58 protein-coding genes and 3 tRNA genes (1 of these 61 cut by a window edge) are annotated in these 54,685 nt (G+C 66.2%); 22 read left to right on the plus strand and 39 right to left on the minus strand.

Annotation, left to right across the window (positions count from 1 at the left end; all coding sequences use genetic code 11):
- Positions 1–82: the beginning of a ubiquinol-cytochrome C chaperone family protein gene (locus KIP89_RS05055; protein ID WP_213754305.1), read on the minus strand. It extends 482 nt beyond the left edge of the window; only the first 82 of its 564 coding nucleotides appear in the window; it begins with the start codon at positions 80–82; its stop codon lies beyond the left edge, outside the window.
- Positions 83–266: 184 nt separating this feature from the next.
- Here KIP89_RS05055 and KIP89_RS05060 point away from each other — a divergent pair, with 184 nt between their 5' ends.
- Entirely contained in the window at positions 267–794 is a 528-nt protein-coding gene (locus KIP89_RS05060; protein WP_213754306.1) for an outer membrane protein assembly factor BamE, read from the plus strand.
- A 41-nt stretch (positions 795–835) separates the two neighbouring features.
- On the opposite strand, the gene KIP89_RS05065 is transcribed toward KIP89_RS05060, so the two are convergent.
- The 9 genes from KIP89_RS05065 to glyA form a co-directional block, all read right to left on the minus strand.
- On the minus strand, positions 836–2,074 hold the full coding sequence (locus KIP89_RS05065) for an NAD(P)/FAD-dependent oxidoreductase (RefSeq protein ID WP_213754307.1): 1,239 nt from the start codon (positions 2,072–2,074) through the stop codon (positions 836–838).
- Between the two features lie 80 nt (positions 2,075–2,154).
- Positions 2,155–2,919 (minus strand): ABC transporter substrate-binding protein, encoded by a 765-nt coding sequence (locus KIP89_RS05070; RefSeq protein ID WP_213754308.1) that lies wholly within the window; start codon positions 2,917–2,919, stop codon positions 2,155–2,157.
- A 102-nt stretch (positions 2,920–3,021) separates the two neighbouring features.
- On the minus strand, positions 3,022–4,017 hold the full coding sequence (gene thiL, locus KIP89_RS05075) for a thiamine-phosphate kinase (RefSeq protein ID WP_213754309.1): 996 nt from the start codon (positions 4,015–4,017) through the stop codon (positions 3,022–3,024).
- Positions 4,018–4,053: 36 nt separating this feature from the next.
- Positions 4,054–4,554 (minus strand): transcription antitermination factor NusB, encoded by a 501-nt coding sequence (gene nusB, locus KIP89_RS05080; protein WP_213754310.1) that lies wholly within the window; start codon positions 4,552–4,554, stop codon positions 4,054–4,056.
- Positions 4,555–4,560: 6 nt separating this feature from the next.
- A complete protein-coding gene (gene ribH, locus KIP89_RS05085; RefSeq protein ID WP_213754311.1) occupies positions 4,561–5,058 on the minus strand; it encodes a 6,7-dimethyl-8-ribityllumazine synthase in 498 nt (165 codons plus the stop codon).
- A gap of 45 nt (positions 5,059–5,103) precedes the next feature.
- Positions 5,104–5,694, minus strand: coding sequence for a riboflavin synthase (locus tag KIP89_RS05090; RefSeq protein WP_213754312.1), 591 nt, complete (start codon positions 5,692–5,694; stop codon positions 5,104–5,106).
- Position 5,695: 1 nt separating this feature from the next.
- Positions 5,696–6,778, minus strand: a complete 1,083-nt coding sequence (gene ribD / locus KIP89_RS05095) for a bifunctional diaminohydroxyphosphoribosylaminopyrimidine deaminase/5-amino-6-(5-phosphoribosylamino)uracil reductase RibD (RefSeq protein WP_213754313.1) — start codon at positions 6,776–6,778, stop codon at positions 5,696–5,698.
- 80 nt (positions 6,779–6,858) lie between these two features.
- Entirely contained in the window at positions 6,859–7,383 is a 525-nt protein-coding gene (gene nrdR, locus KIP89_RS05100) for a transcriptional regulator NrdR (protein WP_213754314.1), read from the minus strand.
- A gap of 9 nt (positions 7,384–7,392) precedes the next feature.
- A complete protein-coding gene (gene glyA / locus KIP89_RS05105; protein ID WP_213754315.1) occupies positions 7,393–8,700 on the minus strand; it encodes a serine hydroxymethyltransferase in 1,308 nt (435 codons plus the stop codon).
- A gap of 255 nt (positions 8,701–8,955) precedes the next feature.
- Here glyA and KIP89_RS05110 point away from each other — a divergent pair, with 255 nt between their 5' ends.
- Positions 8,956–9,984, plus strand: a complete 1,029-nt coding sequence (locus KIP89_RS05110; protein ID WP_213754520.1) for a histone deacetylase family protein — start codon at positions 8,956–8,958, stop codon at positions 9,982–9,984.
- An 18-nt stretch (positions 9,985–10,002) separates the two neighbouring features.
- On the opposite strand, the gene ldtR is transcribed toward KIP89_RS05110, so the two are convergent.
- The 3 genes from ldtR to KIP89_RS05125 form a co-directional block, all read right to left on the minus strand.
- Complete coding sequence (ldtR, locus tag KIP89_RS05115) at positions 10,003–10,473, minus strand: transcriptional regulator LdtR (RefSeq protein ID WP_213754521.1); 471 nt, start codon at positions 10,471–10,473, stop codon at positions 10,003–10,005.
- Between the two features lie 245 nt (positions 10,474–10,718).
- Positions 10,719–11,150, minus strand: a complete 432-nt coding sequence (locus tag KIP89_RS05120; RefSeq protein ID WP_213754316.1) for a DUF6163 family protein — start codon at positions 11,148–11,150, stop codon at positions 10,719–10,721.
- A 25-nt stretch (positions 11,151–11,175) separates the two neighbouring features.
- Positions 11,176–12,252 carry an enoyl-CoA hydratase/isomerase family protein gene (locus KIP89_RS05125; RefSeq protein ID WP_213754317.1) on the minus strand — a complete coding sequence of 359 codons (1,077 nt, stop codon included), beginning with the start codon at positions 12,250–12,252 and terminating at the stop codon, positions 11,176–11,178.
- A 279-nt stretch (positions 12,253–12,531) separates the two neighbouring features.
- On the opposite strand from KIP89_RS05125, the gene hemB reads away from it, so the two are divergent.
- The 5 genes from hemB to KIP89_RS05150 all read left to right on the plus strand — a co-directional run bounded on the left by hemB (position 12,532) and on the right by KIP89_RS05150 (position 17,706).
- Positions 12,532–13,593 (plus strand): porphobilinogen synthase, encoded by a 1,062-nt coding sequence (gene hemB / locus KIP89_RS05130; RefSeq protein WP_213754318.1) that lies wholly within the window; start codon positions 12,532–12,534, stop codon positions 13,591–13,593.
- Positions 13,594–13,601: 8 nt separating this feature from the next.
- A complete protein-coding gene (locus tag KIP89_RS05135; RefSeq protein ID WP_250152199.1) occupies positions 13,602–15,035 on the plus strand; it encodes a branched-chain amino acid ABC transporter permease in 1,434 nt (477 codons plus the stop codon).
- An 8-nt stretch (positions 15,036–15,043) separates the two neighbouring features.
- Positions 15,044–16,270, plus strand: coding sequence for a threonine ammonia-lyase (locus KIP89_RS05140; RefSeq protein ID WP_213754319.1), 1,227 nt, complete (start codon positions 15,044–15,046; stop codon positions 16,268–16,270).
- A 67-nt stretch (positions 16,271–16,337) separates the two neighbouring features.
- Positions 16,338–16,871 (plus strand): RDD family protein, encoded by a 534-nt coding sequence (locus tag KIP89_RS05145; RefSeq protein WP_213754320.1) that lies wholly within the window; start codon positions 16,338–16,340, stop codon positions 16,869–16,871.
- Between the two features lie 85 nt (positions 16,872–16,956).
- Positions 16,957–17,706, plus strand: a complete 750-nt coding sequence (locus KIP89_RS05150; protein WP_213754321.1) for an arginyltransferase — start codon at positions 16,957–16,959, stop codon at positions 17,704–17,706.
- A gap of 27 nt (positions 17,707–17,733) precedes the next feature.
- On the opposite strand, the gene parC is transcribed toward KIP89_RS05150, so the two are convergent.
- Positions 17,734–19,965 (minus strand): DNA topoisomerase IV subunit A, encoded by a 2,232-nt coding sequence (gene parC, locus KIP89_RS05155; RefSeq protein WP_213754322.1) that lies wholly within the window; start codon positions 19,963–19,965, stop codon positions 17,734–17,736.
- Between the two features lie 416 nt (positions 19,966–20,381).
- Between parC and KIP89_RS05160 the strand changes: the two genes are divergently transcribed.
- Complete coding sequence (locus KIP89_RS05160; protein WP_213754323.1) at positions 20,382–20,585, plus strand: hypothetical protein; 204 nt, start codon at positions 20,382–20,384, stop codon at positions 20,583–20,585.
- Here KIP89_RS05160 and recO read toward each other — a convergent pair.
- The 10 genes from recO to rpoZ form a co-directional block, all read right to left on the minus strand.
- Complete coding sequence (recO, locus tag KIP89_RS05165) at positions 20,579–21,307, minus strand: DNA repair protein RecO (RefSeq protein WP_213754324.1); 729 nt, start codon at positions 21,305–21,307, stop codon at positions 20,579–20,581. The two genes, KIP89_RS05160 and recO, sit on opposite strands and share 7 nt — an antisense overlap.
- Positions 21,308–21,323: 16 nt before the next feature.
- Entirely contained in the window at positions 21,324–22,268 is a 945-nt protein-coding gene (gene era / locus KIP89_RS05170) for a GTPase Era (protein ID WP_213754325.1), read from the minus strand.
- Positions 22,265–22,996: a ribonuclease III gene (rnc, locus tag KIP89_RS05175; protein WP_213754523.1), complete on the minus strand. Its 732-nt coding sequence runs from the start codon at positions 22,994–22,996 to the stop codon at positions 22,265–22,267. The genes era and rnc overlap by 4 nt, the downstream gene beginning before the upstream one ends.
- Complete coding sequence (gene lepB, locus KIP89_RS05180; protein WP_213754326.1) at positions 22,993–23,748, minus strand: signal peptidase I; 756 nt, start codon at positions 23,746–23,748, stop codon at positions 22,993–22,995. The genes rnc and lepB overlap by 4 nt, the downstream gene beginning before the upstream one ends.
- A 113-nt stretch (positions 23,749–23,861) precedes the next feature.
- Entirely contained in the window at positions 23,862–24,272 is a 411-nt protein-coding gene (acpS, locus tag KIP89_RS05185; protein ID WP_213754327.1) for a holo-ACP synthase, read from the minus strand.
- Between the two features lie 7 nt (positions 24,273–24,279).
- Positions 24,280–25,053 (minus strand): pyridoxine 5'-phosphate synthase, encoded by a 774-nt coding sequence (locus KIP89_RS05190; RefSeq protein WP_213754328.1) that lies wholly within the window; start codon positions 25,051–25,053, stop codon positions 24,280–24,282.
- A 4-nt stretch (positions 25,054–25,057) separates the two neighbouring features.
- Positions 25,058–25,651 carry an orotate phosphoribosyltransferase gene (gene pyrE, locus KIP89_RS05195; protein ID WP_213754329.1) on the minus strand — a complete coding sequence of 198 codons (594 nt, stop codon included), beginning with the start codon at positions 25,649–25,651 and terminating at the stop codon, positions 25,058–25,060.
- A gap of 78 nt (positions 25,652–25,729) precedes the next feature.
- Positions 25,730–26,566, minus strand: a complete 837-nt coding sequence (locus KIP89_RS05200) for a transglutaminase-like domain-containing protein (RefSeq protein WP_213754330.1) — start codon at positions 26,564–26,566, stop codon at positions 25,730–25,732.
- A 291-nt stretch (positions 26,567–26,857) separates the two neighbouring features.
- Positions 26,858–29,062 carry a RelA/SpoT family protein gene (locus tag KIP89_RS05205; protein ID WP_213754331.1) on the minus strand — a complete coding sequence of 735 codons (2,205 nt, stop codon included), beginning with the start codon at positions 29,060–29,062 and terminating at the stop codon, positions 26,858–26,860.
- 155 nt (positions 29,063–29,217) lie between these two features.
- The gene (gene rpoZ, locus KIP89_RS05210; RefSeq protein WP_213754332.1) at positions 29,218–29,607 is read right to left on the minus strand and encodes a DNA-directed RNA polymerase subunit omega; all 390 of its coding nucleotides are present in this window, start codon (positions 29,605–29,607) and stop codon (positions 29,218–29,220) included.
- A gap of 259 nt (positions 29,608–29,866) precedes the next feature.
- Here rpoZ and KIP89_RS05215 point away from each other — a divergent pair, with 259 nt between their 5' ends.
- Positions 29,867–30,484, plus strand: coding sequence for a LabA-like NYN domain-containing protein (locus KIP89_RS05215; protein WP_213754333.1), 618 nt, complete (start codon positions 29,867–29,869; stop codon positions 30,482–30,484).
- Between the two features lie 5 nt (positions 30,485–30,489).
- Complete coding sequence (locus KIP89_RS05220; RefSeq protein WP_213754334.1) at positions 30,490–31,149, plus strand: uracil-DNA glycosylase; 660 nt, start codon at positions 30,490–30,492, stop codon at positions 31,147–31,149.
- A 15-nt stretch (positions 31,150–31,164) separates the two neighbouring features.
- Here KIP89_RS05220 and epmA read toward each other — a convergent pair whose 3' ends face one another.
- The gene (gene epmA / locus KIP89_RS05225) at positions 31,165–32,208 is read right to left on the minus strand and encodes an EF-P lysine aminoacylase EpmA (RefSeq protein ID WP_213754335.1); all 1,044 of its coding nucleotides are present in this window, start codon (positions 32,206–32,208) and stop codon (positions 31,165–31,167) included.
- Between the two features lie 124 nt (positions 32,209–32,332).
- Between epmA and efp the strand changes: the two genes are divergently transcribed.
- Entirely contained in the window at positions 32,333–32,902 is a 570-nt protein-coding gene (efp, locus tag KIP89_RS05230; protein ID WP_213754336.1) for an elongation factor P, read from the plus strand.
- Positions 32,903–32,969: 67 nt separating this feature from the next.
- On the opposite strand, the gene smpB is transcribed toward efp, so the two are convergent.
- Both smpB and dapA read right to left on the minus strand, forming a co-directional pair.
- Entirely contained in the window at positions 32,970–33,446 is a 477-nt protein-coding gene (smpB, locus tag KIP89_RS05235; RefSeq protein ID WP_213754337.1) for an SsrA-binding protein SmpB, read from the minus strand.
- Between the two features lie 39 nt (positions 33,447–33,485).
- A complete protein-coding gene (gene dapA, locus KIP89_RS05240; protein ID WP_213754338.1) occupies positions 33,486–34,376 on the minus strand; it encodes a 4-hydroxy-tetrahydrodipicolinate synthase in 891 nt (296 codons plus the stop codon).
- Between the two features lie 320 nt (positions 34,377–34,696).
- Between dapA and KIP89_RS05245 the strand changes: the two genes are divergently transcribed.
- A complete protein-coding gene (locus KIP89_RS05245; RefSeq protein ID WP_250152202.1) occupies positions 34,697–36,985 on the plus strand; it encodes a lytic transglycosylase domain-containing protein in 2,289 nt (762 codons plus the stop codon).
- Between the two features lie 123 nt (positions 36,986–37,108).
- Here KIP89_RS05245 and KIP89_RS19960 read toward each other — a convergent pair whose 3' ends face one another.
- The 12 genes from KIP89_RS19960 to KIP89_RS05300 form a co-directional block, all read right to left on the minus strand.
- Entirely contained in the window at positions 37,109–37,240 is a 132-nt protein-coding gene (locus tag KIP89_RS19960) for a hypothetical protein (protein ID WP_256441424.1), read from the minus strand.
- 2 nt (positions 37,241–37,242) lie between these two features.
- Positions 37,243–39,135 carry a flagellar motor protein MotB gene (locus KIP89_RS05250; protein ID WP_369807051.1) on the minus strand — a complete coding sequence of 631 codons (1,893 nt, stop codon included), beginning with the start codon at positions 39,133–39,135 and terminating at the stop codon, positions 37,243–37,245.
- A 306-nt stretch (positions 39,136–39,441) separates the two neighbouring features.
- Positions 39,442–40,701 carry an aminopeptidase gene (locus KIP89_RS05255; protein ID WP_213754340.1) on the minus strand — a complete coding sequence of 420 codons (1,260 nt, stop codon included), beginning with the start codon at positions 40,699–40,701 and terminating at the stop codon, positions 39,442–39,444.
- Positions 40,702–40,869: 168 nt separating this feature from the next.
- A complete protein-coding gene (locus tag KIP89_RS05260; RefSeq protein ID WP_213754341.1) occupies positions 40,870–41,145 on the minus strand; it encodes a hypothetical protein in 276 nt (91 codons plus the stop codon).
- Positions 41,146–41,292: 147 nt separating this feature from the next.
- A complete protein-coding gene (locus tag KIP89_RS05265) occupies positions 41,293–41,871 on the minus strand; it encodes a nucleoside 2-deoxyribosyltransferase (RefSeq protein WP_213754342.1) in 579 nt (192 codons plus the stop codon).
- 100 nt (positions 41,872–41,971) lie between these two features.
- Positions 41,972–42,661, minus strand: coding sequence for an SOS response-associated peptidase (locus KIP89_RS05270; RefSeq protein WP_213754343.1), 690 nt, complete (start codon positions 42,659–42,661; stop codon positions 41,972–41,974).
- A 500-nt stretch (positions 42,662–43,161) separates the two neighbouring features.
- A tRNA-Arg gene (locus KIP89_RS05275) sits at positions 43,162–43,238 on the minus strand.
- Positions 43,239–43,254: 16 nt separating this feature from the next.
- Positions 43,255–43,560 carry an ETC complex I subunit gene (locus KIP89_RS05280; RefSeq protein WP_213754344.1) on the minus strand — a complete coding sequence of 102 codons (306 nt, stop codon included), beginning with the start codon at positions 43,558–43,560 and terminating at the stop codon, positions 43,255–43,257.
- A gap of 47 nt (positions 43,561–43,607) precedes the next feature.
- Positions 43,608–43,684 (minus strand) — tRNA-Pro (locus tag KIP89_RS05285).
- A gap of 86 nt (positions 43,685–43,770) precedes the next feature.
- Positions 43,771–44,268: a DUF192 domain-containing protein gene (locus tag KIP89_RS05290; protein ID WP_213754345.1), complete on the minus strand. Its 498-nt coding sequence runs from the start codon at positions 44,266–44,268 to the stop codon at positions 43,771–43,773.
- A 26-nt stretch (positions 44,269–44,294) separates the two neighbouring features.
- The gene (locus tag KIP89_RS05295; RefSeq protein WP_213754346.1) at positions 44,295–44,894 is read right to left on the minus strand and encodes a cold-shock protein; all 600 of its coding nucleotides are present in this window, start codon (positions 44,892–44,894) and stop codon (positions 44,295–44,297) included.
- A gap of 151 nt (positions 44,895–45,045) precedes the next feature.
- Positions 45,046–45,813 carry an SIR2 family NAD-dependent protein deacylase gene (locus tag KIP89_RS05300; RefSeq protein WP_213754347.1) on the minus strand — a complete coding sequence of 256 codons (768 nt, stop codon included), beginning with the start codon at positions 45,811–45,813 and terminating at the stop codon, positions 45,046–45,048.
- 54 nt (positions 45,814–45,867) lie between these two features.
- Here KIP89_RS05300 and KIP89_RS05305 point away from each other — a divergent pair, with 54 nt between their 5' ends.
- From KIP89_RS05305 to KIP89_RS05350, 10 genes are all read left to right on the plus strand, one after another.
- Positions 45,868–46,290, plus strand: a complete 423-nt coding sequence (locus tag KIP89_RS05305) for a VOC family protein (RefSeq protein WP_213754348.1) — start codon at positions 45,868–45,870, stop codon at positions 46,288–46,290.
- A gap of 156 nt (positions 46,291–46,446) precedes the next feature.
- Positions 46,447–46,521, plus strand: a tRNA-Glu gene (locus tag KIP89_RS05310).
- Between the two features lie 284 nt (positions 46,522–46,805).
- Positions 46,806–47,426 (plus strand): helix-turn-helix domain-containing protein, encoded by a 621-nt coding sequence (locus KIP89_RS05315; protein WP_213754349.1) that lies wholly within the window; start codon positions 46,806–46,808, stop codon positions 47,424–47,426.
- Positions 47,427–47,519: 93 nt separating this feature from the next.
- On the plus strand, positions 47,520–48,389 hold the full coding sequence (locus tag KIP89_RS05320) for a transporter substrate-binding domain-containing protein (RefSeq protein ID WP_213754350.1): 870 nt from the start codon (positions 47,520–47,522) through the stop codon (positions 48,387–48,389).
- A gap of 90 nt (positions 48,390–48,479) precedes the next feature.
- Positions 48,480–49,151 (plus strand): amino acid ABC transporter permease, encoded by a 672-nt coding sequence (locus KIP89_RS05325; protein WP_213754351.1) that lies wholly within the window; start codon positions 48,480–48,482, stop codon positions 49,149–49,151.
- A gap of 5 nt (positions 49,152–49,156) precedes the next feature.
- Positions 49,157–49,825, plus strand: coding sequence for an amino acid ABC transporter permease (locus KIP89_RS05330; RefSeq protein ID WP_213754352.1), 669 nt, complete (start codon positions 49,157–49,159; stop codon positions 49,823–49,825).
- 5 nt (positions 49,826–49,830) lie between these two features.
- Positions 49,831–50,640, plus strand: a complete 810-nt coding sequence (locus KIP89_RS05335) for an amino acid ABC transporter ATP-binding protein (RefSeq protein WP_213754353.1) — start codon at positions 49,831–49,833, stop codon at positions 50,638–50,640.
- 12 nt (positions 50,641–50,652) lie between these two features.
- On the plus strand, positions 50,653–51,561 hold the full coding sequence (locus tag KIP89_RS05340) for an aminotransferase class IV (RefSeq protein WP_213754354.1): 909 nt from the start codon (positions 50,653–50,655) through the stop codon (positions 51,559–51,561).
- Positions 51,539–52,966 carry an MmgE/PrpD family protein gene (locus KIP89_RS05345; RefSeq protein WP_213754355.1) on the plus strand — a complete coding sequence of 476 codons (1,428 nt, stop codon included), beginning with the start codon at positions 51,539–51,541 and terminating at the stop codon, positions 52,964–52,966. Before KIP89_RS05340 ends, KIP89_RS05345 begins: the two co-directional genes overlap by 23 nt.
- Before the next feature lie 183 nt (positions 52,967–53,149).
- Positions 53,150–54,580: an aldehyde dehydrogenase family protein gene (locus KIP89_RS05350; protein ID WP_213754356.1), complete on the plus strand. Its 1,431-nt coding sequence runs from the start codon at positions 53,150–53,152 to the stop codon at positions 54,578–54,580.
- Positions 54,581–54,685 lie beyond the last annotated feature (105 nt).

Genomic DNA, 54,685 nt, shown 5'->3' on the forward strand with positions numbered 1-54,685 from the left:
CACGCGACTGCGCCACGATCGCGCCATAGAGCCGCTGAATGGTCTCGCGTCCGTCGTTCCGGCGGAAGAAGCGCAGAATCATGGCCGGCTCCGTCTCGTCGGCGCCCCGCTCCGGGCGGCGCGTGGTGGCTGGTTGAGATGCGGGGTAGCGCGCAGGGATGGCGCTGGCAAGCCCTGCGGGGTGCGCCAGATGGTTGCCTCGCGGCGGCTGCCTGTGCTTTGTGCGCGAACGGATCTGCGGCCCCGCGGCTGATGGAGTTGAGTTGATGGCATTGACGCGCGTTTCGCCTCCGGCTTTTTCGGCCCGCCGGCACGGCCCTCTTCTCGCCGCCCTGGCGGCGCTCGGGCTCGGCGGATGCGCGAGCGGCGACCTGTCCATGCCGGCCTCCACGGCCGGCCTGCCGCGCACGCCGACCCCGTTCGTCAGCGAGCAGCAGCGCGGCTATGTGCCCAATCCCGGCGCGCTGGAGCAGGTCCCCGTCGGTTCCAGCCAGGAGCAGGTGCTGCTCGTGCTCGGCACCCCCTCGACGGTCGCGACCGTGGATGGCGAGGTGTTCTACTACATCTCGCAGAAGGCCAAGAAGGTCATGTTCCTGCGGCCGGAGATCATCGAGCAGCGCGTGCTCGCGGTCTATTTCGACCCCAAGGACAAGCGCGTCACCCGCATCGCCGATTACGGCCTCAAGGACGGCAAGGTGTTCGACTTCATCAGCCGCTCCACCCCGACCGCCGGCAACGAGATGTCGATCCTCGGCCAGTTCTTCAACGCCACCAATTTCGGCCCGACGCTCTAAAGGCGCCGGGGTCCCCAAGCGGCAGCCCCCCGCACGCCCGCTCAGAACCGATCCGGCGCGAACGGCGCCGGATCGACGCAGGTCGGCTCCCCGGACATCATCTCCGCGATCAACCGCCCCGTCACCGGCCCCAGCGTGAAGCCGAGATGCTGGTGGCCGATCGCCACCCACATGCCCCGGCGCCCGGCAATCGGCCCGATCGCCGGCAGCATGTCCGGGAAGGCCGGGCGGCAGCCCATCCACGGCTCGGCCTCGGCCCGCGCGCCGAGCGGGAACAGCCCGCGCGCCAGCGGCTCGGTTTTTTCCAGCTGCACCGGCGTCTTCGGCGCGTCGCGGCGGGCGAATTCCACGCCCGTGGTCAGGCGGATGCCGCCCTCCATCGGCGTGATGACATAGCCGCCCTCCTCGTCCAGCACCGGCCGCGACAGGCCGGCATTGCCCTCGGTGCGGTAATGCATGTGGTAGCCGCGCTTCACCGCCAGCGGCACCTTCACGCCGAACGACGCCAGAATGTCGCGCGCCCAGGGGCCGAGCGCGACGACCACCTCGGGCGCCTCGACCGGTCCGTCATCGGTCATCACCCACCAGCCGCTGCCGAGCCGTGTCAGCGTGCGGGCATCGCCGCGCCGCACCTGCCCGCCCAGCACTTTGAGATTGGCGGCATAGGCCTGCGTCACCCCGCCGGGGCTGGATACCGAATGCGGGTCGGACCACAGCACGGCGTGCGAGAAGATCGGGCGCAGCGCGGGTTCCAGCGCCATCGCCTCGTCGAGCCCGATCTCGCGGGCGGAGAGGCCATACTGGTGGGCGAGCGGGAATTCCCGGCGCTCCTGCGCGATGCCGGCCTCGGTGCGGTAGAGCTTCAGCCAGCCGCCATCCCGGAAATAATGCGCCGCGCCGGCCAGCGCCGCCATCCGCTCATGCTCGGCGAGGCTGAAGGTGAGCAGCGTCGACATGGTACGGGCATAGTCGAGGATGCGGGCCGGCGCCGAGGCCCGCCAATAGGCATACATCCACGGAATCAGCCCCGGCAGCGCGTCCCAGTGGTAATTGGCCGCCGGGTTGCGCCCGCGCGCCACCTCGATCAGCGCGGAGAGGTCGCGCGGAAAGGCGACCGGGTAGATCGAGGCGCGCTCGACCAGTCCGGCATTGCCATAGGAGGTCTCCTCCCCCGGCCCGCGCCGGTCGACCAGCGCGACGGCGCGTCCGCGTTCGGCGAGGTTATGGGCGATCGAGGTGCCGACAATGCCGGCCCCGAGAACGATCACATCGGTTTTCATCGGGAGCGCATCCGGGAGGGAGAAAGGAAGGCGGCGCGGAGGGTTCCCCCGCCGCGCCGCAGATCAAGTGACCGGCAGTCTCAGTTGATCGGGAACGGGAAGTACTTGGCGTTGATCTTCTGGTAGGTGCCGTCGGCGACGATCTCCTTGATCGCCTTGTTCAGCATCTCGCGCAGCTCGTTGTCTTCCTTGCGCACGGCGATGCCGGTGCCCTGCGGGTTCACGTCCTTGAGGTCCGGCCCGACGAACTTGCAGCACTTGCCGGCGTCGGTCTTCTCCAGCCATTCATAGAGCACGAACTTGTCAGCCAGAATGGCGTCGAGCCGGCCCGAGGCGAGGTCGGCATTGGCCTCGTCCTGCGTCGGGTAGAGCTTGATCTCGGAACCCTTGTACTTGTCTTCGAGATAGGTCGCGCCGGTGGTCGAGGACTGCGCGCCGATCACCAGACCCTTGAGCGCGGCCGGGGTTATCTCGGTGATCTTGGTGTCCTTCGGCGCCATGAAGCTGCCGGGAGTCAGGTAATAGGGCTCGGTGAAGGCGACCTTTTCCTTGCGCTCGTCGGTGATCGACATGGAGGCGACGATGGCGTCGTACTTCTTGGCCAGCAGAGCGGGGATGATGCCGTCCCAGTCCTGCGCCACGAAGGTGCATTCGACCTTCATCTTGGCGCAGAGCGCATTGGCGATGTCGATGTCGAAGCCGACCAGCTTGCCGGTCGAATCCACCGAGTTGAAGGGCGGGTAAGCACCCTCGGTGCCGATTCGCACCGTCTTGATCTCGGCATGGGCCGCGCCGGCACCGACGGCGAGCGCGGCGGCGGCGAGCAGAATTCTGGCGATTTTCATGTGGCTGTTCCCGATCCCGGCGCCGTTCGGCGGCGCCCTGAGCGAGAGGCTAGGCCGGCGCGCCAGCGCAGGCAATCGGCGCTTTGGCTAAACCGCCCGCTCTCAGAAATGGCTGAAGCTGGTGGAGGCGAAGCGGAGCGCCGCGCCGTCGGCACCGCGCACCACCAGCCCCGCGCCGACCGCCGTGCGCCCGATCACGCTCGCGCCGATGCCGGCGGCGATGGCGGCGGCCTCGAAGGCGTCGACATCGCCCTCCCCCATCGTGGCGAGGATCTCGTAATCGTCGCCCCCGGTCAGCGCGGTGGCGAGCAGCGCCGGCTCGGCCTGTATGGCGGCGCGGGCGGCGGGGCTCAGCGGCACCTTGCCGGCGTCGATTTCCCCGCCGACCCCGGAGGCCGCGAGCATTTTTTCGAGATCGCCGACCAGACCGTCGGACACGTCCATCGCCGCGCGGGCATGGGCACGCACCGTGCTCGCCAGCCCGACGCGCGGGCGCGGGTGCAGATAGCGATCGGCGAGATAGGCCCGGCCCGCGGCGTCCAGCGCGGCAAAGCCCGGCCGGTCGGGATCGAGCCGCAGCGCGAGGCCGAGCGCGCCGTCGCCAATGGTGCCGGTCACCACGATGGCCTGCCCCGGCCGCGCCGTGGTCCGCCGCACCATGCGGCCGATCGGCACCGAGCCGAGCGCGGTGATGGAGACGGTGAAGGGGCCGGGCGTGCGCACCGTGTCGCCGCCGAGCAGCGGCGCACCGAACAGCAGGCAGTCCTCGCCGATGCCGCGGGCGAATTCGGCGAGCGCGGCATCATCCATGTCCGGCGGAATGGCGAAGGCCAGCATCACGCCGAGCGGCTCGGCGCCCTTGGCGGCGAGATCGGACAGGTTCACCCGCATCGCCTTGCGGGCGATGGAGGCCGGCGGGTCGTCGGGAAAGAAATGCACGCCGGCGACCAGCGCGTCCTTGGTCAGCACCAGATGGTGGCCGGCGGGCAGCTGGAGAAAGGCCGCGTCGTCCTTCAGGCCGAGCGCGCCGGGATGGCGGGCGATGGGCTCGAACAGCCGGGCGATCAACCTGTCTTCACCGGAACCGCCCGCGGCCATCTTCTACCTCATCGGACCCGCCTCAAACGATGCGCCTCACCCGGCAAAATCGCCGGGACGCTGCTCGCGGGCTATACCGTCCAACACCGCATTGACCATTCCGGTTTCCTCACGGTCAAGGAAAGCGGCGGCGACGTTCACATATTCGGCGACCACGACGCGGGCCGGGATGTCCGGCCGGGCGGTCAGCTCATAGGCGCCGGCACGCAGCACGGCGCGCAGCACGGTCTCGATCCGCTTCAGCGGCCAGCCGCGCACCAGCGCCGCGTCGAGGATCGGGTCGATCACCCGCTGCTCGCGCACCACCCCGCCGACAATGTCGCGGAACAGGGTCACGTCGGCGGCGGCGATCTCGTCGCCCTCGATCTCCTGGCCGATCCAGTGGCTTTCGAACTGGGCGAGGATTTCGGCGAGCGGGGTCGCCGCGACATCCATCTGGTAGAGCGCCTGCACCGCGTTGAGGCGGGCCGCGCTCTTGCGCAGCGGCTTGTGGTTCACCGGTTTGGCAGGGGTGGTCGGTTTGGAAGGGGTCGTCATGCCGGCTCAGGCCCCCGCCATCTGGCGCTGATGGCGCAGCACGGCAAATGCCGCCTCGACCGCGCCGGCGCCCTTGTTGCCCTCCGTGATGCGCGCGCGCACCCAGGCCTGCTCGTCAGTCTCGACGGTGAGGATGCCGTTGCCGAGCGCCAGCTTGCGGGCGACCGACAGGTCCATCAGCGCGCGGGAGGATTCCCCGGCGACAATCTCGAAATGATAGGTCTCGCCGCGCACCACGCAGCCCAGCGCGACCGCCGCGTCATAAGGCCGGCCGGCCGCCGCCGCCGCGTCGAGCGCGATGGCGAGGGTCGCGGGAATCTCCAGCGCGCCGGGCACGGTCAGCACATCGGCGCTGGCGCCGGCGGCGGCCACGGCACCTTGCGCGCCGGCCAGAAGCTCGTCGGCGATGTCGTCATAGAAGCGCGCCTCGACGATCAGCACGCGCGCCCCGTCGAGCGGGAGAACGGGTGCCGCGGACGCGCGCGGCGGGCGGGGGCTCGCCATGGCAGGAAACCTCGTGAAACTGATTGGGCCGACCACCTACAGGCGTCAGCGGAACTCCGCAAGCCGCGCAGCGTAGCGGGCCATCATGTCGATCTCGATATTGACATGATCGCCCGCCTTCACGGCGCCCCATGTGGTGTGGGCCAGCGTGTGCGGAATGAGCAGGCAGGTGAAGCGGTTGCCCTCGACCTCGTTGACCGTCAGCGAGGTACCGTCGAGCGCGATCGAACCCTTGATGGCGATGAAGGGTGCCAATGCCTCCGGCGCCTCGAAGGTGAAGCGCGTGGTCTCGCCAAGGTCCTCGCGCTCCACCACCAGCGCGACGCCGTCGACATGACCCTGCACGATATGCCCGCCCAGCTCGTCGCCGATCTTCAGCGCGCGTTCGAGATTGAGCGTGCGGCCCTCCTGCCACGCGGCGGCGGTCGTCACCGCCAGCGTCTCGGGGGCGGCTTCCACCTCGAAGGCGTCGGGCTGGGTCGCGACGACCGTCAGGCACACGCCCGAGCAGGCGATCGAGGCGCCCAGATCAATGCCGGCCGTGTCATAGGCGGTGGCGATGGTCAGGCGCCGCACGTCGTTGCGCGGGGCGACCGTGCGCAGGGTGCCGATGTCGGTGATGATGCCGGTGAACATGCTAGCGACGCCTCATGATGCGCAGGCGGTCCTCGCCATGCCATTCGGTTTCCTGCACGCTCAGATAGGTATCGAGCGCGCCCAGCGGCAGCCCCTCCAGCGCGTCGATCGCCGACGCGCCCAGACGCAGCGGCGCCTCGAAGATATCCGCCTCGTCGATCAGCCCGGCCTTGAGGAAGGCGGCGGCCACGCGCGGGCCGGCCTCGACCATCAGGCGGGTGATGCCGCGCAGCGCGAGAAGCTTCACGATCTCGTCCAGCGCCAGCCCGCCATCGGCCTTGCGCCGCACCCGCATCACCTCGGCGCCCAGCGCCACCAGCATATGCTCGCGCTCGGCCGGCGCGTCCTCGGCGGCGAACACCCAGAGCGGGGCGGCGCCGATCGAGCGGGCGAGCGCGCTGGTGGCCGGCAGGCGCAGCGCGCTGTCCAGCACCACGCGCACCGGCGAATGCCCGTCCATGCCCGGCAGGCGGCAGGTGAGCAGCGGATCGTCGGCCAGCACCGTGCCGATGCCGGTCAGCACCGCGTCATGGGTCGCGCGCAGCATGTGCACCCGCCCGCGCGCCACGGCGCCGGTGATCGCAACCGGACGACGCCCGTCGAGCCCGACCTTGCCATCGGCGGAGACCGCCATTTTCAGCATGATGTGCGGGCGCCCCTCGGTGACGCGGCGGATATGGCCGGCATGGACCAGCCGCGCCTCGGCGGCGCCGGGGCCGATCACCACCTCGATCCCCGCCTCGCGCAGGATCGAGAAGCCGCGCCCGGCGACGCGGAAATCGGGGTCTTCCATGGCCGCGACGACGCGGGAAATGCCGGCGGCGCGCACCGCGTCCACGCAGGGCGGCGTCTGGCCGTGATGCGAGCAGGGCTCCAGCGTCACATAGAGCGTCGCTCCGCGCGCGGCGTCGCCGGCCTGCGCCAGCGCCTGCGGCTCGGCATGGGGGCGCCCGCTTTGCGCGGTCGAGCCCCGCCCGAGCACGAGCGGACCCTGCGGCGTCTGCCGCACCACCAGCGCACCGACGGCGGGGTTGGGCCAGGTCCGCCCGAGTTCACGCCGGCCGACGCTGAGCGCGGCCGCCATCAGGGCGTCGTCGTGGGGCTGCGTGTTCATCATCGGCACGGGGGACATGGATCGCGTGGAGGCGGACGCGGGCACCGCGCTCAACTCCCCGCCTCGTCGGGAGCCCGGCGGACCGGCAACAGCTCGTCCTCCTCGTCCACCAGCGCATCGCCGATACGCGGCTCCAGCTCGCCGAGCACGGCCTCGAAATCCTTGGCCTCGCGGAAATTGCGGTAGACCGAGGCGAAGCGGACATAGGCGATGTCGTCGAGCTGCTTGAGGCTCTCCATCACCCGCTCGCCGATCATCTCCGAGGTGATCTCGCTCTCGCCCATGCTCTCCAGCCGGCGCACGAGGCCCGAGACAAGGCGCTCGATCCGCTCGGGATCGACCGGGCGCTTCCTCAGCGCCACCTGGATGGAACGGGCCAGCTTGTCCCGGTCGAACGGAACCCGCCGGCCCGAACGCTTGAGCACGGTCAGCTCGCGCAGCTGCACGCGCTCGAAAGTGGTGAAGCGGCCGCCGCAATCCGGGCAGATGCGGCGGCGGCGGATGGCGGCGCTGTCCTCGGTCGGACGGGAATCCTTGACCTGTGTGTCGAGGCTTCCGCAGTAAGGACAGCGCATCGGTGTGCCTCAGCCGTAGATCGGGTAGCGGGCGAGCAGGTCGGCGACCTTGCCGCGCACCGCCGCTTCCACGAGGCTATCCTCATCCGTGCCCTTCTGCGAGAGCACGTCCAGCACCTCGGCGATCATGTCGCCGACCTGCTGGAACTCGGCCACGCCGAAGCCGCGGGTGGTGCCCGCCGGGGTGCCCAGACGGATGCCCGAGGTGACCATCGGCTTCTCGGGGTCGAACGGGATGCCGTTCTTGTTGGTGGTGATGTGAGCCCGGCCGAGCGCGATCTCGGAGACCTTGCCGGTCAGCTTCTTCGGCCGCAGATCGACCAGCATCAGATGCGTGTCGGTGCCGCCGGAGACGATCTCGAAGCCATGGCCCTTGAGGTTTTCCGCAAGCGCCTTCGCGTTTTCCACCACGTTCTTCGCGTAGATCTTGAAGTCCGGCTGGAGCGCCTCGCCGAAGGCGACCGCCTTCGCCGCGATGACGTGCATCAGCGGGCCGCCCTGGGTACCGGGGAAGATGGCGGAGTTGAACTTCTTCGCCAGATCCTCGTCATTGGTCAGGATCATGCCGCCGCGCGGGCCGCGCAGGGTCTTGTGGGTGGTGGTGGTCACCACATGGGCGTGCGGCACCGGGTTCGGGTGCACGCCGCCCGCCACGAGGCCGGCGAAATGGGCCATGTCGACCATGAGATAGGCGCCCACCGAGTCGGCGATGGCGCGCATCTTGGCGAAGTCGATATGGCGCGGATAGGCCGAGCCGCCGGCGATGATCACCTTCGGCTTGTGCTCGTCGGCGAGCTTGGCGACTTCTTCGTAGTCGATGCGCTGGTCGTCGCGGCGCACGCTGTAGGGCACCGGCTTGAACCATTTGCCGGACAGGCTCACCGGCGCGCCATGGGTCAGGTGACCGCCGGCGGCGAGGTTGAGACCGAGGAAGGTATCGCCCGGCTGCATCAGCGCGAAGAACACGGCGGTGTTGGCCTGCGCGCCCGAATGGGGCTGCACATTGGCGAAACCAGCGCCGAACAGCTTCTTGGCGCGGTCGATGGCGAGCTGCTCGGCCACGTCGACATACTGGCAGCCGCCATAATAGCGCCGGCCCGGATAGCCTTCCGCGTATTTGTTGGTGAGCACCGAACCCTGCGCCTCGAGCACGGCGCGCGAGACGATGTTCTCCGAGGCGATCAGCTCGATCTCGTCGCGCTGGCGACCGAGTTCGGCGGTGATCGCACCGGCGAGCTCGGGATCGGTCTCGGCAAGCGGGGCGGAGAAGAATCGGTTGATGGTGCTGTTGGAAGAAGCGTGGGCTTCGGACGACATGTTTTTCCGGCCTCCCTGGCGCGGGCGGTGGCGACGCCTCCGGTTCGGCCTCGTGCCGGACCCGAGAAATCAAGGCGCGTCGCTTAGCACAGCCCCTCTGGCCTTTCAAAGCATGCTGCCGCATGGGCGCCTTGCGTGAAACCGACATGGCGGGCGTCGCAGGCGCCGGAGGCTGCGCATTCGACCGCGTGACGGAATCGCCGCGCCTGCCTAGAACGGGTGGTGTCCTTCCTCAGCCAGCCGAGCGCCCCCGCGATGAAGACCGTCTATTCGCCCCGCCATCACGGCCATTCCGGCCATGTCGAGCTTTATAACGGCCAGATCGTCCCCGCCTTCGAGAAGCCCGAGCGTGCCGAGATGATCCGCGCCGCGGTCGAGGCGCGCGGCTTCGGCGCCACCATCGCCCCCGCCGAGCACGGCCTTGCCCCGCTCAGCCGCGTGCATGATCCGCGCTATGTGGACTTCCTGTCGCAGCTCACCGAGCTGTGGCTGGCCGATGAGCGCCCGCTGCCGATCCTGCCGAGCTTCTGGCGCGCGCCGGGGATGCGCTACATCGAGCCGGAGACGGTGGACGGCAAGCTCGGCCATTTCTCCTTCGACGCCGGCTGCTGCTTCGTTGCCGGCACCTGGGACGCGATCCGCGCCTCCGCCGATGTGGCGCTGACCGGCGTCGATCTCATCCGGGCCGGCGAATCGAGCGCCTTCGCGCTGTGCCGCCCGCCGGGCCACCACGCCCATGCCAATGCGATGGGCGGCTACTGCTTCATCAACAATGCCGCCGTGGCGGCGCAGGCGTTCCGCGATGCCGGGGCCGGCCGCGTCGCCATCCTCGATGTCGACTACCACCACGGCAATGGCACGCAGACCATCTTCTATGACCGCGCCGACGTGCTGGTGCTGAACATCCATGGCGATCCCCGCCAGGAATATCCCTATTTCCTCGGCCATGCCGACGAGATTGGGGCGGGCGACGGCGAGGGCTTCAACGGCAATTACCCGCTGCGCTGGGGCACCGGCTTCGACGCCTGGGGCGAGGCGCTGGACCATGCCTGCCATCGTGTCGCCGCCTATGCGCCGGATGTGGTGGTGGTCTCGCTCGGCGTCGACACCTACAAGGACGACCCGATCTCGCAGTTCAGGCTCGACAGCCCGGATTATCTCGCCATCGGCGGGCGCATCGCCCGGCTCGGCCTGCCGACCCTGTTCGTGCAGGAGGGCGGCTATGCGGTGGAGGCTATCGGCGTCAATGTGGCGAACACGCTTGAGGGCTTCCTCCAGCGATGAGTTCGCAAACGGGGCGGATCAGAGCCGGTAGAGGATCTGGTCGGTCCAGAACCGCTCCAGCCGCCCCAGCGCCTTGTTGAGCTGCTGGAACTCCTGCGGCCCGATGCCGCCGATCTGCTCGATCGTGGCGATGTGCTTGGCGTAGAGCCCGCCGACGATGGTCCGCACCTCCTCGCCCTTGTCGGTGAGGCGGATGCGCACCGAGCGCCGGTCGATGCGCGAACGCTGGTGGTCGAGATAGCCGGTCTCGACCAGCTTCTTGAGATTATAGGAGACGTTGGCGCCGAGATAATAGCCGCGCGTGCGCAGCTCGCTGGCGGTCAGCTCGGCATTGCCGATGTTGAACAGCAGCAGCGCCTGCACCGCGTTAACATCCTCGCGCCCGCGCCGGTCGAACTCGTCCTTCACCACATCGAGCAGCCGGCGGTGCAGCCGCTCCACCAGCGTCAGCGCCTCGTGATAGAGCGGCGTGATGTCGTCGCGCGGCATCTCGGCGCGGACGGGCTCGCGCCGCGCGCCGAGCGGCACGACATTGGCGCGCGCATTTTCCGCACTGTCGACCCGAGCGGCCTGCCCTGCTCTCTTCATGCCCAAACCCCTGTCGCCGTCCGGGGATTTGCTCCCTCTGATCCGCGCGAGTGTGGGAAGTGCGGGGCTAAGATCGGCTTAAGCGGCAGGCTGAATCATTGATGAAACGATATGCCTGACAAAGGCTTAAAGTCTGCCGGCAGCCATTAACGCTCGCTTTCGCGCGCCGCCTTGTAGGTGAGGAAGGCATAGACCGCGACCAGCACCGTCTCGATGCCGGCGACGATCATCAGCCGGCCGACGCCCTCGGGCGCGTTGGCATTGATGGCAATCTGCACCAAAGCCGTCACCAGCCACAGCACCACGCCCCAGGAGGCGCCGAGCCACAGGCCGACCGCCGCCACCGGGTTCATGATCGCCGCCCAGATCACGGCGGATTGCGCGGCCAGCGAGAGCATCTCGAACCGGCTGGTCTCGCCGTCCCACACGCCGCAGATCAGCGTCCAGCTATAGACCGTCTTCACCAGCAGGAAGCCGGCGAGCAGGCGCAGATACAGCACCACCCGGCTCTGCCAGAGCGGCATTTCCGCGCCGGCCGGGCCGCGCGACGCGTCGATCGGATCGTAGGGAGAACTCATACGGCTTGCATAACCGAATTTCGGCTCAGGTCAGCACCAATTCGTCGGGAAGCGGTTCGTCGAACAGCGCGGCGATGGTGGCGGGGTCGACCTCGTCCAGCCGGGCCGGGCTCCAGCGCGGCGCCTGATCCTTGTCGATCAGCACCGCCCGCACGCCCTCATAGAAGTCCGGCATGTCGAGCAGCCGCGAGACGATGCGGAACTCATAGGCGAAGCCCCCGGCCAGATCGATTCCCGCGCCGCGCTGCATCTGCTGGAAGGCGATGTGCACGCTGGTCGGCGAGGCCCGGCGGATGGTCGCCGCTTGCAGCCGGGCGAATTCCGCCTCGTCGCCGCTGCCCTTGGCCGCCTGATCGAGCGCGATCAGGATGGCACCCACCGAGCCGCCGGCGAAGATGCGGTCGATGGCGGGAAACAGCGCGCGCAGGCTGGCGGCCGGCGCATGGGCGGCAAAGCGCGCCAGCGTGCGCTCCATCGGCTCGCCTTCCGTCAGCGCCGCGATCAGCTCCGGCCAGCGCGCCACTGGCACGTGATGGGTGTAGAGCCCAAGCGCCATCGCGTCGGACAGGCCGATCCGCGCCCCGGTCATGGCGAGCCAGGTGCCGCTCCAGCCGGGCAGGCGCGGCAGCACATAGGTCGCGCCGACATCGGGAAACAGGCCGATCGCCACTTCCGGCATGGCGAAGCCGAGATTTTCCCCCGCCACCCGGAAGCGGGCATGGCCGGAGACGCCGAAGCCGCCGCCGAAGCACAGCCCGTCGACCAGCGCGAGGAACGGCTTGGGATAGCCGGCGATGCGGAAATCCAGCGCATATTCGTCGCGCCAATAGTCCCGCGCGGCCTCCGTGTTGCCGGCACGGCCCAGCTCGACCATGGAGCGCACATCGCCGCCGACGCAGAAGGCCCGCTCATGGGCCGAGCGCAGGATCACCTGCTCGACGGCGGGATCCCCCTCCCAGGCGTCGAGCTGCCCGCGCATCGCCCGCACCATGGCGTGGTCGAGGGCGTTGAGCGCGCGCGGCCGGTCCAGCGTGATGATGCCGGCGACGCCGCGCACCTCGAATCGGACCCCGATCTCGTCAACCGTACCGCCTGCGCTCATGCCGCCTGCCCTCTCCGTCGTCGCCGTGCCGTGGTCGCCGTGCCGTGTCACCCGGAAATAAACCAGCCGCGCGCAGGGGCAAAGCCGGACCAATGGCGGGAGCGCGAAAGCCCGCCGCAAGCCCGCCGCGCCAGGGTGAGAGGCCACGCCGGGGTGCCTGCCGCGTCAACATGACCTGTGGCGGAATGCCGGTCGCATACGCAATCGCCCGGCTGAACATGTCGCCTTGACGACCATATGACGTTATAAGCATTCGAAACTGATTGGTGAGACCCGCTCATGACAATCCCCTTCGCCCGTCCGCGCCCTGCCTTCCCCGAGCCCTCGGGCCGCCCGGACGTGTCGTCGAAGCTGGATCTGGTGCAGCGCCCCCGCCGCAACCGCAAGGCGGGCTGGGCCCGCGAGTTGCTGCGCGAGAACACCCTCACCGTCGCCGACCTGATCTGGCCGATCTTCGTGATGGATGGCAGCGAGGCCCGCACCCCGGTCGGCTCCATGCCGGGCGTCGACCGTCTCACCGTCGACGAAGCCGTGCGCGAGGCCGCTCGTGCCGCCGCGTTGGGCATCCCGGCCATTGCGCTTTTTCCCTACACCGATCCCGAGCTGCGCACCGCCGACGGGCGCGAGGCGCTTAACCGCGACAATCTGGTCTGCCGCACCCTGCGCGCCATCAAGAACGAAGTGCCGGAGATCGGCCTCATCACCGATGTCGCGCTCGACCCCTATACCAGCCACGGCCATGACGGCCTGCTGTCCAGCGACGGCCGCATCCTCAATGACGAGACGGTCGCCGTTCTGGTCGAGCAGGCGCTGGTGCAGGCCGATGCCGGCGCCGACATCATCGCCCCATCCGACATGATGGATGGCCGCGTCGGCGCCATCCGCCGCGCGCTCGACGCCTCCGGCCATCTCGACGCGCAGATCCTCGCCTACAGCGCGAAATACGCCTCCGCCTTCTACGGCCCGTTCCGCGACGCGGTCGGCTCCTCCGGCTGTCTGAAGGGCGACAAGCTCACCTACCAGATGGACCCGGCCAACGGCATGGAGGCCCTGCGGGAGGCGGCGCTGGATATCGAGGAGGGCGCGGACATGCTGATGGTCAAGCCCGGCCTGCCCTATCTCGACATCGTCTACCGGCTGAAGGAGGCCTTCGGCCTGCCGACCTTCGCCTATCAGGTGTCCGGCGAGTACGCGATGATCGAGGCCGCCGCCCGCAATGGCTGGCTCGACGGCGAGAAGGCGATGATGGAGAGCCTGATGGCCTTCAAGCGCGCCGGCGCCGATGGCATCCTCACCTATTTCGCCCCGCGCGTGGCCGAGAAGCTCGCCCGGAAGGGCTGAGCCGCACCTTGGCCGGGTGCACGCAGGCAGGCGTCGGCGGCTTTCCCGCCGCGCCGGTGCGCCCGGCGCGTCTGACTGGCCTCATTGGCCTGATCGTCCACCTCACTGCACTGACACGCCGCCCGGCGGCGCGGCTTTTTATCCTGCTGACGGGCCTGCTTGTGCTGGCCGGCTGCGGCTCGGTGGTTGACGCCGACCAGGCCCGTCTCTGCCGCGCCGTCGCCCCCGCGCTGCATGACGAGCGGCTGGAAGTCATTGAAAATGCTCTCGTTCCCGTTCCCGGCGCGCCGACCGCGCTGAAATACACCTACCGCACCCGCAGCGAACGGGGGCAGACGCCGCACTGGCTGATCTGCACCTTCGCCGCGCAGACCGGCGCGGGGCGGTTCAATCTCATCGCGGTGGACACCGACCGGGGCAGCCTGAGCGACATCAAGTTATTGATTTTAAAACGTTGGTGGCTTGAGGACGCACAACCCGGCGCGGCCGCTCGGGCCTTTTTCCGGCTCAATCCGCGCGCCGCCTACTGGCTTCAGCAGGGCCTCGGCGGTCTGGTCATGGCCGGGGTCTACGGACTCATCGCCACCGGCTTCTCGCTGGTCCATGGCCTGCTCGGCCGGATCAACCTGGCCTTCGGCGAAATCGCTGTTATTGCAGGCGTTTACATGCTGATCGCGGTCGGCGTCGCCAGCGATGTCGGGCGGCTGGGACCGCTCGCCCTCACACTCGCCTTGCTCGCCGGCATAGGTGGCGCGGCGCTGGTGAGTTGGGTGGTCGGCCGGCTGGTGGTGGTGCCGCTGGCGACCCGCACAAGCTCGCCCCAGCCCGTGCTCATCGCCACCATTGGCCTCGCCGTGGCGTTCGCCGAGCTTTTGCGTCTAACATCAGCCGATCGTGTCAACTGGTTGCCGGCATTGTTGAATCGCCCTCTCTACATCGCCGGTCACGAGGGCTTTATCGCGACCGCCACGCCCGCCCAGTTACTCGCCGGCGGGCTCGCCCTGACCGGAATTTCGCTGCTGCTCGGCATCATGGCCTTCTCCCGCTTCGGCCTTTTCTGGCGTGCCCATGCGCAGGATCCGCTGATGGCGGCAATGCTCGGCATCAACGTGCCGGGCCTGCGCGCGCGAACCTTTCTCCTCGCCGGCGCGGCGGCGGGACTGGCCGGCGGCGTGATTGTGATCGCTTTTGGTACGATTTCACCCGGCGACGGCCTCTCAATCACGCTCAAAGCCTTGATTTCGGCGGTTATCGGCGGCATTGGCTCGGTACCCGGCGCCTTTCTCGGCGCTGCCCTTGTCGCCGCCGTCGAAACCGGGTGGTCCTCGGCCTTCGATATTGCGTATCGGGACGTGGTAACCTACGCGCTTCTGGTCGCTTTTCTCATCATGCGGCCCGGTGGTCTCCTCAATCGTGCGGCGCAGACGCCGCGAGAATACTGAGTAATTTCATGACTTTGCCCGTCACTCCCGCCGACGTCGCCGCCGCAAGGACCTTGCTGGCTGGCGCGGTGCTGCGCACGCCCACGCTGCCGGCGCCGCGCCTGTCGGCGATTACGGGCGCCCATGTCTTCGTGAAATACGAGAATCTTCAGGTCACCGCGAGCTTCAAGGAGCGCGGCGCGCTGGTGAAGCTTTCCAGCCTCTCTGCCGCCGAACGTGCGGCCGGCGTGGTCGCCATGTCGGCGGGAAACCACGCGCAGGCCGTGGCTTACCACGCCGCGCGACTCGGTATTCGCGCCACCATCGTGATGCCGAAGCACACGCCGATGGTGAAGGTTGCCGCCACCGAGGCGCATGGCGCGCGCGTCGTGCTGCACGGCGAGTCGGTGGCCGATGCCAGCGTGGAGGCCGACCGCATCTCCCGCGACGAGCATCTCGTCTGGGTGCATCCCTATGACGATGCTCACGTTATTGCCGGGCAGGGCTCCATCGCCGCCGAGATGATCGAGGACGCCCCGGAGCTCGACGCGATGCTGGTGCCGGTCGGCGGCGGCGGCATGCTCTCGGGCATGGCGGTCGCCGCGCGGGCCATGCGGCCGAGCCTTGAGGTGGTGGGCGTCGAGACCGCGCTCTACCCCTCGATGTGGAACGCGCTGCATCAGGAAAACCTGCCCTGCGAGGGCGCGACGCTGGCCGAGGGTATCGCGGTAAAGCAGGCCGGCACGCTGACCCGCGAGATCGTCTCGGCGCTGGTCTCCGATGTCGTGCTGGTGGACGAGCCGACCATCGAGCGCGCCGTCAACCTGTTCCTGACGCAGCAGAAAACGCTGTCGGAAGGCGCCGGCGCGGCGGGCCTTGCGGCGCTGCTGGCCGATCCCGAGCGTTATCGCGGGCGCAATGTCGGCCTCATCGTTTCCGGCGGCAATATCGACCCGCGCATCGTCGCCTCGATCATGATGCGTGAGCTGGAGCGCGAGGAGCGCATCGTCTCCTTCCGCTTCTCCATGCTCGACCGCCCCGGCGAACTCGGCCTCATCTCCACCCTGCTCGGCCAGCTCGGCGCCAACATCCTGGAAGTGGAGCACAAACGCCACTTCCTCGACGTCCACGCTAAGGGCGCCCGCCTCGACGTGACGGTCGAAACCCGCGACCGCGCCCATGCCGACGAAGTCTATCGCCAGCTCATCGCCAACGGCATGCAGGTGGTGCGGGTGGACTGGCGTACGGGCGGCTAATGCGCGTCCCGCGGCCTTGCCGCGGCGCGCCTGCCTGCCCATTTTATGAGGCGTTGGAGGAAAACGCATGTCCGACGCTCCCCTTCGTGGTGGCCCCGGTTACGATCAACCCCTGCCCTATGCCTTTGATCCGCTTCAGGAACCGGAATATTTCCGGGGCGTGCTCGGGCGGCGGATGGTCGCCTTTCTGATCGACGCCGTGGTGATCTGTGCCCCCGTCGGCGCCGCGGCGGTGTTCATCTTTCTGTTCGGCTTCGTCACGCTGGGCCTTGGCTGGTTCCTGTTCGGCCTGCTCAGCCCCGGCTTCTTCATCTGGGCCATCGTCTATAGCGGCCTGACGCTGGGCGGCCCGCGCTCGGCCACGCTCGGCATGCGGGCGATGGAGATCGAGATGCGGCAATGGGACGGCACGCCGATGACCAGCCTCCTCGCCGTGCTCAGCGTGGTGCTGTTCTGGGTTTTCATGAGCGTCCTGACCCCGCTGGTCCTCATCGTCCCCCTGCTAAACCCCCGCCGCCGCCTCCTCCACGATCTCGTGCTTGGCACGGTGGTCACGAACAACGACGAGCGCGCGGGAGCCCTGCGCGGCTGGCGCGGTTGAGTGCTTGTGAAGGCGGTTTGATTTACGGAGTTTGACGCGCCGCGCGGCTCTGGCAATCTGATGTCGACCAGAGCGTGAACGAGCCGTGACCGAACATCCGCGCGACACACCGCAGTTCTATCTTACCGCTCCCTCGCCCTGCCCGTATCTGCCGGGCCGGGAGGAGAGGAAGGTATTCACGCATCTGGTCGGCGAGCGGGCGACGCAGCTGAACGACGTGCTGACCCATGGTGGCTTCCGCCGTTCGCAGTCCATCGCCTACCGGCCCGCCTGCGAGCAGTGCCGCGCCTGCGTCTCCGTGCGCATCTGCGTCGATGAGTTCGAGGAGACCCGTTCCTTCCGCCGCGTGCGGCAGGCCAATGCCGACCTCATCGGTGACATGCGCGCCGCCGTTCCAACGGCCGAGCAATACTCGCTTTTCCGCGCCTATCTCGACAGCCGGCACAGCGATGGCGGCATGGCCGACATGACGGTGCTCGATTACGCGATGATGATCGAGGACAGCCATGTGCGCACGCGGCTGATCGAGTATCGCCGCCGCGGTCCCGGCACGGCGGTGCATGGCCGCGGCCAGGGGGCACTCTATGCGGTGGCGCTGTCTGACGTGCTCGCGGACGGACTTTCCATGGTCTATTCGTTCTACGAGCCGGACGAGGCCGCGCGGTCCATCGGCACCTTCATGATCCTCGACCATGTCAGCAAGGCCAAGGCCATGGGGTTGGCCTATGTCTATCTGGGCTATTGGGTCGATGGATCAGCGAAAATGGACTACAAGCGCCGCTTCCTGCCCCAGGAGCGGCTCATGCCGAATGGCTGGGAACGCGTGGACGCGTGAGGCGCCTCACTCACCGAAGACTAAGGGTCAGAACCTGTTGTTGCGGGGAAAACCCTTGGGCGGCAGCCGGCCGGCGCTGGCCCGCTCGCCGCGCCACTCCGTGAGGTCCGATACCGTCCATGTGCGGCCAGACGTATCGGTCCAGGTCAGGCCTTCGGCCGCGCTGAAGACCTTCACGTCGCTCATGGCGCCATCCTTGTAACGCTGGAGCCGCACGCCGCGTCCGCGCGTCATTTCCGGGATCTGCGCGAGCGGGAAGACGAGCAGCTTGCGGTTTTCGCCGATCACCGCGACCGTGTCGCCGAGGGCGGGCACCACCTTGCAGGCCTCCTGCCCGTCAACGCCAAGAACCTGCTTGCCCTTGCGGGTATTGGCGACGCAATCATCCTCGGCGACGAGAAAGCCCCGTCCTTCCTTGGCGGTCACCAGCAGCTTGCGACCGCTCTGATAGGGCCGCACATCGACAATATCGGCTTCCTGTTCGAGGTCGATCGACAGGCGCATGGGTTCGCCATGGCCGCGCCCACCGGGCAGCTTGGAAGCCTCCAGCGTGTAGAAACGCCCATTGGTGGCAAAGATCAGCAGCTTCGACGTCGTCTCGGTGAAGAAGCTGATCTTCAGCTTATCGTCGCCCTTGAAGGTGAGCGCGGACAGGTCGCTCACATGGCCCTTCAGCGCACGGATCCACCCCTTTTCGGAGACCACGACGGTGATCGGCTCGCGCTCGACCAGCGCCTCGATCACGGCATCCGCGCCATGCGCCGCCGCTTCGCCGAAGCTGGTCCGACGGCGCCCGATTGCCGTTTCCGGTCCGAACATCTTGCGGACCTCACCAAGCTGGCCAGCGACGGCCTTCCACTGGCGCGCGTCCGAATCGAGCAGCTTTTCCAGCCCGTCCTTCTCCTTGGACAGCGCGTCGTGCTCCTTGCGGATTTCGAATTCCTCAAGCCGACGCAGCGAGCGCAGGCGCATGTTCAGGATCGCTTCGGCCTGAACATCGCTGAGCTCGAACCGCTTCATCAGTTCCGGCTTGGGCTCATCCTCCTCGCGGATGATGCGGATCACCTCGTCGAGATTGAGATAGGCGATCAGATAGCCGCCAAGCACTTCCAGCCGGTGCTCGATCTGGCCGAGGCGATGACGGGAGCGGCGCAGCAGTACATCGCGGCGATGGTCGACCCATTCCCGCAGCGCCTCGAGCAGGCTCACCACCTTGGGCACCTGGCCGCCGACCAGGACGTTCATGTTGAGCGGAAAACGGACTTCCAGTTCCGTCACCCGGAACAGGCTTTCCATCAGCAATTCGGCGTCGACGCCCCGCGCGCGCGGCTCCAGCACGAGGCGGACATCTTCCGCCGATTCGTCACGCACATCGGCGAGAAGCGGCAGCTTCTTCTCGTTGAGGAGGTCCGCGATCTTCTCGACGAGGCGCGATTTGGGCACGCCATAAGGAATCTCGGTGACGACGATGATGTAGGTGCCGCGCCCGGTCTCTTCCTTGTGCCAGCGCGCGCGCAGGCGGAAGCCGCCCCGGCCGGTGGCATAGGCATCGGCAATGGAGGACGGTGCTTCGATGATGACGCCGCCGGTGGGGAAATCCGGCCCTTTCACGAAGCGCAGCAGATCATCCGTCGTGGCGTGCGGGTTCTCGATCAGATGCAGGCTGGCGTCGATCAACTCGGCCGCGTTGTGCGGCGGGATCGAGGTCGCCATGCCGACGGCGATGCCGGTCGAGCCATTGGCCAGAAGGTTCGGGAAGGCACCGGGCATGACGACCGGTTCTTCGGTCGTGCCATCATAGTTCGGACGGAAATCAACGGCGTCCTCGTCGATGCCGTCGAGGATCAGCCGCGCGACTTCGGTCAGCCGCGCCTCGGTATACCGTTCGGCCGCCGCGTTATCGCCGTCGATGTTGCCGAAATTGCCCTGGCCGTCGACCAGCGGGTAACGCTGTGAAAAGTCCTGCGCGAGACGGACCATGGCATCGTAAATCGCCATGTTGCCGTGCGGATGGAACGAACCCATCACGTCGCCGACGATCTTCGCGCTCTTACGGAAGCCGCCGCCAGGATCGAGCCGTAGCAGACGCATGCCGTACAAAATACGCCGATGGACAGGCTTGAGACCATCGCGCGCGTCCGGCAGCGCCCGGTGCATGATGGTGGAGAGCGCATAGGCGAGGTAGCGCTCCTCGAGCGCCGCCTTCAGCCCGATCGGCTCGATCGCACCGCTGTCGGTCGGAATTGGTCCCTCTCCCATGAGATATGGCTACAAGGAACCAGCGACGGGAACAAGACATGAACGGGCGACCGTCCCCAACTGGCTTCTCCAAGCCACCCCGGGAGAGGATGAGACATAATGTCTCATTTCCGATTCTGCATAGCTGATCTGCGTCGCGCGGTTTCGATCATTTCACATCCGGCGCCTGTCGATGAAAATCAAGGGGATAGGGGCGGCGACTGCAATCCCCGGTTTCGCATCGGTTTCAGTTCCCGAAGCAAATGAATGTTTCGAAAATCGTTGTAATTTATCGCTTTTTTCGCCCTAACGCGGTAATGTTACGGCCATAAGAAAAGTAGGAGGACGCCATGAGACAGCTTAAGCTTGTCCTTGGAGTTGCAATCGCCACATGCGGATTTGTCGTTTCGGCTCAGGCCGCTCCGATAGCAACGACCATGCCGGAAATAGGCGCGGGCACCGTGCCGACGCTCATTGCCTGGCAGAATGTCTGCCGGGAGCGAACCTATCTCCGGCGCGACCGTAACGGTCGGACGGTGATGTTGCAGGCGCCAAGCTGCACGCCGGTATGGATCGGTCGGCGTTATTTCGCCAATGGCCGTTATTACGCGGACCCGACCTTCACCACGCCGATCTACTGATCCGTGCGCATGAGGGTTGCAATCAGCGCCTCGCGTGACGCCGGCATCGGCAACGCGCGAGGCTCAAACACCCGTCGTTCGAGGAAATAGCCGGTCAGCAACAGGCCGGCCTGGATATCCTCGCGCGCGGGCGGTTCCGCGACTTCAGCCATAAGAAAATAGGGTAGGTTGAAAAGCTGAGTGCGCCAGGGTTCACCCGCCGCGCGGCTGACTGCCCTGCCCGACTTTGGCGAGACATAGAGCAGGTCGTTGCGACCTCCGGTCGCCGCACAGGCGGCGAGATCAAGGCCAAACCCCAGTTCGGCCAGCATCATCAGTTCGAACCGCGCGATCATCATGCCGACCAGCGGCTTGTGCTCGAGATGATCGACGATGGTCGCCAGCGCCGCATGAAGCTCGGGATGGGGATCGCGCTCGGGCAGCAGCCGCAACAGTTCGCCGAGATGGCTCAAGGCGAAGGCAGCATGGGCATGCGCCATCATCCGGTCCGCGCGGGCGGTCGTGACCTCCAGCGCATAGCTGCCGAGATGCTCGTCGAGGCGCGCACGCCATACCGCGCGCACGCCATTGCCCTGCTGAAGATTGGATGCCTGACGGCGCGAGCCCCCGCCCCGCACGATGCCGAGATGGCGGCCATGGGCGGCCGTCATCAGTTCGACGATGGCATTGGCCTCACCAAGCCGCCGCACGCCCAGAATGATGCCCTCATCGGTCCATTCCATGGGCGCCCTGCCCGTCTCAGTCCGAACTCGGGAATTCGAGGCCCATTTCGCGGTAACGCTCGGGATCGTCCGCCCAGTTCTCCCGCACCTTCACGAAAAGGAACAGATGCACCGGCTGTTCGAGAATCTCGGAGATTTCGCGCCGGGCGCCGGTCGAGATGGCCTTGATCGTCTCGCCACCCTTGCCGAGCACGATCTTCCGCTGGCTCTCGCGCTCGACGAAGATCGTCTGCTCGATCCGCACCGAACCGTCCTTGCGCTCCTGCCAGGAGTCGGTCTCGACCGTGGAGCGATAGGGCAGTTCCTCATGGAGCCGATGGAAGAGTTTTTCGCGGGTGATCTCGGACGCGAGCATCCGCATCGGCGCATCGGAAATCTGGTCTTCCGGGTAGAGCCAGGGGCCGAGGGGAAGGGTCTGGGCGAGCCAGTTCCGCAGATCGGCGAGGCCATCACCGGTCAGCGCCGAAACCATGAACAGCCGGTCGAAGCTGATCTTATCGGCAATGGAGGCGGCGAGTTCCAGGAGTTCCTCACGCTTCACCAGGTCGATCTTGTTGAGCAGGATCGCGCGTGGGCGCCTTACGTCAATAAGCCCACGAATGATCGCGGCGACCTCCTCGGTCACTCCGACACGGGCGTCGATCAGCAGCACGACCGCATCCGCGTCACCCGCACCGCTCCAGGCGGAGCGCACCATCGCCTTCTCAAGCCGGCGCTTGGGCGCGAAAATGCCGGGTGTGTCGACGAGTATGATCTGCGTCGCGCCTTCCAGGGCGATGCCGCGCACCAGCGAGCGCGTCGTCTGCACCTTGTGGGAGACGATCGAGACCTTGGTGCCGACCAGCGCGTTGGTCAGCGTCGATTTGCCCGCATTGGGTGCCCCGATCAGGGCAACGAAACCGCAGCGGGTGTTTTCGGCCATACCCTGTGGGGCCATGCCGTTATCGGCCACGTCGTTCATGAATCAACCTGTTCGAGAAAGGCCGATGCTGCGGCCTTCTGCGCAATCTGTTTCGAGGAGCCGGCCGCTTCCACCGGATCGAAGCCGGGGAGTTCGACCGCTATGCGGAATTGCGGATTATGGTCCGGACCGGAGCGGTCCACCAGCCGGTAGGTAGGAGGCGGCAGACCACGCGCCTGGGCCCATTCCTGAAGCGCCGTCTTGGGGTCCCGCGCCGAGCCGCCCGGCATTTGCAGCCGCGGCCGCCAGAACCGCTCGACCATGGCCTCCGCTGCCGCAAAACCACCGTCGAGATACACGGCGGCGAGAACAGCCTCGGCGATATCGGCCAGAATCGCCACGCGCGCCCGCCCGCCGGCCCGGTCTTCACCGGCGCCAAGCCGAATATGCGGACCGATATCGATAGCGGCGGCGACCGCGGCGCAGCTCTCCTCGCAGACAAGGTCGGCCAGCCGCCGTGATAGTTCGCCTTCCTCGGCGTTGGGAAAGGCGCGGTAGAGCATGTCCGAGACAACGAGGCCGAGGACATGGTCGCCGAGAAACTCAAGCCGCTGATAGGAGCGCACCCGCGCCCGCGACCCCTGCACACCGGTAACCGCGCTGATATGGGTCAGCGCCAGCAGCAGATGGGCGCGATCCTTGAAGCTGTGGCCAAGCGATTCTTCGAGCTTCTCCAGACCGGCCTCGTCGGCCGCGGTGCGCGCGTTCTGGCGGTTTGCGCGCGTCATCGCACGAAGGAGAACAGCCGGTCCCAACGGACCGTCCAGGGCCATTTCCAGAACTGCCAGGCCGCATCGCCTTCCTTCACCGAGAAGAAGATGACCTGGGCACGGCCGATCAGGTTGTCATAGGGCACATAGCCGACCTGACTGAGCACCCGACTATCGGTCGAGTTGTCACGGTTGTCGCCCATCATGAAATAATGATCCGGCGGCACCTTGTAGACCGGGGTGTTGTCGTAGAAGCCATTTTCGACGAGGTCGAGCGTGTAATAGCTGACACCGTTCGGCAGGGTTTCAGTCCAGCGTTTCACACGCTGCACCCGACCGCCGCCCTCATCATCCATCCAGTAACCCGCATCCTCGCGCTTCACCGGCTGGCCGTTGATGTGCAGGACGCCGTCGATCATCTGGATCTCGTCGCCGGGCAGGCCAATCACCCGCTTGATGTAGTCCGTGCTCTCATCGCGCGGCAGCTTGAACACCACCACGTCTCCGCGGTTCGGCGTGGAGCCGAGCAGGCGACCGCTAAATAGCGGTGGCGAGAACGGAAAGGAGAAACGGCTGTAGCCGTAGCTGAACTTCGACACGAATAGATAGTCGCCGACCAGCAGTGTCTCCTTCATCGAGCCCGAAGGGATGTTGAAGGGCTGGAACAGAAAGGTGCGGATGATGATGGCGATCAGAAACGCCTGGAGGATCACCTTGACGGTTTCGCCAAGGCCGCCTTCCTGCTTCTTCGGTTCGGTGGTCGAGGTCATGTCGCTTTCCGCTGCGGGGCGCGGCACAAGCCCCGCCGGCCGTGGGCTCCTATAGCCGCTCGCCGCCGCGGCGGCAACGCGGCCCAGTCACGATGTCAGGAGCTTCCCGGCCGTCATTCGCCCGTGCCCTTCGGAACCGCGCTGATGATGACAAAGGCCTGGGCGATCGGACCGTCATCCGTGATGGTAAGATCGATCCGGGCCACGCACCCGGCAGGGGTAATCGCGTCAAGTCGCTCGCGCGCCCCGCCGGTGAGTTCCATGGTCGGCTGGCCCGAGGGCAGGTTGACCACGCCCATGTCCCGCCAGAACACGCCCTGGGCCAGCCCGGTGCCGAGCGCCTTGGCGCAGGCCTCCTTGGCGGCGAAACGCTTGGCGTAGCTTTCCGCACGCCGGGCCCGCCGTTCGGACTTGGCCCGCTCGACAGGCGTGAACACCCGTTCGAGAAAACGCTCGCCATGCCGTTCCAACACTTCGGCGACGCGGCGGGCGTCTGTGATGTCGGAGCCTATGCCAATGATCATGCGGGTCTCATGCTGCCACGGGGCGGCCGGCAGCCCGGCCGCGCGCCATGGCCACGCGCATATGCCGGACGGCACCTTCAAGCCCGTCGAAGATCGCCTCGCCGATCAGAAAATGCCCGATATTGAGTTCACGAACCTCCGGCAGCGCCGCGATGGTCTCCGCCGTCGAATAATCGAGCCCGTGGCCGGCATGGATTTCCAGCCCCAGGCGAGCTCCCTCTCTGGCAGCGTGCGCCAGACGTTCGAATTCGAGAGCGGCCTCATCGTTGCGGCGCTCGGCCAGCAGATCGCACCAAGCGCCAGTATGCAGCTCGATGACCGCCGCGCCGATATCCGCCGCGCGGGCGATCTGGTCAGCGTCCGGGGCGATGAACAGCGAAACGCGGATGCCAGCCTTGGCCAGTTTTTCCAGCTTGTGCGCCAGTTCGATACCGCCGCCAATTACATCCAGCCCGCCTTCGGTCGTGCGCTCCTCGCGCCGCTCGGGCACGAGGCAGCAGGCATGGGGACGCAACTCGGTCGCGAGCGCGACCATGTCATCCGTAGCAGCCATCTCGAAATTGAGGGGCACGAGAAGGACTTCGCGCAGACGCCTCATGTCCGCGTCACGGATATGGCGGCGATCCTCACGCAGATGGGCGGTGATGCCGTCGGCTCCCGAGGCGCAGGCGAGTTGCGCCGCGCGCACAGGATCGGGAAGCGACCCACCCCGCGCATTTCGCACCGTGGCGACGTGGTCGATATTCACGCCGAGGCGCAGCGGCGGCACGATGCGGGTCATCGGCTCAACCCTTCACGCCCTGAATGGCGCGGCTGCCCGGCTTGACCGGCGGCAGCGCCGCGAGTTCCGGCGGCAGCGCGTCGGCGGGATAGGCGGGGATGTCGAGCTTGCAGAGCGCCACCAGCTTCACGCCGAGATCGGCCTTGCCGTTGGAGCGGTCGATCAGGCAGGCCGCGCCGACGACATTCTTGGTATGCTCAGCGATGGAGGCGAGGCATTCGCGCGAGGACAGGCCGGTGGTGACGATGTCTTCGACCATCAGCACCTTGGCGTCCTCGGGGATTGTAAAGCCGCGACGAAGCTGGAACTTGCCGTCCTCGCGCTCGACGAACACCGCCTTGGCGCCGAGCTGGCGGGCGGTTTCATAGCCGGGAACGATGCCGCCGACGGCGGGGGAGACGACATAGTCGATCTTGCCGAAGGCCGCTTCGGCCTTCTCGGCCAGCGCCCGGCACAGCCGCTCGGTGCGCACGGGATCCTGGAAGATAAACATCTTCTGCAGGAACACCGGGCTGCGCAGACCCGACGACAGGATGAAGTGCCCGTGGAGCAGCGCGCCGGCGTCGCGGAATTCGGCCAGAACCTCGTCTTGTGTCATCTCGGTGCCCGCAGGTCGTTTTGATCGTGCGGCGGTGATAACCGATCCGACAGCCGACGTCACCGCCCGACCCTTCGATCAGGCGGCGACCCGCTCGGCACCGAGTTCTTCGGTCCACACCTCGAACCCGGCCAGGCCATGGGGCCCGAAGGTGGACACGATCGGCACATCGGCCGCGTCGCGCCCGCGCGCCATGACGATGCGACCGATCCGGGGCCTGTTGTGGCGCGCGTCGAAACTGTACCAGACACCGTCAAGATAGGCCTCGAACCAGGCGCTGAAATCCATCGGCGCCGGGTCCAGCGGCACGCCAATATCGCCGAGATAGCCGGTGCAGTAACGCGCCGGAATATTCATGGCGCGGCACAGGGCAACGGCAAGATGGGCGAAGTCCCGGCACACTCCCCGCCCCTCGCGCAGCCCACCGGCGGCGGTGCGGGTGCAATCGGCATAGCCATAGCCAAAACTGATGTGACCGTGCACGAAGTCGCAGATCGCCTGCACGCGGGCCCACCCCTCCGGCACATTGCCGAACCTGTTCCAGGCTTCCAGTCCCAGCAGGTCGCTCTCGCAGTAGCGGCTGGGCAGGAGATAGCCCATCGCCTCCTCGGGCAGGTCGATAACCGCCGTCTGGACTGCCGAGGGCACGACGCGATCATGCTGGCCGCTATCCTCGATCACACCATGACGCTCGATGAGGGTTCGCCCCGGGGGTAACAGCGCGCGCTGGCGCACATTTCCGAACAGGTCGCTGGCACGCCGATAGGGGACATCTCGGCCGTCCTGCGTCCTCATCAGCAGAGCCGACTCGACCACGATGTCGGAATGACGATCCGGGTGAATGTCGATGGCAAAACTGGCTGCCATGGGTGCCGCGCATTCGAGCGCGATGCGATAACCGTAACGGATCCGCATGGCGGCCCTCCTTGGCGTCGGAACGAGATGACGTGGGTCAGAAAGTCCCGCCGGGACGGGTAGAGGCGCACGAGCGCGCGCGTACGCAAGCGAGAACGGCCCGGCCGGAGAGTTGCTCCATCCGACCATGAACCTGAACGGCGACGTCGCGCATGGCGCGACCCCATAACTCTCGGGCACCGCCCGAAAGAATGAGCAAAGTTCCCTTGAACTGTTCGGCGACCATCGGCACTTCCTCGCGCTGTCGGCAATTCGTGCTGCGACAACGCTGAGCACCCGAGGCGGTTCCGATCAGCCGTTCACACGCTCCACGCTGGAAACGACAGCCCGAGCGCGAAGGTCCGCGATGATGCCATTGAGGTGGCGGAGATCATAGACGCCGATGTCGATGACAATACGCGTAAAGTCCGCCGAGCGCGAGGACATACGGACATTGTCGATATTGCCGTCGCGCTCGCCGATCACCTGCGCGATCTGCGCCAGTGAACCGGGCTCGTTGGTTGCCACAACCACGATCTGTACCGGAAAGCGTTGCGGGTTGTCTTCGTCGACATCCCAGCGCACGTCCAGCCAGCGTTCGGGCTCCTCCTCATAGTCCTGCAGAGCCGGAGACTGGATCGGATAGACGGTGATGCCCTCGCCTGCGGTGAGAATACCGACGATCCGATCGCCCGGCACGGCCCCGCCGTTCGGCGCGAAGCGCACCGGCAGTTCCCGATTGATGCCCCGGATCGGAATCGCCGTCTGCGGGTCGGGATCGCTCTCGATTCCCGGAATCTTGAATTTGAGGCTCTGGCCCTGATCGAGTTCGAACCAGCCTTCGCCCGCCGGCGCGGCGCGCTCCTCCGGCCGCGGACCCGTCCATTCCGGGTGAAGCGCCTTCACGACGTCATCCGCGCGCATCTCGCTCCGGCCCACGGCGGCGTAAACGTCTTCGAGCGAGGTGCGCGCAAGCCGCCCCACGGCCGACGCCAGCTTTTCCTCCGAAAACACCTTGCCGGCGCGGGCGACCGCGCGTTCGACGATCTTCCGCCCGAGGCCCGCATATTGAGCGCGCACGGCGGCCCGCGTCGCCCGGCGAATGGCGGCACGCGCCTTGCCGGTGACGACGATGGATTCCCACGCCGCCGGAGGCGTCTGCCCGGCGGCGGTGATGATCTCCACCTCGTCGCCATTGTGCAGTTCGGATACCAGGGGCGAGACGCGGCCATTGACCTTGGCGCCGACCGCACGATCACCGACACCGGTGTGAACGGCATAGGCGAAGTCAATGGGCGTCGCGCGCCGCGGCAGGATGATGAGGCGGCCCTTCGGCGTGAAGCAGAAGACCTGATCGTGGAAAAGCTCGAGCTTGGTGTGTTCGAGGAATTCCTCGGGGCTGGAGCCCTCCGCCAGCAATTCGATGGTCCGCCGCAACCAGGCATAGGCGCTAGAGTCGCGGGTCGTCGGATCGACCGGCCCCGACGCATCCTTGTAAAGCGCGTGAGCGGCAATGCCGTATTCGGCGATCTCGTGCATCTGCCGGGTGCGGATCTGCAGTTCGACGCGCTGGCGGCCGGGACCCACGACGGTGGTGTGAATCGAGCGGTAGTCGTTCTGCTTGGGCGTCGAGATGTAGTCCTTGAAGCGGCCGGGTACGAGCGGCCACTTGGTATGGACGATGCCCAGCGCGCCGTAGCACTGCTCAAGCGTATCGACGAGGATGCGGAAGCCGTAAATATCCGAGAGCTGCTCGAAGGCGACCGACTTCAACTCCATCTTGCGCCAGATGGAATAAGGGCGCTTCTCCCGCCCCTTCACCGTCGCGGCGATGCCCTTCTGCGTGATCGCCTCGGACAATTCCCGCTCAATCGAGGCAACAAGCTCGCCATTGTTCTCCTTGAGCGCCTGAAGGCGGCTGAGGATCGAATCATAGGCCTCGGACGAAAGCTGGCGGAAGGAGAGATCCTCCAGCTCCTCACGCATGTCGTGCATGCCCATGCGCCCGGCAAGCGGCGCGTAGATGTCCAGCGTCTCCTGGGCGACGCGGTTGCGCTTTTCCTCCGGCACCCATTTGAGGGTGCGCATATTGTGCAATCGGTCGGCGAGCTTGACGAGAAGCACACGCACATCGTCGGCGATCGCCAGCAGCAGCTTGCGGAGGTTCTCGGCCTGTTTCGCCTGTTTGGAGACGAGATCGAGCTTCTTGATCTTGGTGAGACCCTCGACCAGCGCGCCGATCTGCGGCCCGAATATGCGGTCGATTTCGTCGCGGGTGGTGTCGGTATCCTCGATCGTGTCGTGCAGCAGCGCCGCGACGATGGTCGCATCGTCGAGCTTCAGGTCGGTCAGGATCGCGGCGACTTCGAGCGGATGCGAGAAATAGGGATCGCCCGAGGCACGCTTCTGCGTACCGTGAGCGCGCATCGCATAGACGTAGGCCCGATCAAGCAGCGCCTCGTCGGTGTTGGGATTGTACCGGCGGACGCGCTCGACGAGCTCGTACTGCCGCATCATGACAGGGCTACTCGCGAGATGAGACGGGCAAACGGCCCGACAGGCTAGATATTGCCCTCCACACCCGGCGAGGCAAGCCGCGCCCGCCGATATGGAGGCCGAAACGTAAACGGCCCGGCACGAGGCCGGGCCGTTCAGATAGGATGAGGCGGGCCTCAGCCCTCGTCGTCGTCGCTCGGCTCCGGCGGCACGAGGCCCTGGAGGCCGGCCAGCAACTCTTCTTCGGTCATGCGGTCGAGCATGACATCGGAATCATCGGCGCCGTGGGAGGCGCTGGAGGCGATCATCGGAACCGTCTCGGGCTCCGGCTCGTCCACCTCGGTGAACTTCTGGAGCGAGTGGATCAGGTCTTCCTTGAGGTCTTCCGGCGAAATCGTCTGATCGGCGATCTCGCGCAGGGCGACCACAGGGTTCTTGTCGTTGTCGCGATCAATGGTGATCGGAGAGCCCGACGCAATCATGCGGGCACGATGGCCCGCGAGAAGAACGAGTTCGAAGCGATTGTCGACCTTGTCGATGCAATCCTCGACGGTGACGCGAGCCATGCCTCGGCACTCCTGTCGGTGGATAGATGAAGTGCCGTGCCATAAACTAATGCACCATGAAGGGCAAGAGCGGCCGCCGATGTTTGGCGCTGGACCGCCAGGCCTCAGCTGCCGCTCAGGCGCGAAAATGGGGGGCAGAGCGCGCCATTGTCCCGACCTCGCCACAAATGGGATATGAGTAGGTAGCCGATCCAACCTCGCGGCATAGCGACCCTGGATCGAGCCCTTTGCATTTCAAACGTTCAGGTATTGCATCACTATGGTTCAAGGCATGGAAAAAACCGCCCTGTTCATTGACGGCGCCAACCTTTATTCGGCAACCAAATCTCTCGGCTTCGATATCGACTACAAGCGACTTTTGAAGGAATTCCAGACGCGCGGCTATGTTCTTCGCGCGTTTTATTACACCACACTGGTTGAGGACACCGAGTATTCCTCCATCCGCCCGCTGCTCGACTGGCTGGATTACAATGGGTATTCCGTCGTCACCAAGCCGGCGAGGGAATTCACCGACAGTCAGGGCCGGCGCCGGGTTCGCGGCAACATGGATATCGAGCTGGCTGTCAGCGCCATGGAACTCGCCGGCCATGTCGACCATATCGTGATCTTCTCCGGCGATGGCGACTTCCGCTCGCTGGTCGAGGCGATCCAGCGCAAGGGCGTGCGGGTCACGGTCGTCTCCACCATGCACACGCAGCCTTCGATGATCGCCGACGAACTGCGGCGCCAGGCGGATGTGTTCATCGACCTCGTGGACCTTCAGTCCCGCGTCGGCCGCGATCCTGCCGAGCGTTCGGGCCGCATGCAGGAGCCGCCGCGCTTCCTGGAGCGGCGCTCCCCCGCACCGGGCCCGGATGACGATCTCAGCGACAATTGACCGCCATGACGGCGACACCCGCCCCGGCATCGCCCGAACCTTCGCATGACTGCCCCTATTGTCCGCGTCTGATGGCTTTCCGCGAGCATTGGCGCGCCGCCGAGCCCGGCTGGCACAACGCGCCCGTGCCGTCCTTCGGTCGCGAGGACGGGCGGCTGCTCATCGTCGGGCTGGCGCCGGGCCTGCGCGGGGCAAATCGTACCGGGCGCCCCTTCACCGGCGACTATGCCGGCGAACTGCTCTATTCCACGCTCATCACATTCGGCTTCGCGACCGGCGTGTTTGAGGCGCGAGCGGACGATTCGCTCCGCCTCAGGGATGCCCGGCTGACCAATGCGGTGCGGTGCGTGCCGCCCGAAAACAAGCCGACGACCGAGGAGATGCGGACCTGTCGGCCTTTTCTGTCCGCCACGCTCGCCCAACTGCCACGTCTTGGAGCCATCGTCGCACTGGGCAAGATCGCCCATGATCAGGTGCTCGCCGCGCATGGTCACAAGCTGTCGCACTTCAAATTCGCCCATGGTGCGGTGCATCGGTTGGGCGATGTCCTGCTGTTCGACAGCTACCACTGCTCCCGCTACAACACGAATACCGGGGTACTGACGACGGAGATGTTCCACGCCGTCTTCGCCCGCGTGCGCGCCCATATCGACACGCTCGACTGACCTCTCGCAGCCGCCTTAGGGCGCCACGGGTGCCCACAGCACATCCTCGATGCGCCGGGCGCCGCTCGCCAGCATCGCCAGCCGGTCAAAGCCGAGCGCAATACCCGAGGCCTCTGGCATGACGGCGAGCGCGGCCAGGAAATCCTCGTCGATCGGGTAGCGGTCGCCATAGATGCGCTCCTTTTCGTCCATCCAGCCATCGAAACGGCGGCGCTGCTCGGCTGCGTCGGTCAGCTCGCCAAAGGCGTTGGCGAGTTCAACCGCACAGACATAAAGCTCAAAGCGTTCTGCCACGCGCGGGTCACCCGGTTTCGGGCGGGCGAGTGCAGCTTCGGAGATCGGATATTCGCACAGGATGGTGGGGCGCCCCAGCCCCAGAAAGGGCTCGATCTTCTCGACCATGACGCGCGTAAAGACATCCGCCCAATTGTCATCTTCAGCCACGCGGATGCCAGCGGCCCGCGCCGCCTGCCAGAGTCCATCCCGATCATTGCCGGCAACATCGACGCTGGCCATCAGGTCGATGCCGGCAAAACGCGTGAAAGCCTCGGCAACGGTCAGCCGTTCCGGTGGGAGGCTCACATCGCACTCCCGGCCGGCGAATCGGAAGATCGACGATCCCATCGCCCGCGCCGCCGCCGCGAGGATGCCGGCGCAATCCTCCATCAGCACCTCATAAGTCTCACCCGCGCGGTACCATTCCAGCATGGTGAACTCGGGATGGTGCAGCGTTGTCCGCTCGCCATTACGAAACACGCGGGCGAAGGTGAACAGCTTGTCCTCCCCCGCCGCGAGCAGCTTCTTCGCCGTGAATTCCGGCGAGGTATGCAGATAGCGCGGCGCGCGCGTGCCGTCCGGCGCCTCCAGCTCGGTGGCGAAGGCCTTGAGATGGATCTCATTGCCGGGTGAGAGCTGGAGGATCGGGGTCTCGACCTCGATGAAGCCGCGTTCGGCAAAGAAGCCGCGCAGCGCCGCCTGCACCCGCTGACGCGCGATCAGGAAGGGGCGCCGGTCGGCATGGATCTGCGGCGTCCACCAGGGCGAGACGGGAAGCGACATGGAACGGGCTCCGGCGCAGGCGGGCGGGGTTGGCGGATGACGGTCGCGCTTGTATAGGAGGCGCCAAATGGAATCCCCCGGTGCCTCCGCGCGATGCGGCGCACCCAACAGCCAGAGGACCTCTATGGTCAAGGTCATCGCCAGCACCCTACGCAAGGGTGCCGTTCTCGACATCGACGGCAAGCTCTATGTCGTGCTCACCGCCGAGAACATTCATCCCGGCAAGGGCACGCCGGTGACGCAGATCGACATGCGCCGCATCTCGGACGGGGTGAAGGTCTCCGAGCGCTACCGCACCACCGAGCAGGTGGAGCGCGCCCATGTGGAGGATCGCCCCTACACCTTCCTGTATTCGGACGGTGAGGGCTATCACTTCATGAACCCGGAAAATTACGATCAGGTGGCCGTCTCTCCGGACGTGATCGGCGACCAGTCCCCCTATCTGCAGGAAAGCATGCAGGTGATGCTGTCGGTGCATGAGGGCAATGCCATTGCCATCGAGCTGCCGCAGCGCGTGGTCCTCGAAGTGGTCGAAACCGAGCCGGCGATGAAGGGGCAGACCGCCTCCTCCTCCTATAAGCCCGCGATTCTTTCCAACGGCGTGCGTTCGGCCGTTCCTCCGCATATCGCGGTCGGCACCCGGATCGTGGTCATGACCTCGGATGGCTCTTATGTCGAGCGCGCCAAGGACTGACCTGTCCTGATGCCGCGAATCAAAAAGCCCGGCCAAGTGCCGGGCTTTTCTTGTTTTCTGAGCTGAATCAGCCGCGATCGCGCATGAGCCGCTGCTTGTCGCGGGCCCAGTCTTTTTCCTTCAGCGCCTCGCGCTTGTCATGCGCCTTGCGGCCGCGCGCGACGGCAATCTCGATCTTCGCGCGGCCCTGCTCGTTGAAATAGATCTTCAGCGGCACGACCGTCATGCCCTCGCGCTCGACCGCCTGCCAGAGGCGGGCGATCTGCCGCTTCTGCAACAGCAGCTTGCGCGGGCGCCGCGGCTCATGGTTGAAGCGGTTGGCCTGCAGATATTCCGGGATGAAGGAATTGTAGAGGATGGCTTCGCCGGTCTTGGCGGAAACATAGCTCTCCGCCACGGTCGCCCTGCCCTCGCGCAGGCTCTTCACCTCGGTGCCACTGAGAGCGATGCCCGCCTCAAATACCTCCCCGATCTCGAAATCGAAACGAGCCCGGCGATTGTCGGCCACCACCTTGCGGGGAAGTTCTTTCTTCTTCTCGGCCATTGCTCTCGCTCCGGAACGGAGCGCCTGCCCCGTTTCCCGTCAGTTGATCAGTCCGGCGTGCCGCATCGCGGAGCGGACGATCTCCTTCGTCCCCTCGCTCACCGGCACCATCGGCAGGCGCGCCTCGTCGGCAATCTTGCCGAGCACGCTCAAGGCATATTTGGTGGGGCTCGGGTTGGTTTCAACGAACAGCGCCTGGAACAGCGGGAACAAGCGATCCTGAAGTTCCAGTGCCTTGGCATAGTCGCCCGCGATGCAGGCATTCAGCAACTGCGAGCAGAGCTTGGGCGCGACGTTGGACGCGACCGAGATGCAGCCATGGCCACCATGCGCCATGAAAGACAGAGCCGTCGCATCCTCGCCGGAGAGCTGGTTGAAGGCCGGACCCATGGCTTGGCGCTGCTGGCTCACCCGCGCGAGGTTGGCGGTCGCATCCTTCACCCCGACGATGTTCTTCAATTCATAGAGACGCGTCATCGTCTCGACCGACATGTCAACCACCGACCGGCCCGGGATATTGTAGATGTAGATCGGAATCCCGATGGCGTCGTTGATCGCCTTGTAGTGCTGGTACAGGCCTTCCTGGCCGGGCTTGTTGTAGTAGGGCGTCACAACCAGCACCGCATCCGCCCCTGCCTTCTCGGCGTGGCGGGCGAGGTCGATCGCCTCGATCGTGTTGTTCGAGCCGGCCCCAGCCATCACCGGCACGCGCCCGGCGGCCTGCTGCACGGTCCATTCGACGACAGCCTTGTGTTCGTCATGCGAGACGGTCGGGCTCTCGCCCGTGGTGCCGACTGGCACGAGGCCGTGAATGCCTTCCTCGATCTGCCAGTCGACGAGGCCACGGAACGCTTTCTCATCCAGCGCGCCATCGCGGAACGGCGTGACCAGCGCCGTGAAGGATCCACGGAGGGGCAGCGAATGGGGCATGGAGCGCTCCTGAATTTTCTCATCTTGTTGCGCGCCGATCCGTTATGGCGCCGCAAAGGGGGCATGGAATATCGCGTCGGCGAGGCGGAAGAAAGAGCCTTGTTGGATCAAAGCTTGGCAAAGAACGACCGTAGCGGCACCCTGCCCCTGTTTCGCCGGGATACCCGCCTACAACTGCCAGAGGCGCGTGAGGGAAACCCTATGCAGCCGGTTGTGGTTAGCAATTCGTCAATAAGATCGAGCGACAAAGGGACAGGCGGGCCCGGGCCGGGCTCGCCGCGCAGGGCAGGCAACGCCTGCTTGTCGGGAGTGCTTCGGCCATGAGCGACACGATCAGCCGACAACGGCACGCGGCTTCTCTCGCCCCCACGGTGGGTGACAGCGACAATGTGCGGGCTCGCGCCCGGCGCCCGTCCGGCGTGTTTCACCGGGCAATGGTGCTGCCCGTGCTGACCGCCATGCTGCTTGCCTCGGTTGGTATGACCGCTCCGGCCGCTGCGGCATCCTCCAGCACGGTCGCACCCAAGCCGCCGCAAAAGCCGGCAGCGAAACCTGCGGCCAAATCCAGCGCAGCCAAGCCCAAGCCGGCCAGCAAGCCGGCGGCAAAAACGGTTGCCCGGCCTCCATCCAAGCCCGCGGCAAAGCCTTTGGCGGCGCCTGCGGCCGCCGCTGCCGTGGCGGCGCCGGCCCTTGGTACGCCCGCCCTTGCCGGCGCCCCGGCCGATCTTCGGCGTGCCATTGCCCTGATCGAGCAGGGCCAGAGCGCGCCCGCCCTCGCCATGGCCGATTCGATGCGCGATCCCGGTGCCCAGGCTCTGGTGCGCTGGCTCGCCTTGCGCGTCACCGCGCGCGATGTCGGCTTCGACCGAGCGGTGGCGATCCTGAACGCCCACCCCACGCTTCCCACGCCCGTCGTGCTGCGCCGCCGGCTTGAGTATCTGCTCTATGTCGAGAACAAGGACGCGCAGACGATCCTCGCTTTCTTCGCCGAGCAGCGACCCTATTCCGGCGAAGGAAAAATCGCCCTCGCCCGTGCCCTTTTCGCCGCCGGCGACCAGAAGGCCGGTTCGGCCTGGCTGCGCGACGCGTGGCGTGAGGACGCGCTGTCGTCGGATGTCGAATCGACGGTGATGGCCGAATTCGGCGGGGTTCTGACGCGCGCCGATCACAAATACCGCGCCGACAAGATGCTCTACGGCGAAGATGCCGAGCGCGGCCTGCGCGCCGCGCAACGCGCCGGCACGGACGTCGTTGCCCTCGCCAAGGCAAGGATCGCGCTGTTCTCGAAGGGCGGCGACGCGCAGAAGCTGCTTGCGGCTGTGCCGGCGTCGCTGCGTTCCGATCCCGCCTATATCTACACCCTCGCCAAGATCCAGCGGCGGGGCGGTGACGACAAGGCGGCGGCCCGTACGCTGTCGGCGGCGCCCAAGGATGCCGCTCTCCTGGTCGACCCTGACGAATGGTGGGTCGAACGGCGCCTCGTCGCGCGCGAACTGCTCGATCTCGGGGACGCCGGCACCGCCTATAAGGTCGCGCGCGATGCCGTGCTGCCGGAAGACGGCCATAAGCGGGCGGAGGCGCAGTTCACCGCCGGCTGGATCGCCCTTCGCTTCCTCAAGGACCCGAAGACCGCGCTTCAGCACTTCAGCCGCGTCGCGGAAAATCAGGTGCACCCGGCGACCATATCGCGGGGCTATTATTGGCAGGGCCGCGCCTGGGAAGCCCTCGGCTCCACCGCCAATGCCCGCCAGCATTATGAATCGGCGGCCCAGCATGGCACCGCCTATTACGGCCAGCTCGCCAGCGCCCGGCTGGGACGGCCGACGGTGAAGGTGCATGCCGCCCCCGCCGCCAACGCCGCCCAACGCGCCGCTTTTGCGCGCGACGAGGGGGTGATGATCTACAAGCTGCTGCAGAAGACCGACAAGTCGAGCCTGCAGCTCGCTCTCGCCTATGACCTCGCCGAACGCCTGCCGGATGCCGCCCAACTCGGGCTACTGGCCGAACTGGCCCGCGCGGATGGCGACGCCCGCACCATGACGACGGTCGGCAAGATCGCGCTCAATCGCGGTTTCAAGCTGGAAGCCGAGGCCTATCCGGTCATCGGCATGCCCAGTTACAAGCCGATCACCACCGATGTCGACCGTGCCCTCGTCTACGCCATTGCGCGGCAGGAGAGCATGTTCAACCCGGCGGCGCTGTCCAGCGCGGGTGCGACCGGCCTCATGCAGGTCATGCCCGCCACGGGGCGCACGATCGCCAACCGCACCGGCGTGAGCTTCGCCCCCGCTCAGCTGCGCAACCCCACGGTGAACGTGCAATTCGGCGCCGCCGAGCTGCGCAGCCTGCTCGACAATTATCATGACAATTATGTGCTGACCTTCGCCGGCTATAACGCAGGCCGGGGCAATGTCGCGAAATGGATCGCCGCCTATGGCGACCCGCGCGACCCCTCCGTCGATCCGATCGACTGGGTGGAGCGGATTCCCTTCTCGGAGACGCGCAACTATGTGCAGCGCGTGATGGAGAATGCGCAGATCTACAAGGCCCGCTTCGGCACGCGCGACACGCTGCAGATCGAGGCCGATCTGCGCGGTTCGCGCCTGTGATCGCCTAAGAGCCTCAGGCTTTTGCCGTGCGGCGCCTTGTCATGCGCCGCAACCAGCAGCCGGCGGCGCAGCCGACGATATAGGTGGCCAGAAGCAGCAGGGCCATCTCGATTGCGAGGATCGTCATCGTGCGGCCTCCGCGTCCGGCCGGTCAGCGCGGCGGGAAGGCGAGCAACCGGACAGCCATCCCGTCAGCACGCCGATGGCGAAGGCGGCGGCGACATAGGGCCAAAGCTCAAGCGTCAGGAACCACATGTCTACCTCACGATGAGCTGGAGGCCTGCCTCGGACGAGGCGGCATCGGGTTGGCCCTGGGCAATGGCCGGCGGGCTTCCCGCCACGATTCGATCCGGCGCGATGCCAGCCTGGGCGAGATAGTCCGACACCGCCTTGGCGCGCGCGGCCGCGACGCCGGGCGCCGCCTCCCCCTGCTGAACACTGACCTGCACGACCGCGTCAGGGCATCCCGCCGCAGCCGCGGCGACATGATCGAGAAGCCCCCGGCTCGCGGCGGCGATGCCATTGTCCGACATGGAAAAGGCAATGCTGCCGCGCGCGAGCAGATCATCGATCGCCTTCTGACACATGGCGTTGTCCCCGGCGTCATGACGGGCGGCAATATCGAGTGCCAATTCAAGCGAGAAGCTCTTGGGCAGCGCCGCGGCGAGATTGGCGCGAATGGACTCGATGGCGGCCGGATAGAGCGCGGTCCCGGTGAAGCGCAGCTTGGTGTCGTCAAAGCGCGCTTCGCCGGCACTGAGCCGGGCCAATTCGCCAAGGGCCACCATCGCCATGTTCGAAAAGCCAGATGGAGCTCCCTGGGCAAGGGCCGAGACATCGTTCACTGCCCCCCCGAGCAACAACGCCTTCGCCGCCTCCACCAGGCTCTGATGCGCGGCGGCGTCGGGATAGAAACCGGAGATGGTCAGTCCTTCGCCATCCTTGCGCAGACTGAACACATAGGGGGAGACAATGGGCGGACGCACATCCCTTTGAAGGGTGAAGCCGCCGGGCAGGGGTGAGGCCAGAGCCGCCTCAACCGTGGCGAAGGCCGCCGAGTCCACGGCCTCCCCACTGATCGACAGCGTCGCGTCCTTGCCCCGCACCGCACCGGATCTGAGCTTGGCGAGTTGGCCCACGCCGAACACGGTGGCGTTGACCCACCCCTCCGCTGCCGGACCACCCGCGCCAATACGCATCTCATCGCTGAGCGGTACGCCGGGGAAACCGGCCCTTATGGCATCGAGGAGCAGCCGCTTGGCATCCTCGGAAGGGGCATAGCCGGTGAGACGGATGCCGTTCCCGCCACGCTGGACGCCCCAGACGAAGGGCGACACGGTCGGCGGTTCGACGGCAAACCGTGTCAACGTGTAACCCTCGGGCACGGCACGGCGCGCGCCCGCCAGGGCGTCATAGGCGGCAAAGTCCGGGGCCGTGCCCTCAATCGCGAGAGTGGTGCCAGAAAGCGCGACCTTGCCGTTCGGCAGCCGACCGAGTTGGGCCAATGCGAAGGATACCGCCTTCAGCCAGCCATCGGTCGGCGGCGAGCCATCGGCGAGGCGCAGACGATCGGAAATGGCCGCTCCGGGCACGGCCGCCCGCACCATGTCGAGCAGAGCGCGCCGCGCATCGCCCAACGGTATGTAGCCGTCGAGCGCGACACCATCGGGCTCGCGCGTCGCCGACCAGACGAAGGGAGAGACCGCCGGCGGCAGCACGGCGAATCGGGCCAGTTTGAAGTCGGCGGGCAGTTCACTGCGAACCGTGACCTCCAGCGCATCATAGGTGGCAAAATCCGGCGCCCGACCCTCGATGGAAAAGGCGTCGTCGGACAGCGTGAAGCGGCCCGCCTGCATCTTGCCCAGTTGCTCCAGGCCAAAAGCGACCATGCCAATGAAATCACCGGCCGGCACGCCGCGCGCCCGGACGAGTTCCTTGGCGCCGCTGACCACGACGCCGGGCGTCATTTTATCGGCAGCCTCGATGATCCGCTTTCGGGCATAGACCGAGGGCACATAGCCCTCCAGTCGAAGCTTGGTGCCGTCGCGGATGGCGGAGAACGTAAAGGGCCGCCGCTCCGGCAGCAGCGTGGTCCGATCCTCGACATGCCGGACGCCAAACATCTGCGCGAGCTCCGCCCGCACCTTCACGCGCGCGTCCTCGGAAAGGGCCTCCCCCTCCAGCAGTGCGTCGCGCCCCTCGAAACTCGCCCGCGCCCAGGATTCACCGATGGCGACGAACAGCCGGTCGGTCTGGTCGGTCAGTTCCGCCTCGATCGGCGCGCGCCCGAAATGCAGCGCGGCGACAATCAATAAAATGAGGGCCGGCAGTCCCTTCCACCAGCTCCGCCATCGACACATGCAGTACTTCCCCCTCACAGGCCGCGCCGTCTCCCGCGACGCAACCGGGAGCCAATCATAATTCAAAGGCGTGAAAAAGGAGACCGGACAGGGTCGTCAGACCCATTCGCCCCGTCGCATCACGGGCTCGGCCTCACCCGACGCCGAAATGCCGTCGACATCGACCTCGCCCGAACCGATCATCCAGTCGATGTGGATGAGGCTCGAATTCGCGCCGCGGGCAGCGAGTTCCTCGGGTGTCAGGGTCGCCCCGTTGATGAAGCACTTGGAGTAGGACTGGCCAAGCGCGATGTGGCTCGCGGCATTCTCGTCATAGAGCGTATTGTAGAAGAGAAGCCCGCTCTTGGAGATGGGCGACGAATGCGGCACAAGCGCGACCTCGCCGAGCCGGCGCGCGCCCTCATCCGTGTCGAGCACCTTGTTCAGCACATCCGCGCCGGTGCGCGCCGTGGCGTCGACGATCCGCCCACCCTCGAAGCGTACCGCGATGTCCTGAATGAGCGTCCCCTGATAGGAGAGCGGCTTGGTGCTGGCGACATAGCCGTCCACCCGACCCTTGTGAGGCGTGGTGAACACCTCCTCGGTCGGAATGTTGGCGTTGCAGATAATGCCGTTCTTGGCCGTCGACGCGCCACCGGCCCATTCGTGATCATCCGCCAGACCCACAGTCAGGTCGGTACCGGGCCCGCGAAAACGCAACGCCGCGTAACGTTTGGCATTGAGCTGGGCCGTGCGCGCGTGCAATTCGCCATTGTGAACATCCCAGGCGGCGATCGGGTCCGGGGTGTCGACCCGCGAGGCGGCAAAGATCGCGTGCCAGAGCTTGGCGACGGCGATGTCTTCCGGGTCGTCGGGGAACATCGCCTTGGCCCAGGCCGGCGAGGCGTAGGACACGATGGTCCAGTTAATGTCGAAGCCGGCGATCAGCGACAACGCCGGCATATAGGCTTTGGAGCGGGCGCGATTGGCACGCGAGACCTTGTCGGGATCCTCATGGGCGAGCAGAACCGGATTGTCACCGGAGATGGCGAGGCGCGCGGCGCCGCTCTTGAAGGCGTTGGCCATGCCCTCATAGAGCCAGCCGCTCGCATGGTCGAAGCTCTCGTCCGATGCGTTGCGGAACCGCATGAGAGCGGCTTCCTCGTCGCTGAACAGCGTGGTGACGAGGCTGGCACCGGCGCGATAGGCATGCTCGGTGATGCGCCGAACCAGCGGCAGCGCCTCGATCGAGGCGGTCATCACCAGTTCCTGACCCGGGCGCAAGCCGAGCCCCACATGCACCGCAACCTCACCGAGGCGGTCAAGCCGCTCCTCATGCGATAGCGCCTCAGGGGGTACGCCAGCGTGCTTGGTCATGGGGCCTCTCCGATGCTCGCAGCCATTTCGAGTCGCGGGCCATTCAAGAGAGGCGATGGTCCCGCCGTCAAGGCGAAGACGGACGAGTAGGGTGTTTGCCCGCGCATCGTGTCACCGGGCCCGAAGGGGCAGGCAAGTGCATCCTGTCCCTTCGGGTGATCGCGATCGCTATTTGGAAATCGGCCGCGCCATCGGCTTCACGATCACCTTGCCCATCGGGAACCAGGGGTCGGCATAGGTTCCGTAGCTGGGCCCCATGGAGCGAAACCAGGGCCGCGCCTGAGGCAGCATATCGGTGCGCGTGTAGAGGTCGCCCTCGAACGGGCCGGTGAACTCCATATACGGGTTCTGCATATGCGGGAGAGACGCCTTCAGCGCCTGAGCCGTTCCGCCGAGGCCCGCCAACATGGCGAGGGCAGCGGTAGTGAGAAGCCACTTGCGCATATTGGGTCTCCCTTGCGCGCGTGAACCGGCATCGCGGTGCGGCCGGCAGACAGGGCCCAACGGGTCCCTCGTCACAAGGTTGCACATTAACATCTTTGAGGATGCCGCACGAGCGCCTGACGCAGCGTCTCAAACGATCCGAGCGCTCTACCAGCCGACCAGCAGATCGACCAGCATCCCCGCCGCCAGCGCGACGATGAGGCTGATGCCGAGCGCGATCACAACGGAAATGCGGGTCTGGCGCTGCAGCCGACGATTCTTTGTCGTAAAGCCGAGCGCCTCGACCGCTTCGGCGATGGCCTCGGCCGGCCCGCTCCAGACGCGCTGTCCGTCGGGGACGATCATTAGGTTCTCGGGCTTGCCGAAATCCTCCACCAGACGCCCCTGCCCGTCTCTGCCCTGCGGACCGGCAGCTATCCTCTCGATCAGCGCGCGCGGCTCGTTCGACCAGAGGAAGAACGGCTTGCCAAGCGCCTCGGCATAACCGATCTCGAACGCGGTGCCGGGGTCCATGTGCTCTCCCCGGAAGGGTGAGATGTCGGCAATGACCGCGTCGGCGTCGTGGATCATGGCGATGCAGCGGCGGCGGATATTGTCCGCGGCAACATCGAGCGGATAGAGCCCCTGCGCGCCCTGCGCTTCGCACAATGCCTTCAGTTCGGCGCCGCGCTCAGCGGCATCGGGCCGAAACACGTCGGGACCCGCGAGATAAAGGCGCAGTTGCATGCGTTGTTTCCTGATGCTGTTGGGCGAGGACCCATGCGGCGGCAGGTTTAGTCCCCCGGCGAGCCTACGCGCAATTGTTCGAAGCGGATCGCGTAGCGCCTCACCGGCCAGCCAAGACGCTGAACAGATCGGGTTCGCGCGCGGGCGGCGGATCCTCCCTGGCGCCACGAGCGACAATCATCAACGCGGTGTCCGGGAGCGGACGCTGAAGCGCGCGGGCCTCGCTCCAGGGGGCGCGCAGCCACGTCTCCCATTCGTCCGGCGTGGTCAGGATGACCGGCATCGCCTTGGGATGAATGGGAGCGACCACGCCATTCGGTTCGGTGGTGAGAAAGCCGAACAACTCCGTGGAGACGGGGCCTTCCTTGATCTTGCGTACGCCCGTCCAGCTTGTCCAAAGGCCGGCGAAGAAGGCGAGCGGCCGGCTTTCGTCGCGGGCGAACCACACGGGCTCATGCGTCGCGACGGCGTTCTCGGAGAAGCTGGTGAACGGCACCAGGCAGCGATTCTCCGGCATCAGCCATCCTCGCCAATGGGCCGAGTCGCTATTGCGGATGTTGGTGATGCCCGGATCGCGTCCCCTGCCCTCGATCAGAAACGACGGCGAGGGCATGCCCCATCGGGCACGAACGAGTTCGCGCCCCTGCCCCATGCGCTGGCGCACGATGGGTGCGGGATAATCGGGAAAGATGGCCGGCTGCGGCGCCAGGTTTCCAGCGGCATTGGTGAACGGCCCGACCAGATCGGCGATGGCCCGGAGGTCGCTCTTATGGCTGTAGAGATTGCACATCTGTCAAAGCTAGATCGCCGCGATACCGTAGCCAAGCCGATCGGCGACGACGCAAGGCGCGGCCCGGCTTCGCTCAGCGGGTGCCATCAGCGCCACCACCTTCTGCCGACCAGCCGGCAACCTCCATCAGGCCCGATCGGCCCGGTATCAAGATGGGGTTGAAAGCACCACCCTCACCTGTTCTCATCCGCCAACTCACGCAACGGAATGTCGGCATGGGCGAAGGATCATTTCTCTTCAAGGCCGCGCTGGTCGTGCTCACCTTGGGCGTCCTCGCCTATATGTTCCGCATCCTGGGTTGAGGATCCCGATGAAGCTCGGGCGGGCGGAACTGTTTTGAGGAGAAGACGGGCGCATCAGGCCTGCCGCCGGAGGGATGATATATCCGGCGATGATATTGATTTTATTGGATTGTTTTCGAGTAAAAGCCGCATCGCTACAGGCATGGCCACGACCTGTGGCTACAGGCCGGGCCAGCCCGTCGGTACAGAAGCGTGGCATGGCGACCGCGGCTGGGCTCGAACCAGCGACCTGCCGCTTAGAAGGCGGCTGCTCTATCCAGCTGAGCTACGCGGCCAAGCTCTGCCGGGCGATCAGTGGGTCCACTGACCCATGCGGCGGAAGCTGAAATTGTCGGAATAGGCGATGCGGCGGCGCACCGGTTCCTTGGGCTCCTGTACCTGGTAGGCGATGCCATGCTTTTCGGCATAGGCCACCGCTTCTTCCTTGGTCTCGAAGCGCAGGCGAAGCTGGCTGTTCATGTCGGCGGAGCTGGTATAGCCCATGAGAGGCTCAACCTGACGGGGCGTCTCAGGCTCATAGTCCAACACCCAGAGCTTGGTCTTGGCCGTGCCCGACTGCATCGCATTGCGGGTCGGCTTATAAATGCGCGCAACCATTCAACTCGCTCCCATCGCCTCATGCCGGCGAATTTCGCACGCCTGGGTGGTCGGGGCAGCAGGATTCGAACCTGCGACCTGAAGTTCCCAAAACTTCCGCGCTACCGGGCTGCGCTATACCCCGACACTCGGCGGCGTGGCCACCCGCCTGCACAGCGGCATCGCATCCGCGCGGCGCGCCGTCAAGCCACTCGCGCCGCCCATATCGGCCTATGGACGCGCGAACAGACGGTGCTCGACCATGTCGCCGACAGCAATGCCACGCGCGCGCACCGTACCCGCCGGCAATTCCAGCACCGCCCGCACCGAAACGCCCGACGAGATCGTCTCGGTCGAGAGCGGCACCGTATCGGTGGTGATGGAGGCGATACGCCCATCCGAGCGGATGAACAGCATATCGAGCGGGATATAGGTGTTCTTCATCCACATATAGACCGGCTGGTCGACGTTGAAATCGAACAACATGCCGGCATCCGGCGCCAGTTCGGTACGGTACATGAGCCCCTTCGAGCGTTCCGCCGGCGTGGTCGCCATCTCCACGGTGAACCGTATCGGGCCGGTGCGGGTGTTGATGGTCAGCGGATCAAAGCTGGCCGCGTGCGTGACGGTCGCGGCCGCCAGCATGCCGAGAAGGAACAGGAGGATACAGAAGCCGCGCAGCGGCGCGGCCGCGATTAGCGCAGCCCCCGGCAAAGAACGAGACGTCATGATGTCGAGAGCGCGGAGCGCCTTCCCTAGTGCGACAAGGGCGTGGTTGCCCCGTCTGGCCGGACTTCTGCCGCCATCAGCCCCTTTGGGCCGGGGCCGAAGCGGACCATCACCATCTGTCCCGGCCGCAATTCGGTCAAGCCATGTCGGCGCAGGGTCTCCATATGGACGAAAATGTCCTCGGTGCCCTCACCACGCGACAGAAAGCCGAAGCCCCGCAGCCGGTTGAACCACTTCACCCAGGCGCGCTCGAACCCGCCCTCCGGCTGGACGACCACATGCGTGCGGGCCTGCGGCAATTGCGAATGATGCAGCGCCGTCGACGAATCCATAGACAGGACCCGCAGCGCCTGAAAGCCACGTTCGCGCGCCACGGCCTCACACACCACGCGCGCGCCTTCCTGGGCGGTGGTGAAGCCGCCGCGGCGCAGGCACGTCACATGCAGCAGCACGTCGCGGCCGCCCCCATCGGGCACCACAAAACCGTAGCCCTTGGACACATCGAACCATTTGATCGTGCCGGCGATCTGGACGACGCCAACCTCCGGCCGATCGGTCGATTCATCGGCATTCAGCGAGCCGTGCTCGTCCAAGCCATAACGTGGCAGAGTACCGTCCGAAACCATCGGCCACTTACCTCCGCGAACGCCGCGCCCCGCCGCTTGACCAGCGCCCTATGATTCTATCGAACGAAGCATAGCACCCGATCTCGCCACGAAAACACCCAAATTGATTCGCGGCAGACAGTGGCGACGGATCAACGAGTTAGCTGCCACCTCACGGCTCAAGTGCCGCTTCCAGCACCTCGCCGATGTCGGCATGGATAACGAGATCGGCCACCGCGTCGAGCGGCGTCGGTTCGCGATTGATGATGACCAGCGTCGCGCCATGCCGCTTGGCTTCCACGGGAAAGCCCGCGGCGGGCCACACCACGAGCGATGAACCGATGGCGAGGAAGGTGTCGCAGGCGCGCGTCAACTCGCGCGCCTGTGCCATCGCCGCCGCCGGCATGGGCTGGCCGAAGGAGATGGTCGCCGTCTTGATGGGGCCCTGGCAGGCGGGGCAGTCCGGGGCGCGCGCGTCATTCGCCTCGAAGCGTCGGCGCACCCAGTCAATCTCATAGCGCGCGGCGCATTCAAGGCAGTGGGCATAGGTCGTATTGCCGTGCAGTTCCAACAGATGCTGGTCAGGAACACCCGCAGCCTGATGAAGCCCGTCTATATTCTGGGTGACGATGCCGGCAAGACGGCGCTCCGCGACCAGCCGCTGCAACACCCGGTGGCCACGTCCGGGCTCGGCGCCAGCAAAGGCGGCGTCCAAGGCGAGGCGCCGTCGCCAGGCTTCATCGCGCATGTCGCGCCGCGCCAGAAAGGTCTCGAAGTCGATCGGCCGGTTGCGGGCCCACAGCCCTCCCGGCGAGCGGAAATCGGGGATGCCGCACTCGGTGGAGATGCCCGCGCCGGTGAAGGCGACGCCCCGACGCATATGCGTCAAGATCGCCCTCAGTTCGGCGCAGGCGGCCTTGATGTCATGATCCGCCGTCATATGTTGCGACCACTTCCCGGCTGGCGCTGGCCGCCACAGCTCGCAAGAGGACACATGAAGTACCTTCACACCATGGTGCGCGTCACCGACATCGACGCCTCGCTCGATTTCTACGTCAACAAGCTGGGGCTGGAGGAGGTACGCCGCAAGGAGGTGCCGCAGGGCCGCTTCACCCTGATCTTCCTTGCCGCCCCGAGCCAGGCGGGCGTCGCCGAGGTCGAGCTGACCTATAATTGGGATCCCGAGCCCTATGGCGAAGGCCGCAATTTTGGCCATCTCGCCTTCGAGGTGGATGATATCTACGCGACCTGCCAGAAGCTTCAGGATGCGGGCGTTACCATCAACCGCCCCCCGCGCGACGGCAACATGGCGTTCGTGCGCTCCCCCGACAACATCTCCATCGAGCTCCTTCAAAAGGGCCCCGCCCTGCCCGCTCAGGAGCCCTGGGCCTCGATGCCGAATACCGGCAAATGGTAATTCGTCGCGAGGCATTCCGCAGGCCGTGACGACGGGATGCCTTGGCGGGAACGATGACCCCGCAGGCGCCCGTTCCACACCATGATCACCTGTGGATGACACCCTGCGAGGTATCTTGTGCGCCGGCCGTCTCGCCCCTATAAGGGCCCGGCCTGCGCGCCCTTCGTCTATCGGTTAGGACGCCACCCTTTCACGGTGGAGAGAGGGGTTCGACTCCCCTAGGGCGCGCCACTTCCGTACAAAACCGCGAACACCCGGCTGGGTGGCGCGGTCGGCGAGTACGACCATTTCCTCAATATCCCGATGATCCGCTCTGCGTGAAGCGGCTGCGCCTCATCCGCTGGCTCTCTCAATGGACCAGAACTAACCGCAAGCTGGATTGCCTTGCGCGGGCAACGTCAGGACGGGCGGAACGAGGCCGCACCGATAACTTTCCTATAGGAATGTATTGTTCGTTTGCTGCCGTAGTGTTCTGATAGCGGCTGTTGGTCCGCATTCCTGTCGGAGACGCCGCGATGGACGTTAAGGCCGATAAGGCCGATGGAATCGAACTCGGCGTTCGGGTGCGTGGTCTGCGGACCCGTGCTGGCCTCACCATCAAGCAGGTGGCCGAACGGGCGGGCATCTCGCCGTCGGCAATCTCGAAAATCGAGAACAGCCTGCTCTCGCCGACCTATGACAACATCATCCGCCTCGCCCAAGGGCTTGGCGTCGATATCTCCGAACTGTTCTCCTCCGCGCGCAAACAGGCGCCGCATGGCCGTCGGTCCCTCACGCGGGCAGGTGGAGGCGACTACATCCGCACACGCGCCTATACGCTGGAGATGCTGTGCTCGGACCTCACCGCCAAGCGCATGCAGCCGATGAAGGCGCGGCTGCGGGCGCATGAGGCCCATGAGTTCGGCAGTCTCGTCGCCCATGCCGGCGAGGAAATCGTGCTGGTGCTGAAGGGCCGCGTGACGCTGCTCACCGAATTCTACGCGCCGGTGACCCTCGAAGAGGGCGACAGCGTCTATTTCGACAGCACGATGGGGCACGCCCTCCTGAGCGCAGGCGCGGAGGACGCGGAGATTTTCTGGGTCTGCGCCGCCGATCAAAGCCTCCGTTTCGACGAGACGCCGCCGGAAACTCCTTGACACTTTCTCATTGGGAATAAAATGTTCCTATAAGAAACTCCCATCAAAACCCCAAAATGAACGCCTTGCCATCCATTTCCAGAGGATGATCACATGACCGAAAATGTCGGTAACCGCCGCACCTTCCTGGCCGCCGGATCGCTTGTCGGGGCGGCTGCCGTCCTTGGCGCCGGCTCCGGCCCGGTGCTCGCCCAGGACGCCCCCGCCGGCAGTACGCTCAAGGCGATCCGGGATCGCGGCGAACTCCGCATCGGTGTCGCACCGGGCGAGCCGTGGTTCTACAAGGACCAGCGGTCCGGTGAGTGGTATGGCCTCGGCTGGGGCGCCGGCGTCGCGGTGGCGAAGGAACTCGGCGTGAAGCCGGTTCCGGTCGAGACCACCTGGGGCAATGCGGTGGCCGCTTTGCAGGCCGGCCAGTTCGACGTCATGTTCACCATGGATGCGACGCCGCAGCGGGCTCTGGCGGTGGATTTCCCCGTGCAGCCCATGTTCTGGTACGCGCAGGGCGTTCTGCTCGCCGACGGCGTGACGGCCAGCACTTGGGAGGAGATGAACAAGCCGGAATTCCGCATCGGCGTGGTGCTCGGCACGTCGCCGGATCGCGACATAACGGTGCGCCTGCCCAAGGCGACCATCGAGCGTTTCCCCAGCGCGGACGAGACCGGCGCGGCCTTCATCGCCGGGCGCATGGACGGCATCTCGCTGTTCCACCCGGCCTTGGTGATGCTGCAGTCGCGGCTCAAGCGGGGCAAGGTGATCCTGCCGCAGCCGCTGCGCGAATCCCCGTCCAGCGCCGCGGTGCCGAACGTTGCCGACAAGAGCTGGCGCGACTGGCTCGGCGTCTGCCTCGGCTATTTCTACGCCACCGGCCAGACGCAAAAGATCTTCGAGGACTATCTCGCCTTCCGCGGCATCGATCCGGCCTCGACGCCGGCGATCATGCGCGAACGCTGGAAGGCCTGATTATCCCTCGATCGGCGCGCCGCCTGAATCCGGCGCGCCGTTTTATTATTGCGCCCGTCCGCTCATCGCAGCCCGGCAAGGCCGAACCGAATGCAATATGTGTGGGACTTCCGGCCGGTATGGCTGAACTTCGGCGTTTTGCTGGAAGGGCTGGTCAACACGCTGAAGCTTTCCGGCTTCTCGATCGGACTCGGCCTCGCCATCGGGCTTGTCCTCGCCATGGGCCGGCTGGCGCCGTCGCGTATCGTTTCAATCCCCGCGACCGCGATCATCGAATTCTACCGCAACACCCCGCCGCTGGTGCATTTCTTCTGGTATTTCTATGGCCTGCCCATTCTCACGGGCATCAGCCTGACGCCCTTCGCGGCAGCGGCGGCAGCACTTTCGGTACAGTCCGGTGCCTTTTTCGCGGAAGTGTTTCGCGGCGGCATCATTTCGGTCGATCGCGGGCAGTGGGAAGCCGGCCGCGCCATCGGCATGAGCCACGTGCAGCTGATGCGCCGCATCATCCTGCCGCAGGCCTTCCGCCGCATGATCCCGCCGCTGATGGAGCGTTCCTTCGAGCTGGTGAAGACCACCTCGCTCGCGGCGACGCTGACTTATGGCGAGCTGGTCTACAAGGCGATGGTGCTGGCGACGCAGACCTACCGTCCGATGGAGATCTATTCGACGGTGGCGGTGATGTTCTTCACCGTGCTGTTCGTCGCCAGCCTCGGCATGCGCGCGGTGGAACACCGCCTCGCGCGCCGCGCGGCCCGGTGATCGCCATGAATTACACCTTCCAGTTCGGCGAAATCCTGGCGAATAGCGACCTTCTGCTGCGCGGGCTGAAGCTCACCATCCTGCTTTTCGCCATCGCCTTTTCCGGCGCGCTAGTCTGCGGGCTGTTCATCGGCCTCGCGCGCGGGTCGGCGCTCCGGGTGCCGAACCTGATCGCCACCGCCTATATCGAGATCTTCCGCAACACCCCGGTGCTGGTGCAGCTGATCTGGTTCTATTACGCCCTGCCCGCCCTCTCCGGCTGGCAGCCGAGCGCCTTCACCGCCGCCGCGCTCGGCCTGTTCCTCAACACCTCAGCCTATTGCGCTGAAATCTGGCGCGCCGGCTTGCAATCACTGCCGGCCGGGCAATGGGAGGCAGGGCGCGCCATCGGTATGAGCGAATGGCAGTTGCTGCGCCGCGTGGCGGTGCCGCAGGCGTTTTCCCGCATGGTGCCCGCCTTCACCAATCGCGGTGTCGAGCTTGCCAAGATGACCTCCATCGCCTCCACCATCACCGTGCAGGAGCTGATGTACGAGGCGAAGATGCTGAGCACGCAGACCTTCCTGCCGCTCGAGACCTTCACCATCGTCGCGGTGATCTATTTCGTCCTCATTTACCCGGGAACGCTGGCCGCCTACGCGCTTGAGCGTCGCCTCAATTCCAAGGGAGCCTGATCGCCATGGTGGACGTGACATCGGCGAGTGTGCCCCCGGTTCTGGCCCCCCCGGTTCTCGCGGTCGAGGGGCTGCACAAGAGCTTCGGCAGCAATGAGGTGCTCAAAGGCATCGACCTGAAGGTCGCCGCCGGCGAGCGCATCGCCATTCTCGGCTCATCCGGTTCCGGCAAGAGCACGCTCCTGCGCTGTATAAACTTCATGGAGACGCCGAGCGCCGGGCGCATCGCCCTCGATGGCACCTCCATCGGCGTCGAGGGGCGTGGCGGGGCGATTACCGCGCGATCGGGCGAGCTGCGCCGCCTGCGCACCCGCGTCGGCATGATCTTCCAGCAATTCAACCTGTTCCCCCACATGACCGTCCTCGAAAACGTCATGGAAGGTCCGGTGACGGTGAAGGGCATGAACCGCAAGGAGGCTCGCGCCACGGCGCAGGACTATCTCAAGCGCGTTGGCCTGTCCGACAAGGCGGAGCAATACCCGCAGCGCCTGTCCGGCGGCCAGCAGCAGCGTGTCGCCATCGCCCGCGCGCTCGCCATGGAGCCGGAGATCCTGCTGTTCGACGAGCCGACCTCCTCGCTCGACCCGGAACTGGTCGGCGAGGTGCTCGACGTCATTCTCGGCCTCTCGAAGGAGGGGCGGACCATGCTGCTGGTCACGCACGAGCTCGGCTTTGCCTATCATTTCGCGACACGGGTGCTGTTCCTGCACGAGGGGCGCATCCATGAGCAAGGCACCCCCGACGAGGTGCTGAAGAACCCGCGCGAGGAGCGCACGCAGGCCTTCCTGCGCCGCTTTTCAGCGTTCCACTTCTGAGCGAGATCGAACATGGTTGAGGAAAAGGGCGCCCAGACGCCGCTCGAGGACCCGCGCAACCACGATCTGTGGATCTGGCTCAACGGCCGTCTGGTGAAGCGGGCGCAGGCGATGGTGTCGATCTTCGACGCCGGCTTCGGCCTGGGTGACGGCGTGTGGGAAGGCATCCGCATGGCGAAGGACCGGCTGGTGCTGGTCGACGATCATCTGGACCGGCTCTTTGAGGGTGCCAACACCATCGCCCTCGACATCGGCATGACCAAGGCGCAGTTGCGCGCGGCGCTGGAAGAACTGTGCGCCGCCAACGACATGACGGACGGTGGCCATATCCGCCTGATGGTGACGCGCGGCGAGAAGCACACGGTGCATCAGGACCCGCGCAACGCGCTCGGCAAGCCGACCATCGCCATCACCGCCGAGTTCAAGGTGCCCGATCCGGAGATCAAGAGGGCCGGCATCAAGCTGTTCACCTCGACCTTCCGCACCTCCGGGCCGGACAGCTTCGACCTGCACCTCAATTCGCACAGCCGGCTGAACTTCATCCGCCCGCTGCTGCAAGCCATCGCCGCCGGCGCCCATGAGGCGCTGATGCTGGACCCGGGCGGCTTCGTCGCCAGTTGCAACTCGACCAATTTCTTCATCGTGAAGCGCGGCGAAGTGCTCACCTCGACCGGTCGCACCTGCTTCAAGGGCATCACCCGGCGGAAGGTGCTCGAACTCTGCGCGCGGGAAGGCATACCCTGCCGCGAGACCGACTTTACCCTCGCCGAGGCCTACAATGCCGACGGGGCCTTCGTGACCGGCACCTTCGGCGGCGTCACGCCGGTGCGCAGCCTCGACGGGCGGCCGATCGGCGCCGCGCTGCCTTGCCCGATGACCCAACGCCTGTCGGATCTTTATGACCGCACCTTCCTCGCCTGACGCTGACGGATCGGGCCTCACCGCCGCCATCTCCCGCTTCGCCGCGGGATTTGACGGCGCGGCGATCCCGGCGACGATCCGGGCGAAGGCACGCACCCACATCCTCGATAGTATCGGCTGCGGCCTTGCCGGTGCGTCGACCGAAATGCAGCGGCGTATCCTTGCCGCGACCCGCATCGAAGCCCGCCCCGGCCCCTGCCGCGTGCTGGGCGAGAGCGAGGGGCTCGGCCCGGTCGCTGCCGCTTTCGTCAATGCCGCGGCGATGAATGCGCTCGATTTCGACGATGGGCTGGATGACGAAATGGGCCGTGGCATGGGGCATCCCGGCGCCTCCATCGTCGCCGCCGCGCTCAGCGCCTGCTTCGAGCGGACGGTCACCGGAGCGGACTTCGTCACCGCCGTGGCGCTGGCCTATGAGGTCAACAACCGGCTGATCCGCGCCATGCAGCCGAGCATCGAGCGTTTTCGGCTGGTCTATGGCGTGTGCCAGCATCAGGCGATCGGGGCCGCCATCGCCTATGGCAGGCTCATGGACCTCGATGACGCGGCCATGGAGAATGCGCTCGGCTTTGCCGGCACCTTCGCCAATGTGCCGAGCCTGCGGAAATACAATTGGGAGCGCCGGCCGCTCGTCACCTTCAAGGATTTCCTCGCTCCGGCGGCGGAAGCCGGTGTGCGCGGCGTCAGCCTGCACCGCGCCGGGCTGGTCGGTGCCAAGGCGATACTCGACGGCCCCTCGGGCCTGTGGCGCATGCTCGGTTCCGACCGGTTCGAGCCGGAACGACTTACCGAGGGGCTGGGCCAAAACTGGACGCTCGGCTTCAACACCCTGAAGCCCTACCCGGCCTGCCGCTGGATGCACACCACGCTTGACGCCTTCGAGACCCTGCTGGCCGAGCACACCATCCCGGCCGACGCGATCGAGGCCATCACCGTGCATACCGACGCCGCGCTGCGGCGCGACTTCATGGATGGGTCGCCGCTCAGCATCAACGATGCGCAGTTCTCCTTCCCCTACACGCTGGCGGCTCTTGCGCTGCGTCTTGACCGGTCGCGCTGGTACGATGCCGGCCCTATGACCTCGCCGGTGTTGAGGGCCCTTGCAGGGCGCGTGAGCGGCGTTGTCGATGCCGAGGCGAGCGAACTGATGAACGGCCAGCGGCGCCCGGCGGGGCGGGTCGATATCCGGCTGAAGGACGGCACGGCATATGGCTCTCCGCTCGTCGTCGATGCGCCGGGCGGTGTGCGCCGTCCGCTGCCGGACAGCGTGGTCGCGGAAAAATTCCTCGGCAATGCGCGCGTCGCGCTCGGTGCCGAGAGCGCCGCCGATTTACTCGGCCTCATCGCGCGCATCGAGACGGTGCCGGATCTGGGCGCCGCTCTCTCCCGGCACGGCTGCGGCTGAAAGGGGTGAGCAAGCATTTCGCCGGGTTCGAGAGCCCGGCGGAGAGCTGACCGATTCCCCGCTGCGCGAGCCCGGCGTCCCACCCCTGCCGGCGCTGGGCATGCTAGCTTCGCCTACCGACGCGCCGATCCGGTCTGATCCGGTATTTCGACATTTGCGTTCCTGAAGAGAAACGAGACCCGCATGTCCCCCAACACCCAGAAATTCTACATTGATGGTGCCTTTGTCGACCCGATCGAGAATCGCCCGCTCGGCGTGGTCGATCCGGCGACCGAGCAGGTGTTCGCCACCATTTCGCTCGGCACGCAGGCCGATGTCGACCGCGCCGTGGCCGCCGCCCGCACGGCGTTTGCGAGCTTCCAGTTCACCTCCAAGGAGAAGCGCCTTGCCCTTCTGGAGAGCCTGCTCGCCGTCTATGAGCGCCGCTATGAGGATGTCGCGCAGGCGATCAGCCATGAGATGGGCTCGCCCATCGCCCGCGCCCGCGACTCGCAGGCCTATGCGGGTCTTGGCCATCTGAAGGCGACCATCGAGGCGTTCCGTAACTTCGAGTTCGACGAGACGCGCGGCACCACCCGCGTCACCCATGAGCCGGTCGGCGTCGTCGGCCTCATCACGCCGTGGAACTGGCCGCTCAACCAGATCATGTGCAAGGTCGCGCCCGCCATCGCCGCCGGCTGCACCATGGTGCTGAAGCCTTCCGAGATCGCCCCGATCTCCGGCGTCGTCTTCGCCGAGATCATGCACGAGGCCGGCTTCCCCAAGGGTGTGTTCAATCTGGTGAACGGCACCGGCCCGGAAGTCGGCGCGGCGCTGTCCTCCCATCCCGACATCGACATGGTGTCCTTCACCGGCTCGACGCGCGCCGGCATTGATGTCGCGCGCAACGCCGCGGCGACGGTGAAGCGCGTGGCGCAGGAACTCGGCGGCAAGTCCGCCAATATCGTGCTGCCGGATGCCGACCTCGAAGCCGCCGTGTCCCAGGGCGTGCTGTCCTGCTTCTCCAATACCGGCCAGTCCTGCGACGCGCCGACCCGCATGCTGGTGCCCGCCGCCCGCCATGACGAGGCGCTGGAGATCGCCCGCAGCACGGCCGCGACCGTGCGCGTCGGCGCCCCCACCGACACCGAGACGCAGATCGGCCCGCTGGTCAGCGACGTGCAGTTCGCCAAGGTGCAGGACCTCATCCAGGCCGGCATCGACGAGGGCGCGACGCTGGTGGTCGGCGGTACCGGCAAGCCGGAAGGGCTGGAGACCGGCTATTTCGTCAAGCCGACCGTGTTCGGCCATGTGAAGCCCGGCATGCGCATCGAGCGCGAGGAAATCTTCGGCCCGGTGCTGTCGATCCTCCCCTATGACAGCGTCGATCAGGCCATCGCCATCGCCAACGACACGCCTTATGGGCTGGCCGCCTATATCCAGGGGACGGACATCGAGGAAGCACGCCGCGTCGCCGGCAAGCTGCGGGCCGGCTCGGTCTATCTGAACTATCCGGACTGGGACCTGTTCGCGCCCTTCGGCGGCTACAAGCAGTCCGGCAACGGGCGCGAATACGCCGATTTCGGCCTGCGCGACTTCCTGGAGATCAAGGGCATCGTCGGCTACGGCGCCTGATCGACAATGCTCAGGACGGCCGGCATCAGATGGTGCCGGCCGTTTTGGCGAGCCCATGCCATAGGCTCATCCTTGATCCCATGGCACGCCCGCACATTCCCGCCA

The organism is Ancylobacter radicis (assembly GCF_018449475.1).
Taxonomy (GTDB): Bacteria; Pseudomonadota; Alphaproteobacteria; order Rhizobiales; family Xanthobacteraceae; genus Ancylobacter; species Ancylobacter radicis.

Coding starts and splice junctions, on each gene's coding strand:
- KIP89_RS05205 (WP_213754331.1), bottom strand. CDS start 29,062: ATGATGCGGCAGTACGAGCTCGTCGAGCGCGTCCGCCGGTACAATCCC.
- KIP89_RS05295 (WP_213754346.1), bottom strand. CDS start 44,894: ATGGTTTCGGACGGTACTCTGCCACGTTATGGCTTGGACGAGCACGGC.
- nusB (WP_213754310.1), bottom strand. CDS start 4,554: ATGACGACCCCTTCCAAACCGACCACCCCTGCCAAACCGGTGAACCAC.
- KIP89_RS05335 (WP_213754353.1), top strand. CDS start 49,831: ATGGTGGACGTGACATCGGCGAGTGTGCCCCCGGTTCTGGCCCCCCCG.
- KIP89_RS05110 (WP_213754520.1), top strand. CDS start 8,956: ATGAAGACCGTCTATTCGCCCCGCCATCACGGCCATTCCGGCCATGTC.
- rpoZ (WP_213754332.1), bottom strand. CDS start 29,607: ATGGCTCGCGTCACCGTCGAGGATTGCATCGACAAGGTCGACAATCGC.
- era (WP_213754325.1), bottom strand. CDS start 22,268: ATGAACGACGTGGCCGATAACGGCATGGCCCCACAGGGTATGGCCGAA.
- ribD (WP_213754313.1), bottom strand. CDS start 6,778: ATGGCGGCCGCGCTCAGCGTCGGCCGGCGTGAACTCGGGCGGACCTGG.
- recO (WP_213754324.1), bottom strand. CDS start 21,307: ATGGAATGGACCGATGAGGGCATCATTCTGGGCGTGCGGCGGCTTGGT.
- smpB (WP_213754337.1), bottom strand. CDS start 33,446: ATGGCCGAGAAGAAGAAAGAACTTCCCCGCAAGGTGGTGGCCGACAAT.
- KIP89_RS05070 (WP_213754308.1), bottom strand. CDS start 2,919: ATGAAAATCGCCAGAATTCTGCTCGCCGCCGCCGCGCTCGCCGTCGGT.
- KIP89_RS05270 (WP_213754343.1), bottom strand. CDS start 42,661: ATGTGCAATCTCTACAGCCATAAGAGCGACCTCCGGGCCATCGCCGAT.
- ldtR (WP_213754521.1), bottom strand. CDS start 10,473: ATGCCGCGCGACGACATCACGCCGCTCTATCACGAGGCGCTGACGCTG.
- KIP89_RS05290 (WP_213754345.1), bottom strand. CDS start 44,268: ATGACGTCTCGTTCTTTGCCGGGGGCTGCGCTAATCGCGGCCGCGCCG.
- KIP89_RS05280 (WP_213754344.1), bottom strand. CDS start 43,560: ATGGTTGCGCGCATTTATAAGCCGACCCGCAATGCGATGCAGTCGGGC.
- acpS (WP_213754327.1), bottom strand. CDS start 24,272: ATGATCATTGGCATAGGCTCCGACATCACAGACGCCCGCCGCGTCGCC.
- KIP89_RS05215 (WP_213754333.1), top strand. CDS start 29,867: ATGGTTCAAGGCATGGAAAAAACCGCCCTGTTCATTGACGGCGCCAAC.
- KIP89_RS05145 (WP_213754320.1), top strand. CDS start 16,338: ATGTCCGACGCTCCCCTTCGTGGTGGCCCCGGTTACGATCAACCCCTG.
- epmA (WP_213754335.1), bottom strand. CDS start 32,208: ATGTCGCTTCCCGTCTCGCCCTGGTGGACGCCGCAGATCCATGCCGAC.
- KIP89_RS05060 (WP_213754306.1), top strand. CDS start 267: ATGGCATTGACGCGCGTTTCGCCTCCGGCTTTTTCGGCCCGCCGGCAC.
- KIP89_RS19960 (WP_256441424.1), bottom strand. CDS start 37,240: ATGTGGTTCCTGACGCTTGAGCTTTGGCCCTATGTCGCCGCCGCCTTC.
- lepB (WP_213754326.1), bottom strand. CDS start 23,748: ATGACCTCGACCACCGAACCGAAGAAGCAGGAAGGCGGCCTTGGCGAA.
- KIP89_RS05200 (WP_213754330.1), bottom strand. CDS start 26,566: ATGCGGATCCGTTACGGTTATCGCATCGCGCTCGAATGCGCGGCACCC.
- KIP89_RS05125 (WP_213754317.1), bottom strand. CDS start 12,252: ATGAGCGCAGGCGGTACGGTTGACGAGATCGGGGTCCGATTCGAGGTG.
- KIP89_RS05300 (WP_213754347.1), bottom strand. CDS start 45,813: ATGACGGCGGATCATGACATCAAGGCCGCCTGCGCCGAACTGAGGGCG.
- KIP89_RS05065 (WP_213754307.1), bottom strand. CDS start 2,074: ATGAAAACCGATGTGATCGTTCTCGGGGCCGGCATTGTCGGCACCTCG.
- KIP89_RS05160 (WP_213754323.1), top strand. CDS start 20,382: ATGCCGGAAATAGGCGCGGGCACCGTGCCGACGCTCATTGCCTGGCAG.
- efp (WP_213754336.1), top strand. CDS start 32,333: ATGGTCAAGGTCATCGCCAGCACCCTACGCAAGGGTGCCGTTCTCGAC.
- rnc (WP_213754523.1), bottom strand. CDS start 22,996: ATGACGCGCGCAAACCGCCAGAACGCGCGCACCGCGGCCGACGAGGCC.
- KIP89_RS05220 (WP_213754334.1), top strand. CDS start 30,490: ATGACGGCGACACCCGCCCCGGCATCGCCCGAACCTTCGCATGACTGC.
- KIP89_RS05190 (WP_213754328.1), bottom strand. CDS start 25,053: ATGACCCGCATCGTGCCGCCGCTGCGCCTCGGCGTGAATATCGACCAC.
- KIP89_RS05330 (WP_213754352.1), top strand. CDS start 49,157: ATGAATTACACCTTCCAGTTCGGCGAAATCCTGGCGAATAGCGACCTT.
- thiL (WP_213754309.1), bottom strand. CDS start 4,017: ATGGCCGCGGGCGGTTCCGGTGAAGACAGGTTGATCGCCCGGCTGTTC.
- parC (WP_213754322.1), bottom strand. CDS start 19,965: ATGGGAGAGGGACCAATTCCGACCGACAGCGGTGCGATCGAGCCGATC.
- KIP89_RS05255 (WP_213754340.1), bottom strand. CDS start 40,701: ATGACCAAGCACGCTGGCGTACCCCCTGAGGCGCTATCGCATGAGGAG.
- KIP89_RS05305 (WP_213754348.1), top strand. CDS start 45,868: ATGAAGTACCTTCACACCATGGTGCGCGTCACCGACATCGACGCCTCG.
- KIP89_RS05340 (WP_213754354.1), top strand. CDS start 50,653: ATGGTTGAGGAAAAGGGCGCCCAGACGCCGCTCGAGGACCCGCGCAAC.
- nrdR (WP_213754314.1), bottom strand. CDS start 7,383: ATGCGCTGTCCTTACTGCGGAAGCCTCGACACACAGGTCAAGGATTCC.
- KIP89_RS05140 (WP_213754319.1), top strand. CDS start 15,044: ATGACTTTGCCCGTCACTCCCGCCGACGTCGCCGCCGCAAGGACCTTG.
- glyA (WP_213754315.1), bottom strand. CDS start 8,700: ATGTCGTCCGAAGCCCACGCTTCTTCCAACAGCACCATCAACCGATTC.
- KIP89_RS05315 (WP_213754349.1), top strand. CDS start 46,806: ATGGACGTTAAGGCCGATAAGGCCGATGGAATCGAACTCGGCGTTCGG.
- KIP89_RS05090 (WP_213754312.1), bottom strand. CDS start 5,694: ATGTTCACCGGCATCATCACCGACATCGGCACCCTGCGCACGGTCGCC.
- KIP89_RS05260 (WP_213754341.1), bottom strand. CDS start 41,145: ATGCGCAAGTGGCTTCTCACTACCGCTGCCCTCGCCATGTTGGCGGGC.
- ribH (WP_213754311.1), bottom strand. CDS start 5,058: ATGGCGAGCCCCCGCCCGCCGCGCGCGTCCGCGGCACCCGTTCTCCCG.
- pyrE (WP_213754329.1), bottom strand. CDS start 25,651: ATGACACAAGACGAGGTTCTGGCCGAATTCCGCGACGCCGGCGCGCTG.
- KIP89_RS05120 (WP_213754316.1), bottom strand. CDS start 11,150: ATGAGTTCTCCCTACGATCCGATCGACGCGTCGCGCGGCCCGGCCGGC.
- KIP89_RS05325 (WP_213754351.1), top strand. CDS start 48,480: ATGCAATATGTGTGGGACTTCCGGCCGGTATGGCTGAACTTCGGCGTT.
- KIP89_RS05345 (WP_213754355.1), top strand. CDS start 51,539: ATGACCGCACCTTCCTCGCCTGACGCTGACGGATCGGGCCTCACCGCC.
- KIP89_RS05245 (WP_250152202.1), top strand. CDS start 34,697: ATGAGCGACACGATCAGCCGACAACGGCACGCGGCTTCTCTCGCCCCC.
- KIP89_RS05265 (WP_213754342.1), bottom strand. CDS start 41,871: ATGCAACTGCGCCTTTATCTCGCGGGTCCCGACGTGTTTCGGCCCGAT.
- KIP89_RS05350 (WP_213754356.1), top strand. CDS start 53,150: ATGTCCCCCAACACCCAGAAATTCTACATTGATGGTGCCTTTGTCGAC.
- hemB (WP_213754318.1), top strand. CDS start 12,532: ATGACAATCCCCTTCGCCCGTCCGCGCCCTGCCTTCCCCGAGCCCTCG.
- dapA (WP_213754338.1), bottom strand. CDS start 34,376: ATGCCCCATTCGCTGCCCCTCCGTGGATCCTTCACGGCGCTGGTCACG.
- KIP89_RS05320 (WP_213754350.1), top strand. CDS start 47,520: ATGACCGAAAATGTCGGTAACCGCCGCACCTTCCTGGCCGCCGGATCG.